Here is a 56,836-nt window from a genome sequence, read left to right as displayed (position 1 = left end):
CACCCGGCCGGCCCCCGGCAGGGTGGAGCCGATGGCGATCTCGTGCATCCCGTCGCGTCCCTCGACCACGGCCTGGCCGGCCGAGGCGCGCCGCAGGGCGAAGCCGGAAGGCGGCGGCCCGGACGGCGCGGGCGGCACGGCCAAAGCCGCGGTCCCGGCGGGCGCGGCCGGCTTGTCCGCCAGCGAGCCGGTGATCAGGGGATCGAGGTCGGGCTCGGTCGGGCGCACCTCCGCGACCGTCCGGCGCCAGGCGAAGGGCCCGGTCAACATGGCCGGCAGCACCTCGCGCACGTCGTAGGGCCGGGCCGGCTGGGACAGGGTGTAGCCGGCAAAGCCCGAGGCGGTGAGCGCCAGCAGGATGGCGGCACCGAACACGCCCCGTTCCGCCGCCGCCTCGCGGGCGCGGCGACGGGCGATCAGGCCCGCGACCGGGCTCTCGGGCGGGAGGGAAGGGCCCTTGGAGGGACCCTTGGAGGAACGCTTGCGCGGGGCCGGGGCTGCGGGCATGGGCCGGGATGGGTCCGACGGTTGATGGCTAACGAGACATGAAGGAACATGCTTGACGCCTGGTTAACGCGGCCGCCCCGGCCGGTCCCGGGTTTGCGCCGGGGCGGGAAAGCCGTAAGCGTGCCGCTCGGGGCACGAGGGCCCGGTTGCGGGGATGTCATGACCGATCTGCGGAAGACCGACGGCGCCGCGGGCCGCGAATCCGCCCCGACGCCCCGCATCGGCCGCCGCCGCCGCCTGATCCAGCCGGGCCGGGTCGTGCTCGGCCCCGACCTTTCCGTCGCCTGCGAGGTCGTGGACGTCTCGACCGCGGGCGCGCGGCTGCGCGTCCCCGCCCGCATCGCCCTGCCGGAGACCTTTCCCCTCGTCATCGCCGCCCACGACCTGCGCACCCTCACGGTCCGCCTGCGCTGGCGCCGGGGGGATTTCGCCGGGGTGACGTTCGAGGGGGCGGGGTTTTACGTGGGGTGAGGGGGTGAGGGGGCAGGTTGCCCGATCCGGAAATGGCGGCTCTGTCGGGCTGGTTCGAAGAGCCTCCCCCGATCTCGTTCCCTCCTCGTCATTCCGGGGCCGCGCAGCGGAGCCCGGAATCCAGACGCTCAGGTGGAACAGGACAAAGCGGCACGCTCACCGCTCTTTCCTGCACCATCCGCGGTTCTGGATTCCGGGCTCCGCTTTCGCGGCCCCGGAATGACGCGGAGGGTATGAAATTGGTGCGATGATTCTATAGCAGCCGAAATTTCGAGCATGGAATGACTTATCATGTCTACATGATGTCAAGCGCGCGGCACGGCACTCTTTATGTCGGCGTCACGAACAACCTCGCGCGCCGCGCCTTCGAGCACCGGACCAAGCATCAGGACAGCTTCACCGCTCGGCACGGCATCACGCGCCTGGTCTGGTACGAAGAGTACGAACGAGTGCAGGATGCGATCGCACGCGAGAAGATGCTCAAGAAATGGCGGCGCGATTGGAAAATCCGGCTGATCGAGGAATTTAATCCACTTTGGGATGATCTCTATCCGACGCTGTCAGGTTTCTGACATGCGTCATTTTTAGCAAGACCCGACAGCAGTCATACCCTCCGCGTCATTCCGGGGCCGCGCAGCGGAGCCCGGAATCCAGAACCGCGGATGGTCCCAGAAAGACCTGTGAGCGAGCCGCTTTTTCCTGCTCCACCTGAGTGTCTGGATTCCGGGCTCCGCTACGCGGCCCCGGAATGACGCGGAGGATAGGATATCTATTTAGACAATCATAGTAAAATGCGACATATCCCGAAATATCACAAAAACAACTTCTTCAACTCCCCCTTCAAGATCTTGCCGTTCGGGTTGCGTGGCAGGATCTCGTCGTGGAGCAGGATGCGCACCGGCACCTTGAAGGCGGCAAGGCGCGCGGCCACGAAGGCGCGCAGCTCCTCCTCGCTGGCTTCCGCCCCGCGGGCGATCGCCACGACGGCGCCGGGCTCCTCGCCCAGCGTCGGATGCACGATGCCGACGACGGCCGCATCCACGACCGCCGGGTGGTCGTAGAGGATGCCCTCGACCTCGGCGCAGTAGATGTTCTCGCCGCCGCGGATCAGCATGTCCTTGGCCCGGTCGACGATGGTGATGAAGCCCTCCGCGTCGATCCGCGCGAGATCGCCGGTGCGCAGCCAGCCATCGCGAAACACCGTCGCGTCGGCGTCGGGCCGGTTCCAGTAGCCGGCGACGACGATCGGGCCCTTGACCCACAATTCCCCGACCTCGCCGGGGGGCAGCGGGGTCTCCTCCGGGTCGCGCACCTCGGCGTCGCAGATCGGCAGCGCCGGGCCGCAGCTCTCGGGGCGGTGGAGGTAATCCTCGGCCTGGTGGTGGGTGAAGGTCGCGGTGGTCTCGGTCATGCCCCAGCCGGTCGCCGGCTGGGCCTTGGGAAAGGCCGCCTTGAGCCGCCGGACCAGGTCGGCCGGGGCCGGGGCGCCGCCGTAGCTGATCGTCTCCAGCGAGGAGAGGTCGTGGGTGCCGGCCGCCATCCCGTCGAGGAGCTGGAACGCGATCGTCGGCACGCCGCCGGCGCTGGTGCAGCGCTCGCGCTCGATCAGGGCCATCGCGCGGGCGAGGTCCCAGCGCCGCATCATCACCAGGCGCCCGCCGCGGAAGAGGTTCGGCACCAGGGTGGCAAAGCAGCCGGTGACGTGGAACAGTGGGATCGAGAGCAGGCCGACCTTCTGGGGCGCCGACGGGTCGGGCACCGGCACCGGCTCGCCCCGGCGCAGGAAGGCCCGGGCGGCCGAGAACGGATGGGCCATCACGTTGCTGGCCCCGGCCCGGTGGGTGCCGATCGCTCCCTTGGAACGGCCGGTGGTGCCCGAGGTGTAGAACAGGGTGGCGACGTCCTCCGGACCGATCGCCACGTCCGGCATCCGGCCCTCCGGCAGGCTGCCCCATGCCGAGAGTGGCCCGATGAGGTCGCTCAGGCTCTCGGTGCCGGGAGCCGCCGGCGCGCGGGCGATCAGGACGCGCTTCAAGGCCGGATAGCCGTCGCGGCGCTCACTGATCCGGGCCCAGCGCTCCTCGTCGACGATCGCGACGCAGGCGCCGGAATCGGTGAAGCCGTGGTCGAGTTCCGGGCCGGTCCACCAGGCGTTGAGCGGCGTCGCGATGGCGCCGGCCAGCAGCGCCGCGAAGAACGCCACCGGCCATTCCGGCAGGTTGCGCATCGCGATCGCCACCCGGTCGCCGGGGCGCACGCCGCCGCGGATCAGGTTCTCGGCGAGCGCCAGGGTGGCGCGGCCGAACGCCTCGAAGCTCGCCCGCTCGTCCTCGTAGACGAGGAAGGTCTTTTCACCATGCGCCCGCCCGGTGACGAAGATGTCGCGCAGGGTGAGCGGCGCGTTGGCCCAGATCCGGGTCGGCACGCCGCGGATCGCGATCTCCGTCACCGCGAAGGGCGAGCCCGGCGCGGTCAGGCGCGCATTCACCTCGGCGAGCGAGAGGGCGGGCCAGGACGGGGCAATCGTCTGCTCGGTCATCGGCGGGCTCGTGACTGGCGGCTCGCTGGGAGCCTGTTTGGCTTGATTTCCAGCCTCTTGCTCCCACCCGCGACCTCATCCTGAGGTGCTGCGTCGCAGCCTCGAAGGAGGGCTCCAGAGATCGCGGAGAGTTCTGGATCCCTCCTTCGAGGTCAAGTCGATCTCCGATCGACTAACACCTCAGGATGAGGTCGCGGGTGGGATGGAAAGGCATGATGGATGGCGACGTAATGGGTCGGGCTGTGCGTCCGGTCAGGTGATCGTCTGGCCGCCGTCGATCACAATGCTCTGGCCGGTCATGAAGGCGCCGGCCGGGCTCGCCAGGAACACCGCCGCACCCGCGATCTCGTCGGGCTGGCCGATGCGGGCGAGCGGCGTGCGGGCGGTATAGGCGGCCCGCGACTTGGGGTCCTCCCACAGGGCGCGGGCGAAGTCGGTCTGGATCAGGCCGGGCGCGATGCAGTTGACCCGCACGTTGTGGGCCCCGAGCTCGACCGCGAGGTTGCGGGCGAGCTGGAAATCGGCCGCCTTCGAGACGTTGTAGGCGCCGATCACGCCCGAGCCCTTGAGGCCGCCCACCGACGAGACCAGGATGATCGACCCGTCCTTGCGCGCGATCATGCCGGGGGCGCAGAACCCGATCAGCCAGTGACTGGCGATCACGTTGTTGTCGAGGATCTTGCGGAACTGGTCGTCGGAGATGCCGCTCATCGGCCCGTAATAGGGGTTCGAGGCGGCGTTGCAGACGACCGTGTCGATGCGGCCGAACCGGTCCTCGGTGCCCTTGGCCAGGCGCTCCAGGTCGCTCTTCGACGAGATGCTGGCGGGGATCACCACCGCCCGCTCCTCGCCGTGGCGGGCATTGATCGCCTCGGCCACCGGCGCGCAGGCTTCCGCCTTGCGCGAGGAGATCACCACCTTGGCCCCGTGCTCGGCCAGGCGCTCGGCGATGGCGCGGCCGATGCCGCGGGACGAGCCGGTGACGATGGCGACGCGGCCGGCGAGATCGAAGAGCGGCGTCTGCATGGGCGTCCTCCCGGTAGGACCTTTTTCGGATCGGTCTTCGCGTAAAACCGGCCCTGCTTTTGTCGGGACCTTAGCCCCGTCTCGCGATTAAGCAAGCCGCCTTTTCGAAAACGCGGCCGTGAGGAGGGCGAGCGGTGGGGCGTACCCCTCGTTCAAATCCCGGTTTGGAGGCCCTTGCGGCTCCATACCCAATCCCCGATAATGCGGCAAAACCCGTCCCCCGCAGCGGTGGGCGGCATCGGAGGAGACCTGAAGAGATGCGGGAAGCCGTCATCGTCGCCACCGCGCGCACTCCCATCGGCAAGGCCTACCGGGGCGCCTTCAACGACACGCAAGGACAGGCGCTCGGCGGCCACGCCATCGCGCATGCGGTGCAACGCGCCGGCATCGACCCGGCCGAGATCGGCGACGTGGTGATGGGGGCGGCCCTCCAGCAGGGCTCGACCGGCGGCAACATCGCCCGCCAGGCGGCGCTCCGGGCCGGGCTGCCCGAGACGGTGGCCGGCATGAGCCTCGACCGGCAATGCGCGTCGGGCCTGATGGCGATCGCCACCGCCGCCAAGGAGATCATCACCGACGGGCTCGATGTCGCGGTCGGCGGCGGGCTCGAATCGATCTCGCTGGTCCAGAACGACAAGGTCAACCGGTTCCGGGCCCAGGATCCGTGGCTCGTCGAGCACGTGCCGGCGATCTACATGACGATGATCGAGACCGCCGAGAACGTGGCGGCCCGCTACGGCATCAGCCGCGAGGCGCAGGATGCCTATGCCCTGCAATCGCAGCAGCGCACCGCTCGGGCGCAAGCCGAGAACAAGTTCGCCGACGAGATCGTGCCGATGGCCGCCCGCATGGCAGTGATCGACAAGGCGACCGGCGCGGTCTCGCACAAGGAGATCACGCTCGCGCAGGACGAGGGCAACCGGCCCCAGACCAGGCTCGAGGACCTTCAGGGCCTCAAGCCGGTGTTCAAGGACGGCCAGCGGATCAAGGAAGGCCAGTTCATCACCGCCGGCAATGCCAGCCAGCTCTCGGACGGCGCGGCCGCCGTGGTGCTGATGGAGGCGCGCGAGGCCGAGCGCCGCGGATTGAAGCCGCTTGGCGCCTATCGCGGCATGGCGGTGGCGGGCTGCAACCCGGACGAGATGGGCATCGGCCCGGTCTTCGCGGTGCCCAAGCTCCTCAAGCAGCATGGTTTGAAGGTCGAGGACATCGACCTCTGGGAGCTGAACGAGGCCTTCGCCAGCCAGGTGCTGTATTGCCGCGACAAGCTCGGCATCCCGGACGAGCGCCTGAACGTCAATGGCGGCGCGATCTCGATCGGCCACCCCTACGGCATGTCGGGCGCGCGGATGACCGGCCACATCCTGCTGGAAGGCCGCCGCCGCGGCGCCAAGTATGGCGTCGTGACGATGTGCGTCGGCGGCGGCATGGGTGCTGCGGGCCTGTTCGAGATCTATTGATCCTGCCACATTCCGGCTCGTGACGGCGCCCGGCAAGAGGCGCCCGGAGGAAGCCGGCAGAGGGATTTGTGCGGATATGGCGCAAGACGTGAACGCAAACGACAACGTCGTCTCGACCGCCCGCGAAGGCGCGGTCGCGGTGCTGACGCTGCAATCCGGCCCGGTCAACGCCCTCGGGACGGCGCTCCGCCAGGGCATCCTGGCGGCGGTCGAGGCCGCGGAGGCCGATGCCGCCGTCAAGGCGATCGTGCTGATCGGCGGCGGCCGGATGTTCTCGGCCGGGGCCGACATCACCGAGTTCGGCAAGCCGCAGAGCGGCATCAGCCTGCCCGACCTCCTCAACCGCATCGAGGCCTCGACCAAGCCGGTCGTCGCGGCGATCCACGGCAACGCGCTCGGCGGCGGGCTCGAGACCGCGCTCGCCTGTCACTACCGGGTGGCGGTGCCGAGCGCCAAGGTCGGCCTGCCCGAGGTCAAGCTCGGCATCCTGCCGGGGGCGGGCGGCACCCAGCGCCTGCCGCGGGTCGTCGGACCCCGCAAGGCGCTCGAGGTGATCGTCGGCGGCTCGCCGATCGGCGCCAAGGCGGCCGCCGCGATGGGGCTGATCGACGAATTGGCGCCGGAGGAGTCGCTTCGCGCTCACGCGATCGCCTTCGCCGAGCGGGTGGTGGCGGAAGGCCGGCCGCTCCTGAAGATCCGCGACCGCGACGACAAGATCGCGGAAGGGCGCGAGAATCCGGGCCTGTTCTCGGAGTTCCGCCAGGAGAATGCCCGCAAGACCCGCGGGTTCGAGGCGCCGGAAGCCTGCATCGCCTGCATCGAGGCCGCCTGCCGGCTGCCCTTCGACGAGGGGCTGGCCTTCGAGCGGGCGGAGTTCCAGAAGCTCGTCTCCGGCACCCAGTCGGCGGCGCAGCGCTACGTGTTCTTCGCCGAGCGCCAGACCGCCAAGATCCCGGACGTGCCGGACGACACGCCCGCCCGCCCGATCGCCCGCGTCGGCGTGATCGGCGCCGGCACGATGGGCGGCGGCATCTCGATGAACTTCCTCAACGCCGGCATCCCGGTGACGATCGTCGAGACCAAGCGCGAGGCGCTGGATCGCGGCCTCAAGACCATCCGCACCAACTACGAGAACACCGCCAAGAAGGGCAAGCTCAAGCCGGAGGATGTCGAGACCCGGATGGGCCTCCTCACCGACACCCTCGAGATCGAGGCGCTGGCCGATTGCGACCTCATCATCGAGGCCGTGTTCGAGGATATGGGGATCAAGAAGGAGATCTTCTCCAAGCTCGACACGATCGCCAAGCCCGGCGCGATCCTGGCCTCGAACACCTCCTATCTCGACATCGACGCCATCGCGGCGATGACCAACCGCCCGGCCGACGTGATCGGCATGCACTTCTTCTCGCCGGCCAACGTGATGCGCCTGCTGGAGGTCGTGCGCGGCGAGAAGACCGCCAAGGACGTGGTCGCCACCGCGATGCAGATCGGCCGCAAGATCGGCAAGATCTCGGTGCTGGTCGGCGTCTGCCACGGCTTCGTCGGCAACCGCATGCTGGCCGAGCGCCAGCGCGAGGCCAACCGCCTGATCCTCGAGGGCGTCACCCCCTGGGACGTCGACCGGGTGGTCTACGAGTTCGGCCTGCCGATGGGCCCGTTCACGATGAGCGATCTCGCCGGCCTCGACATCGGCTGGAGCCGGGAGACCAACAAGTCGCAGAGCGTGCGCGACCTCCTCTGCGAGCAGGACCGCCGCGGCCAGAAGACGAGCGCCGGCTTCTACGACTACGACGCCAAGCGCAAGGCAACGCCCTCCACGGTCACCGAGGAGATCATCGCCAAGGTCGCCGAGCGCCAGGGCGTGACGCGGCGGGACGCCACCGACCAGGAGATCCTGGAGCGCACCCTCTACCCGATGGTCAACGAGGGCGCGAAGATCCTCGAAGAGGGCAAGGCGATCCGGGCCTCGGACATCGATATCGTGTGGATCAACGGCTACGGCTGGCCGGTCTATCGCGGCGGCCCGATGTTCTGGGCCGACACGATCGGGCTGCCGAAGGTGCTGGAGCGCCTGCGCGCCTACCAGGCCGAGTACGGCGACGCGTTCAAGCCGTCGGCCTTGCTGGAGCGGCTGGCGGCGGAAGGCAAGGGCTTCAAGGACCTGTAGCGCGCCCGAACCCTCCCCCCTCTGCGGGGGAGGGTGGACCCTGCGTCAGCAGGGGCCGGGAGAGGGGCAGCGCGACGCCGATTCAGGTGGCGCCCTTCAGAACGGTTCCCGCCTCTTCCGGAAGCGTGGTTCCCCTCTCCCGGCCTGCTCCGCAGGCCACCCTCCCCCGCAGAGGGGGGAGGGTTCACGCGTCGAGCCATTTTCAGAAAACAATCACCTCCCGAGGAGGCACCCATGGACCTTCGCTTCACCCCCGAGGAGCGCGCCTTCCGCCAGGAAGTCCGCACCTTCTTCCAAGAAAACCTGCCCCAGGAGATCCGCCAGAAGATGATCGACGGGCGTCACCCGTCGAAGGACGACATCGTCACCTGGCAGAAGATCCTCAACAAGAAGGGCTGGGCGGTGCCGAACTGGCCCGTCGAGTGGGGCGGCACCGGCTGGGACCCGGTGCGCCAGTACATCTTCCTCGACGAGCTCCAGAGCTTCCCGGCCCCGTCGCCGCTGCAATTCGGCGTCTACATGGTCGGGCCGGTGATCGCCCAGTTCGGCAACGACGCCCAGAAGAAGCACTTCCTGCCCCGCATCGCCAACATCGACGACTGGTGGTGCCAGGGCTTCTCGGAGCCGGGCTCGGGCTCCGACCTCGCCTCGCTCAAGACCAAGGCGGTGCGCGAGGGCGACCACTACATCGTCAACGGCCAGAAGACCTGGACCACGCTCGGCCAGTATGCCGACTGGATCTTCTGCCTGGTGCGCACCGATGCCACCGTGAAGAAGCAGGAGGGCATCAGCTTCCTCCTGATCGACATGAAGACGCCGGGCATCACGGTCAGGCCGATCCAGACCATCGATGGCGGGCACGAGGTCAACGAGGTCTTCTTCGACGACGTCAAGGTGCCGGTCGAGAATCTGGTCGGCCAGGAGAACAAGGGCTGGGACTACGCCAAGTTCCTGCTCGGCAACGAGCGCACCAACATCGCGCGCGTCGGCGTCTCCAAGCAGCGCATCCGGCGCCTGAAGGAGCTGGCGGCGATCGAGCGGGTCGGCGACACCCCGATCCTGGAGAACCCGCGCTTCCGCGAGAAGCTGGCGGCGCTCGAGATCGAGCTGAAGGCGCTCGAGATGACGCAGCTGCGGGTGGTGGCCGCCGAGCGCACCCGCGAGAAGGGCAAGCCGGACCCGGCCTCCTCGATCCTCAAGATCAAGGGCTCGGAGATCCAGCAGGCGACGACCGAGTTGCTGCTGGAGGTCGTCGGGCCCTACGCCCTGCCTTACGTCTCGGAAGACGAGGGTGACGATCACTTGAGCAACGAGCCGCCGGTCGGGCCCGACTGGGCGGGGCCGGCCGCGCCGACCTATTTCAACTGGCGCAAGATCTCGATCTACGGCGGCTCGAACGAGATCCAGAAGAACATCATCGCGAAGGCGATCCTGGGGCTCTGAGGACAGGCGAGGGAAGGGGCGGGGACCAGCACAACCCAACCCCACCCACCCTCGACCTCATCCTGAGGTGTCAATCCATCGAAGATGGATTGACCTCGAAGGAGGGCTCCAGGGACCACCGAGACATCTGGAGCCCTCCTTCGAGGCTCCCTCCGGTCGCACCTCAGGATGAGGTCGTGATTGGGATCAATCGAACGAAGCCGCGCTTCGAAACCGGCGAGAACGGAAACGACCCGATGGATTTCGATCTGAGCGAGGAGCAGCGCCTCCTCAAGGACAGCGTCGAGCGGCTGCTCGCCGACCGCTACGATTTCGAATCCCGCAAGCGCTACGGGAAGGAGCCCGAGGGCTTCGCCAAGGCGATGTGGGCGGCCTACGCCGAGCAGGGCCTGCTGGCCGTGCCGTTCTCCGAGGACGATGGCGGCATCGGCGGTGGGCCGGTCGAGACCATGATCGTCATGGAGGCGTTCGGCGGCGCCCTGGCGCTGGAGCCCTACCTGGCGACCGTGGTGCTCGCCGGCGGCGTGCTGCGCCACGCCGCGAGCCCCGAGCAGCGCGCCGAATGGCTGCCCGGCCTCATCGCCGGCGAGACCCGCTACGCCTTCGCGCAAAGTGAGCGCCAGGCCCGCTACGACCTCCACGATGTCGGCGTCACCGCGCGCCGCGACGGCGACGGATGGGTGCTGGAGGGGGAGAAGTCGCTCGTCCTGCACGGCGACAGCGCCGACCGGCTGATCGTTTCGGCCCGCACCGCCGGCGCGCGCCGCGACCGCGACGGCATCGGGCTGTTCCTGGTCGAGGCCAATGCCGAGGGCGTGTCGCGCCGCGGCTACCCGACCCAGGACGGGATGCGGGCGGCCGAGGTGTCGCTGTCCTCGGTCCGCGTCGGGGCCGATGCGGTGATCGGCGATCCCGCGGGCGCGCTCCCGGTGATCGAGCGGGTGACCGACGAGGCCATCGCGGCGCTCTGCGCCGAGGCGGTCGGCGGCATGGACCGGATGCACAAGCAGACGGTCGAGTACCTCAAGACCCGCAAGCAGTTCGGGGTCACGATCGGCTCGTTCCAGGTGCTCCAGCACCGCGCCGCCGAGATGTTCATCGCGCTCGAACAGGCCCGCTCGATGGCCTTCCTCGCCACCATGATGGCGGGCGAGGACGATGCGGACGAGCGCACGCGGGCCATCGCCGGCGCCAAGGTGCAGATCGGCCGCTCCGGACGCATCGTCGGCCAGGGTGCGGTGCAGCTCCATGGCGGCGTCGGCGTCACCATGGAGTACAGCGTCGGCCACTACTTCAAGCGGGTCACGATGATCGACCAGCTGTTCGGCGATGCCGACCATCATCTCGGCCGGGTCGCCCGGATGGGCGGGCTGATCGCCGCCTGAGCATGACGTGAATCCCGCTCATCTCGGGCGGGGAAAAACTCGTTTGAGTTCCGTCCCGGGGGGCGGTTGGGTGATCGTGCCTCAAGAGCACCCAACATCCCCGGGAGGGACCCCCGATGACCGGCACCGAGCCGCGCGCGCTCGCGGATGCGATCCGCTTCCTGTCCATCGACGCCATCGAGCGGGTGGGCGAGGGGCATCCGGGCACGCCGCTCGGAGCCGCCGACACGGTGACGGCGCTCTTCACCCGCCATCTCAAGTTCCTGGCCCGCGAGCCCCTGTGGTTCGACCGCGACCGCTTCGTCCTGTCGAACGGCCACGGCTCGATGCTGCTCTACGCGCTCCTCCATCTCAGCGGGTACGAGGGGATCGGGCTCGACGACATCAAGCGCTTCCGCGAACTCGGCTCGCCCTGCGAGGGCCACCCGGAATACGCCCCCGCCCACGGCATCGAGACGACCACCGGGCCCCTCGGCCAGGGCATCGCCAACGCCGCCGGCATGGCGCTGGCCGAGGCCTATCTCAACCGCTGGCTCGGGCCCGACCTCATCGACCACCGCACCTATGCGCTCGTCGGCGACGGCTGCCTGCAGGAGGGCGTCGGCCAGGAGGTGATCTCGCTCGCCGGGCATCTGGGCCTCGGCAAGCTCACCTTCCTCTGGGACGACAACCGGATGACCGACGACGGCGCGATCGACCTCGCGCTGAGCGACGACATGGCGGCGCGGTTCCGCTTGAGCCACTGGCACGTCCAGGAGGTCGACGGCCACGACATCGAGGCGGTCTCGGCTGCCTTGCTGCTGGCCAAGGCCGATCCGCGTCCCTCGATGATCCGCTGCACCACGGTGATCGGCCGCGGCCTGCCCGGCGTCGAAGGCACGCGGGCGGCCCACTCCGCCCGCATCCCGGCGAGCTTGAGCGCCGCCGCCCGCCAGCAGCTCAACTGGCCCCACCCGGCCTTCGAGATCCCCGACGGGATCCGGGCGGCCTGGCGTGAGGCCGGCGCGCGCAACGCCCCCGCATTCGAGTCCTGGACCCGCCGCGTCGCCGCCCTGCCGCCGGAGCGCCGCCACCTGCTCGACCGCCTGCGCGAGGGCAAGCTGCCGGAGGGCTGGGATGCGCCCCTGCGCGCCTTCCGCGACGAGGCCGCACGGTCGGGCAAGGCACAATCCGGGATCGCGCTGTCGGGCGAGCTGGTCGACCGCCTCGCCGACGCCATCCCGGAGCTCCTCTCCGGCGCGCCGGATCTCGAGGGCGCGACGCAGCACAAGCGCACGCTCAAGGCCTTCACCGCCGCGGACCAGGGCGGGCGCTACGTCCATTACGGCATCCGCGAGCACGCCATGGGGGCGATGATGAACGGCATGGCCGCCCATGGCGGCGTGGTACCGGTCGGCGTCACCTACCTGGTCTTTTCGGATTATCTGCGCCCGGTCCTGCGCCTCGCCGCGATGATGGGGCTACCCGTGCCGTTCGTGTTCAGCCACGATTCGATCGGCATCGGCCGTAACGGGCCGACCCACCAGCCGGTCGAATACTTGGCGTCGCTGCGCGCCATCCCCAACATGCTGGTCCTGCGCCCGGCCGACGCGGTCGAGGCGGCGGAATGCTGGGAGATCGCGCTCCGGAACCGCAAGGGCCCGTCCTCGCTGATCTTCGCCCGCCAGGCCCTGCCGGCCCTGCGCCGCGACGGTGCAGGCGAGAATCTGTCGGCCCGCGGCGCCTACGTGCTGGAGGAGGCGACCGGTCCCCGCCGCGTCACGCTGCTCGCCACCGGCTCGGAGGTGGCCCTCGCCGTCGAGGCGCGCCGGCGCTTGGAGGAGGACGGCATCCCGACCGCGGTGGTCTCGATGCCGTCCTGGGAGCTGTTCGAGCGCCAGGACGCCGCCTATCGCCGAGAAATCCTGGGGCCCGGCACGGTCCGGGTCGGGATCGAGGCGGCGGTCCGCCTCGGCTGGGACCGCTATCTCGGCGAGGAGGGCGGCTTCGTCGGCATGAGCGGCTTCGGCGCCTCCGGGGCCGAGGCCGACCTCGCCCGGCATTTCGGGTTCACGCCGGAGCGGGTGGTGGAGGAGGTGAGAGCGCGGTTCTAGCTTACGGCGTCCCGCCCTCCCGCGGGATCCGCAGGTGCGGATCCCGCGGAAGAAGCCCGTTCACCGCCCCCAGCGCAACACCGCCGCATCCAGGCTCCGAGCGATTTCGATCAGCCCGGCCCGGGTCGCCGGATGCGGCAGTTCGAGCGGCGCGCGCACGGCATCCGAGCGGATGATACCGCCCTCCTTCATCAGGATCTTGGCCGCCGCCAACCCGGTCTGGCGGTTCTCGTAGTTGATCAGCGGCAGCCAGCGGCCATAGGCCTGCACCGCCTCGTCGCGGCGCCCGGCGAAGTACGGGTCGAGGATCTGGCGGATGCCGTCGGGATAGCCGCCGCCGGTCATGGCGCCGGTGGCGCCGGCATCGAGGTCGGCGAGCAGCGTGATCGCCTCCTCGCCGTCCCACGGGCCCTCGATCGCGTCGCCGCCGAGTTCCAGCAGCGTGCGGAGCTTGGCCGCCGCCTGCGCGGTCTCGATCTTGAAGTAGGACACGTTCTCCACCTCGCGGGCGAGCCGCGCCAGGAAGGTGGCCGAGAGATTGGTGCCGGAGACCGGCGCATCCTGGATCATGATCGGGATCGAGATCGCGTCGGAGACGCTTTGGAAGAAACGCTCGATGCCGGCCTCGGTCACCCGGATCGTCGCCCCGTGATAGGGCGGCATGATCATCACCATGGCGGCGCCGAGGTCCTGCGCGCGGCGCGAGCGCTCGGCACAGATATGGGTGGCGAAGTGGGTGGTGGTGACGATCACCGGCACGCGGCCGGCGACGTGCTCGAGCACGGCCGTCATCACCGCGTCGCGCTCGGCGTCGGTGAGGACGAACTGCTCGGAGAAGTTGGCGAGGATGCACAGTCCGTTCGAGCCGGCCTCGATCATGAAGTCGATGGCGCGGCGCTGGCCGTCGAGGTCGAGGGTGCCGTCCTCGTGGAAGATCGTCGGGGCGACGGGAAAGACGCCGCGATAGGGGCGGGGAGCCGTCGAATTTTCCTCGTTGGACTTGGCGTTGGTGGACTTGGCGTTGGTGGACATGGCGTTTGCCTCCTCGACTGGTCTTCAGGCCGCCGCACCGTGGCGGCGCAGGCCGTTATGGATGACCTCGCGCAGGGCCGCCGCCGCGGCTTCCGGATCGCGGGCCGCGATGGCCGCGACGATGGCGGCGTGGGCGGACAGCACCGTCTCGCGGTCCGCCGCCTCGACCGGGGCGCTGAGCTGGAACGAGGCCCGCAACGCCACCTCGATCACCCCGCCGATCGAGCGCATGAACGGGTTGCCGGAGGCCACCGCCACCGCGACGTGAAGCGCGAGGTCGCCTTCGGCAAAGCCGATGGAATCGGACGGCTCGGCCCGCATCCGTGCGAGGCCGGCTTCCAGCGCGGCGAGGTCGTCGGGCGTCCGGCGCTCGGCGGCGAGCGCCGCCGCCGCCGGCTCGACCGCGAGCCGGATCTCCGCGAGGTCGCGCAGGAAGCGCCGGTCGATGCCGGCCTCGAGGTGCCAGGCGAGCACGTCGGCGTCGAACATGTTCCAGGCCGCGCGCTCGCGCACCACCGTGCCGACCCGCGCCTTGGTGGTGAGAAGCCCCTTGGCCACCAGCGTCTTGACGCTCTCGCGCAGGACCGGCCGCGACACCCGGAAGGTGGCGAGCAACTCGCCGTCCCCCGGCAGCTTGGCGCCGGCCGGGTAGCGCCCGGCGATGATCGCCGTGCCGAGGCTGCGCGCCACCTCGGCGTGGTTGGAGCGGGCGCGCCCGGCCGGGATCACCACCAGGCCGGCGCCCGGGGGCGAGGCGGCGGGCAGGGCGGCGGGGGCTCTGGCGAAGGGGGCGCGCATTGTCGCGTGACGAACCGACGTGAGAGAGGCGCCCCGACGGCGCCGGTCAGCCTCTTACAGCACGCCCGCGCCCGGCTGAATAGTCATACTGTTTGACTTTCACGACTGCGCGGCCTCCCGCGCCTCCGCCACCGCCTCGGACGCTTCCCGCCGGTCCTCGGCATCGGCCGAGGGCGGTTCCTGCATCGTCTCGGCCCTGGTATCGCGGCACAGGGTGATCAGGATCGGGAAGTGGTCGGAGCCGACATTCGGCAGCCGCTCCAGCCGGGCGAGCAGGAAATGCTCGCTGAAGAAGACGTGGTCGAGGGGCCAGCGCAGCATCGGCCAGTGGGCGTGGAAGGTCGGGTATGCGCCGCGCCCGACCCGCGGATCGAGGAGGCCGCCGATCGCCTGGAACAGGCCCGTGGTGCGGGACCAGGCGACGTCGTTGAGATCGCCCGCCACCACGGTGGGCCCGCCCTCGCGCGCGACCTCGCGGGCGACCAGCACGAGTTCCCCGTCCCGCGTCGCGCTGCTGTTGCCCGGATGCGGCGGGCGCGGATGCACGCCGTGGAAGACGAAGCGGTCGCCAGACGGCAGGGTGACGCCGGCCCGCACCGAGGGCACGTCGTCCTCGATCAGGAAGCGCACCCGGACGTCGTCGAGGGGCAGGCGGGAATAGAGCATCAGCCCGTAGGTGTTGTCCTGCGCCTGGTCCACCCCGTGGGGATACCGGGCGCGCAACGGCGAGAGCGCGTCGCGCCAGCCCGCATCGGTCTCCAGCGCCAGGAACAGGTCGGGGTCGCTCGCCTCCACCGCCGCGAGCAGGCGGTCGTAGGCCCGGTTCGATTGCAGCACGTTGGCGATCAGGATCGCCACGCAGGAAGCCGGGTCCGCCTGCGCCGGGGCGGCGCGGGCGGCCGGCGTCGTCAGGCGGGTGAAGGGCAGGATGTGCCGGAGCTGCAGTCCGAGCGCGCCCAGGAGCCCGGCCCCGAGGACGAGGGAGAGCGGATCGTGCCCGGAGGCGACCAACAGGATCAGAACCGGCGGGATCGCGGCGGCGATCTGGAACCGCGGGAAATCGAAGGTGCGCACCAGCCCGGTCCGGCTGCGCCAGAACGGCAGCAGGGTCGCGACGATCAGCGCCAGCGCCAGCACCTGCGCGGCCACGGACAGGAACGACATGCACACTCCTCCCCCGGCCGTTTCGAGGGCCGGTCGTCTCCTGGCCGACACGTCTCAGCCTTCGGGCGCGGCGGTGTCGCCGCCGGCGAAGCTGTACCGTGTCACGCCCGCGCGGCAATCGCGTAGGCCCACAGATGGTTCCCCAGGTCGTAGAGCAGGGACCATCCGAACCGCGGACTGATACCAACGGCCGGTGAGTGTGACTCGGCGTGTTGCGCCGCGGCTTGGCTTCTGATTCGGTTGCCGGATCAGGAGAGATCGCCATGGCCGGGATCGCTATCACCCGCACGGATTTGACCGCCGAGGAGTTGCGCGCGGCCTCCTCCAAGGCACCGAGCATTCCGGCGGCCCGTCGGATGCTGGCGCTCGCTCTGGTGCTGGAGGGCGCCGACCGCACCAGAGCGGCCCGCTCCTGTGGGATGGACCGCCAGACCCTGCGCGACTGGGTGCATCGCTACAACGCCGAGGGTCTGGCGGGTCTGCGCGACCGTAAGGCGCCGGGCCGCGCCGCCAAGCTGACGCCCGAGCAGATGCAGCAACTCGCCGCCCTGGTCGAGGCGGGGCCGGACGTGGACACGGATGGCGTGGTGCGCTGGCGCCGGGTCGACCTGCAGGCGCGCATCAGGGAGCTGTTCGGGGTCGAGATGCACGAGCGTACGGTCGGCAAGCACTTGGCCAAGCTCGGCTTCGTGCGGCTCTCGGTGCGCCCGCAGCATCCCAAGGCCGACGAGGCGGCACAGAAGGCTTTTAAAAAACCTTCGCCTCGCGGGTGACGGAACTCCTCCCCGAGACCGCCCACGGCAAGCCGCTCGAGATCTGGTTCCAGGACGAGGCCCGCGTCGGCCAGCAGGGCACGCTGACGCGGGTCTGGGCGCGCAAGGGGACACGCCCGCGAGCGCCGCGCGACCAGCGCTACAAGTGGACATACCTGTTCGGAGCGGCCTGCCCGGCGCGGGGCACCAGCGCGGCTCTGGTGCTGCCGACGGTCAACACCGCGATGATGTCGCTGCATCTGGCCGAGATCAGCCGGCAGGTGGCGCCCGGCGCGCACGCGATCCTGGTGCTGGACGGGGCTGGCTATCACGGCACCGCCAAGAAGCCTCGCCCGCGCGGCCTGGTGGTGCCGGACAACATCACGTTGCTACACTTGCCGGCCTCGTCTCCAGAGCTGAACCCGATCGAGTTGGTCTGGCAGTACCTGCGCCAGAACAAGCTCGCCCACCGGGTCTACCGCACCTACCAGCAGATCGTCGACGCCTGCTGCGACGCCTGGAACTTCTTCGCCAACGACCCAGACCTCGTCACCTCCATCACCGCGCGGGACTGGGCACAGGTCAAACTTTAGGGCCGTTGGTATGACCTGGAGGATTCTCGGGATGCCGTCGACGACCTTGTAGTCGACGCAGCAGGTGCCGCCGGTGAATCCGGCGATCTGGAGAATGTCGGCGAAGACGTCCAGGAACGTCTCGTCGTCGACGGCTTTCATCGCGCGGTGCTCGCACCATTTTCCCTTGACGAAGGGCCGGTCACCCATGTCGACCGTGACGGTGCAGGCGTGAACGATCCGGCCCTCGCGTAGCAGCAGGTGCGTGGCGCGCTCCGTGTGGCCGGAGACGCATTCCTGCAAGAAAAAGTCCTGGCTGTTGAGTCTCGGCGTCCACTCGGCGGCATCGACCCTCGGGTCCAGGATCAGCGAGTTGACGCCGTGCTCGTCGTTGTTCTTCTTCAGGATGCCGGGAAATTCCAGGCGGTTGGCCCTGTCGATGAGTCGCGGGATCATGGGGCGAAAACGCATCAGCGACAGGGTGCGGCTGAAGCTGCGCTTGTCGTGGCAGAAATCGACCGCTCGCGCGCTGGGGCACGGCGCCTTGCCGGCGAGGCGGATGCCGGATTTTCGCAGCATCCGCCCGTCCCGGATCGTCAGGGGAACGATCAGATCGAAGGTCCGCCAGTCGGTGCGGGCCCACCATCCCTCACCGCCACCGTGACGTCTCAGGTCGCGCTGGCAGCAGCCCGGATACTGGGCTCCCAGTCCGGCTTCTGCCCGAAGATGATCTTTTCTCTCTGCGTCATCAAACCGAATCGGCCGACCTCCCGGCGGTGATGCACGCACCGTCGCGCGGGAATCCTCGGATTTCCAGCCGTCCGCTCCGGCCGGGCCGGATACCCGGGCGATCGATCGGGTGCCGTCCGGCGCGTCGCCTCAGGCGCTCGCCAGGGGGTGGAGGTCGCGCACCATCTGTTTCAGGCGCTCGTCGAGCACGTGGGTGTAGATCTGCGTCGTCGAGATGTCGGCGTGGCCGAGCAGCTCCTGCACCACCCGCAGGTCGGCGCCGTTCTGCAGCAGGTGGCTGGCGAAGGCGTGGCGCAGCACGTGCGGGCTGATCTTGTCGGTGCGCAGGCCGGCGGCGGCGGCCACCGCCTTCAGGTCGCGGGCGAAGGCCTGGCGGGTGAGGTGGCCGGTCTCGCTGTCGGCGGGAAACAGCCAGGGGCCGGGGGCTTTGAGGGTGTCGAGATGGGCCGCCATGGCCTTGCGCGCCACCTCGGTCAGCGGCACCAGGCGCTCGCGCCCGCCCTTGCCCTTCACCACCAGGAAGCGCTCCTTGGTGGAGCCCGCGGCGCGGGGCAGGGCGACCAGCTCGGAGACGCGCAGGCCCGTGGCGTAGAGAAGCTCGATCAGGCAGTGCATCCGCCCGGCCCGGGCCGCCTCGGCCGGGTTCGGCGCCTGCGCGACCGCCTCCTTGGCGACGCCGAGCAGCCGGTCGACCTCCGCCACCGAGAGCACCTTCGGCAGGCCGCGGCCGCGCTTCGGCCCGGAGACCGGCGCGGTCGGATCGCCCTCGACGAGGCCTTCGGCGTAGAGGAAGCGGTGGAAGCCGCGCACGCAGGAGAGCCGGCGCGCCGCCGAGGTGCTCTTGAGGCCGCGCGCCTCCAACTCGGCGAGGTAGGCCCGGATGCCCGCGGGCTCGACGGCGCCGGGATCGATCCGCTTGGCTGCCAGGTAGGCGAGGTAGTCGTCGAGGTCGCGCCGGTAGGCCGCGAGCGTGTTGGCGGCGGCGCCCCGCTCGGCGGCCAGCATGTCGAGATAGGCGTGCATCAGGCCCTGGGGGCCCAAGGTGCTCATTTCGGCTGCAGCTTCGCGTTCGGGATGGTGACGGAGATCTCGCGCGGGGTCGGCTCGACGAAGGTGGCGAGCGCGAACATCGCCGCGAAGGCGAGGCCGGCCAGGATCGCCACCACGGCCAGGAAACGGAAGAGGGTCGGCACGTCGGCGGGGCCCCAGGGTGACGCGTGACGAAGAGCGGCCCGGACGCTCGAGGTCGCGGGCCACCTTGGCCGTCGGTTCGACCACGTGGTGTCCCCGGAGGCAAGGCCGGCGGCCGGGGTCGCGGCGGAATGCGGGCGGCTGTTGCGCGGGTGCCCGGGGCGGCCGGAGGGGAGGGGGCGAAAGGCGGTGGTTTTCCCCGATATCCGCCGTTTCGTCCTGCGCGAAAAACAGGCTAAAGAACGCCGCATGAACCAGCGTCCCCCTCATGAACAGACGATCGAATCGCGCGTGCGCCGGGGTCTCGGCCTGCGCTCGATCGTGCTGGTCGGGCTCATGGGCGCGGGCAAGAGCACCGTCGGCAAGCGCCTGGCGGGGCGCCTCGGCCTGATCTTCAAGGACGCCGACCACGAGATCGAGGCGGCGGCCGGCCTGACCATCCCGGACATCTTCGCCATCTACGGCGAGCCGAGCTTTCGCGACGGCGAGGAGCGGGTGATCGCCCGCCTTCTGCGCGAGGGCCCGATGGTGCTCGCCACCGGCGGCGGCGCCTTCATGCGGCCGGAGACGCGCCAGCGCATCGCCGAGGCCGGGGTCTCGGTCTGGCTCAAGGCGGATCTCGACGTGCTGATGCGCCGGGTGCGCAAGCGCCCCGGCCGGCCGCTGCTCCAGAACGAGGACCCCGAGGGCACGATGCGCCGGCTGATGGACCTGCGCCATCCCGTCTATGGCGGGGCCGACGTGGTCGTGGTGTCGCGCGACGTCTCCCACGACCGGGTGGTGCAGGACGTGCTGGAAGCCCTCGACGCCTACATGGCGGGGGACGCGCCCGGGGAATTCGCCGGCGGGTCGATGGACCGCCTGCCCCCGGGCGACGGCGGCACGCCGTCGCCGGACGCCGGCGAGGACGGCCCCGAGCCCGGTACGCCCGCCTTCGCCGGCCACGGCCTCGCCGCCCAGTAGACGATTCCCGACGGATTCCGAGGACCATCGTGCAGACCGAGACCGTTCACGTGCCCCTCGACGGGGGCCGGGCCTACGACATCCTGATCGGCCGCGGGCTTCTGGCCGGGATCGGTCCCCGCGTCGCCGCGCTCAAGGCCCGCGCCGTCGGCGTGGTGAGCGACGAGACCGTGGCGGCGGAATACGGCGAGGCCGTCACCGCCTCGCTGGAACAGGCGGGCCTGCGCACCACCCTGATCGCCGTGGCGCCGGGCGAGGGCTCGAAGAGCTATGCGGGCTTCGCCCAGGTCTGCGACGGGCTGATCGCCCACCGGATCGAGCGCGGCGACCTCGTCCTGGCGCTGGGCGGCGGCGTCGTCGGGGACCTGGCGGGCTTCGCGGCGGCATCCCTGCGGCGGGGCGTGCGCTTCGTCCAGGCGCCGACCACGCTCCTCGCCCAGGTCGATTCGTCGGTCGGCGGCAAGACCGGCATCAATTCGCCCCACGGCAAGAACCTCGTCGGCGCCTTCCACCAGCCGAGCCTGGTGATCGCCGACACCGCCTCCCTCGACACCCTGTCCTTGCGCGAGATGCGCGCCGGCTACGCCGAGGTGGCGAAGTACGGGCTGATCGATTCTCCCGACTTCTTCGCCTGGTGCGAGGCCAACCTCGCCGAGATCTTTTCGGGCGGTCCGGCCCGCGAGGCGGCGGTGGCCGCCTGCTGCCGGGCCAAGGCCGGCGTGGTGGTGCGCGACGAGCGCGAGGATGGCGAGCGGGCGCTCCTCAATCTCGGCCACACCTTCGCGCATGCGCTGGAACGCCTGACGCGTTACGATTCCGCCCGCCTCGTCCACGGCGAGGCGGTGGCGATCGGCCTGTGCCTCGCCTTCCGCTTCTCCGCCCGGCTCGGCCTGTGCCCGGGCCAGGATGCCGGCCGCGTCGCCAACCACCTGGCGCTCGCCGGCCTGCCGACCACGCTGGCGCAGGTGCCGGGCGGTTGCGGCGATGCCGACCAGCTCCTCGACGCCATGCGCCAGGACAAGAAGGTCCGCGACGGGGCGCTCACCTTCATCCTGGCGCGGGGCATCGGGAAAAGCTTTATCGCGCCGGGGATCGAGGCGGGGGCGGTGCGGGAGTTCTTGGAGGCGGAGCTGGGGTGAGAAGCAAAGCTGCTCGCAACCAGCAGGCCCATCTGTCAGGCAAGCGGCGTATAGGCGTAGATTACATCGAGCGTGAGCGTGACGCCGATCTCCGGCAGATCGACCTCGTCCGTACAGACGATGGGCGAGAGTCCGCCTGCCGGATTTCTGCGATGCACGACGACCGAGCGTCGGTCCTGCCGCACCAGCACGACGCTCTCGATCGAGGAGACGGCAGCGTAGGCGGCGAGCTTCGACGTTTGCCGGCGTGGCCGATCGCTGGGTGACAGAACCTCGAACACGACCAGCGGTGCAGGCGTGATGCAGAGGTCGTCGCGGCCGTCATCCGGCGCGACCAGAATGTCGGGCGCCACGGTGCGGGCTGCGCCCGGCACCGGGACCTGACTCGGGCCGGAGGGGCGCCAGGGACTGGCATGAAGGCGCCAATGTTGCCGCAGGGCCTCCAGGATGTTGGTCTGGATCCAGTCATGCCGCCGCGTCGGCTGCGGGTTCATCAGCGGCACCCCGTCGTCCAGTTCCCAGCGTTCCCCCTTCGGCCTGTCCTCCAGGAAGGCCAGGAAGCCGTCGAGGCTCATCGGAGGATCGCGTGTCTCAGCGGCGCGCATGGCGGGCGCTCCCGGTTGCTCGCCACCATCCTACCATGCGTCAGGCCAGCCGGAACGCCCGCACCAGCACCGCCTCCTGTGCCGGCCGTAGGCTGTGCAGGGTGCCGACCAGCACCAGCCGGTTGAGCCAGGCATGCGGCCCCTCGGGCGCCGTGACGTCGATGGTCGAGAAGCGGGAATCCGGCCCGCCGTCGCGGCCGGGATCGATCGTCACCTGGTTGCGCACGGTGAGGATCGCCCCGTCCTCGGTCCTCAACTCGTAGAGGGCATCGAGGCGCCGGACGCCGTCCTTGCGCACCAGCTGCCGGTCGGCCCCGCCGGGCAGGACGATGCCGCGGAGCCGCGGGCCCTGGAACCGGCCGCCGGTGATCGGGACCATGCGGCGCTCACCGAGCGGCGAATCGCCGAGCGGCACCAGCGGGGCGATCTCGACCACGGCCTCGTAGACGAACTCCGTCCGCGGCGGCACCAGGGGTATGTCGGCGAGAGGGCCGGTGGCCGTTGCCTCCGCGGCGGCTGCCGGCGCCGCGAGGCCGGAGCCGGCGAGGGCCGCGCCCGACAGGATCAGCATCCGACGGTCGATGGGCGGTGCGTCGCGGTGCATCATGGCGGATCCTCCCGGCGATGGTTCGTCCCCGGATCATGCGCCGGGTCCTGCCGCGGCGACAGGGCCGGAGACGGGCTGCCGCAGGGTTTCGTCGTCGCCGTCGCTTGACGGCAGCCGCGCGCCGGGGCCGAGTGTCGGCCGACATCCTGCGGGGCGCTCGACGGCCCGGCCACATCTCTGGGGAAGGGGGCTCATGGTGCGCACCATCGTGCGGGGGGCGGGGCTCGCCCTGCCGGCCGTCGTCGCCGGCTCCCTCTCCCTTGCCCTGCCGGCCCTCGCCGCGCCGCTCGCCTGCGGCGACCTCACGCGCCTCGCCCGGCCGGACCTGCACATCACCCGTGCGGAGCCGGTCCCCGCCGGCACCCTGCCGGCCGACAATCCCGGCCGCGCCGCCCTTACCGGAGCGGCCCGCGCGAAGGCAGCCTTGCCGGCCCATTGCCTCGTCGAGGGCACCATCGATCCGCGGGCCGGGGCGGGCGGCGTCGCCTACGGCATCGGCTTCCAGTTGCGCCTGCCGGAGACCTGGAACGGCCGCTTCCTGTTCCAGGGCGGCGGCGGGCTCGACGGCGTGGTCGGCGAGGCGCTCGGCGCGATCCCGATCTCGGGGGCGACGGCGCCGCCGGCCCTTGTGCGCGGCTATGCCGTCGCCTCGACCGATTCCGGCCATCGCGGCCGCGACAATGCCGACGCCTCCTTCGGCCTCGACCAGCAGGCGCGGATCGACTTCGCCTACCGGGCGGTCGGGGAAGTCGCGCGGGAAGCCAAGGCCCTGATCGCGGCCCGCTACGGCCGCGCCCCGGCGCACGCTTATTTCATGGGCTGCTCCAATGGCGGCCGCTCGGCCCTGATGGCGGCGACGCGCTTTCCCACCGCCTTCGACGGCGTGGTAGCCGGCGCCCCGACCTTCCGGCTGACCCGGGCGGCCCTCGGCCAGGTCTGGGACACGCGCGCCTTCCTGTCGGCCGCGCCCAAGGACGCCGAGGGCAAGCCGGTCCTGGCCGAGGCCTTCACCCAGGCCGACCTGGACCTCGTGGCGCGATCCGTCCTCAAGACCTGCGACGCCGCGGACGGGCTCGCCGACGGCACGGTCGAGGCGGTCGCCTCGTGCCGGTTCGATCCGGCGAGCCTCGCCTGCCCGGGCGACAAGACCGCGACCTGCCTCAGCCAGGCGCAGGTCGAGGCTTTGCGGACGAGCTTCGGCGGCGCCCACGATTCGCAAGGGAAGCCGGTCTACGCCTCCTGGCCCTGGGACCCGGGCCTTGCCGCGCCGGGCTGGCGGGCCTGGAAGCTCGGCACCTCGAAGACCGCTGTGCCGAACGCCCGCAACGCCACCCTCGGGCCGTCCGCGATCGCCAACTACTTTCTGACCCCGCCCGATCCCGGCTTCGATGCCCTGCGCTTCGATTTCGACCGCGACACCCCGCGCACCGCCGAAACCGCCGCCCTCAACGACCCGACCGGCACCTTCCTGTCGACCTTCGCCGCCCGCGGCGGTCGTCTCCTCGTCTACCAGGGCGCCGCCGACCCGGTCTTTTCCGCCCGCGACCTCGTCGAGCACTGGCAGGCGCTGACGCGTGACAACGGCGGCGCGGCGGCGTTCGCCGACCGGGCACGCCTGTTCCTGGTGCCGGGCATGAACCATTGCGGCGGCGGGCCGGCCCTCGACGATGTCGACCCGCTCGCTGCGATCGAATCCTGGGTCGAGCGCGGCGAGGCGCCCGACCGGCTCGTCGCCCGCGGCACCGCCTTCCCGGGCCGCACGCGGCTGCTCTGCCCCTACCCGAAGGAGGCGCGGTATCAGGGCGGCGAGGCGGACAAGGCGGAGAGTTTCGCCTGCCAGGAGCCGTGAGGCGGTTCCAAGGCCGATCAACTCTGCTGCGTGAGACGGTGTAGCAAGGGGCGCGGGTTTCTCCCTCCCCCCTCTGCGGGGGAGGGTGCCCGGCGCAGCCGGGCGGGAGAGGGGGCGACGCTTCCGGCAATGTCGGGACCATGGTGACGGGCGCCATCTGGATCAACGTCGCGCTGCCCCTCTCGGTGGGACTTCGTCCCGCTGCGCTCCCCCACAGTGGGCAGGGCTGTCTGGGGAAAGAAAAAAGCGCGGGTTTCCCCTCTCCCCGACAGATCCCGGGCTTGCCCGGGATCTGCAAGCGACGGACGAAGTCGGGGAAGCCCGACTTCGTTGCGGGGAGAGGCCTGAGCTCCGAAGGGGCTCAGGAAGCCCGAAGGGCGAGGGTGAGGGGGTGTTTCCGAAGGAGCCTCATCCGGAAACACCCCCTTACCCTCGCTGCGGCTTTCGCCTCCGCTCCTTTCGTCCCCGACAAGGGGGACGAAAGCCTCTCCCCGCCCGCGGGGAGAGGGACTTTCCTGCGCCTCGCCTTTCCCCGGACAGCCCTGCACAGTGGGGGGAGGGTTTGCCCGCGCTATCCCTCTCTATGGACAGCCCTGCCGCCCGCGGGGAGAGGAGGAACCCGCGACTCTCCTTTCCCTGGATAGACGCTTCTCCGAGACGAGCCCGCCCACCCAGCCGAAGCGACACCCGCCCCGCCGCCCTGCGGCGTCGCGCCGACCTTGCCTTGCGGTGCGGAAGGGAGCCACACTCCCCGATCCCCGGGACGGGCCGCGAGGCCCCCGGACGACGATGAGGACCCCGCATGACCCCAACCACCGCGCCGGCCGCCGCGACCCCGATGGATGACGGCATCGTCGCCGCCGCGGAAGCCTGCCTCGCCGGCGTCGGGCGCGCCCGGGAGGCGATCCACGGGGTCATCTTCGGGCAGGAGCAGGTGGTCGATCTCGCGCTGGTCACCGTGCTGGCGGGCGGCCACGGGCTCCTCGTCGGTTTGCCGGGACTGGCCAAGACCAAGCTCGTCGAGACCCTGGGCACCGTGCTCGGGCTCGATGCGCGCCGGGTGCAGTTCACCCCCGACCTGATGCCGTCCGACATCCTCGGCAGCGAGATCCTCGACGAGGACCAGGACCGGCACCGCTCGTTCCGCTTCGTGCGCGGGCCGATCTTCACCCAGCTCCTGATGGCCGACGAGATCAACCGCGCCAGCCCCCGCACCCAGTCGGCACTGCTCCAGGCGATGCAGGAGCGCTTCGTTTCGGTGGCCGGCGCCCGCCACGACCTGCCGCGGCCGTTCCACGTGCTGGCGACCCAGAATCCGATCGAGCAGGAGGGCACCTACCCGCTGCCCGAGGCCCAGCTCGACCGCTTCCTTCTGGAGATCGACGTCGGCTATCCCGACCGCGCCGCCGAGCGGCGCATCCTGCTCGAGACCACCGGCGCCGAGGAGCACCGGCCGCAGGCCGTGATGGATACGGACAGCCTGCTCTCGGCCCAGCGCCTGGTGCGGCGCCTGCCCGTCGGCGAGGCGGTGGTCGACGCGATCCTCGATCTCGTGCGCGCCGCGCGTCCCGTCGGCGGCGACGCGGCGATCGCCGACAAGCTGCTCTGGGGCCCCGGCCCCCGCGCCAGCCAGGCGCTGATGCTGGCGGTGCGCGCCCGCGCGCTGATCGAGGGCCGGGTCGCGCCCTCCGTCGACGACGTGGCGGCGCTCGCCGAGCCGGTGCTGAAGCACCGCATGGCGCTGACCTTCGCGGCGCGGGCCGACGGCGAGACGATCCCCGGCCTGATCGGCCGCCTCGTCGGGCGGCTCTGACCCGGTGGTCGCGACGCGCGTCCTCGATGCAGGCCTCCGCGCCCCCGGCCGGCGGGAGACCGAGACCGCCCTCACGCTCGCCGAGCGGATGCCGCGCCTGATCCTGGAGGCCCGCCGGGTCGCCGCGACCCTGGCGCACGGCCTGCACGGCCGCCGCCGGGCCGGGCCGGGCGAGAGTTTCTGGCAGTTCCGCCCCTTCGTCGCCGGGGAGGCGGCGAGCCGGATCGACTGGCGCCGTTCGGGCAGGGACGACCGGCTCTACGTCCGCGAGCGCGAATGGGAGGCGGCGCATACCGTCTGGTTCTGGGTCGACCGCTCGGCCTCGATGGGCTTCGGCTCGACCCTGGCGCAGGCGCCGAAGATCGAGCGGGCGCTCGTGCTGGCGCTGGCGCTCGGCGACGCCTTCGTGGAGGCCGGCGAGCGGGTCGGGCTGCTCGGCCTGTCGCGGCCCCAGGCCACCCGCGCCATCGTCGAGCGGATGGCCGAGACCCTGTCGGGCGACACCTCCGGCCTCGACGAGGACCTGCCGCCGCGCGCCCCCGTCGGCCGTTTCGACGAGGCGGTGCTGATCGGCGATTTCCTCTCTCCCCCCGAGCAGGTGCAGGCCGCGGTCGCGGCAATCGCCGGCGCCGGCAGCCGCGGCCACCTCGTCATGGTGGTCGATCCGGTGGAGGAGACGTTCCCGTTCTCCGGTGAGGCCGAATTGCACGACCTCGAGACCGGCCTGTCGCTCCGGGTCGGCGACGCTGCGGCCTGGGGCGAGGCCTACAGGCGGCGGATCCGCGCCCATCGCAACGCGTTGGCCGAGATCGCCCGCGCGCAGGGTTGGACGCTCACGCTGCACCGCACCGACCGGCCGGCGAGCGAGGCGGCGTTCCGCCTTGTCACCCTGGTCGCCGCCGCCCGCGGCGCAGGCTGAGGACGCCTTCGATGTTCGGACTGCCCCTCGGCTTCGCGGCCCCCGCCGCCCTCGCGGCGCTGATCGCCCTGCCGGCGCTCTGGTACCTCCTGCGCGTGACGCCGCCGCGCCCGCGCCGGATCGACTTTCCGCCGCTGCGCATCCTCGCCGACCTGCTGCCGGAGCGCGAGACCCCGGCCCGCACCCCGCCCTGGCTGCTGGCGCTGCGCCTCCTCGCCGCCGCCTGCCTGATCCTCGCGGTGTCGGGACCGGTCTGGAACCCGAGCCCGCAGGGCGCGGGCGACGGGCGGACGCCCCTGGTTCTCATTCTCGACAACGGGTTCACCGCGGCGCAGGACTGGCGCGACCGGATCCGTGTGGCCACCGCCGAGGTCGAGGCGGCCTCCCGGGCCGGCCGGCCGGTGGCGCTCCTCGCCACCGCCGCGGCGCCGACGGGCCTGGAGGCCACCGGCCCCGGCCCGGCGCTCGAACGCCTGCGCGCCATCGAGCCGCTGCCGCACCTCGCCGACCGCTCGGCGCAATTGCCGTCGCTGACCGCCTTCCTGGAGCGGAACCCGGGCAGCGCCGTGGTCTGGGTCGGCGACGGCGTGGCGGGGCCGGACGGCGACGGCTTCCCGGCGGGCCTCGCGGCGGCGGCATCCCGCAACCGCGCCGAGATCACCGTCTTGAGGGCCGAGCGGGCACTGCCCTTGGGCCTCGCCGGCCCCGATTCGTCCGGCGGGCAGCTCGGCGTCAGCGTGGTCCGGGCGGAGCCGAACGGCCGTGATTCCGGCACGGTCCGGGCCCTCGATGCCAAGGGCCTGCCGCTCGCCGAGACGAATTTCTCGTTTGCCGGCAATGCCACCGCGACGGAGGTCCGCTTCGACCTGCCGGTGGAACTGCGCAACACCATCGCGCGGTTCGAGGTGGCGGGCGAGCACTCGGCCGGCGCCGTGGTTCTGGCCGACGAGCGCGGCCGGCGCCGCCGGGTCGGCCTCGTCTTCGGCGGCACCAGCGACCAGGCCCAGCCGCTGCTCTCGCCGACCTACTACCTGTCCCGCGCGCTGACGCCCTTCGCCGACGTGCTGGAGCCCCGCGGCGGTCGCGGCGTCGCCGAATCCATCGGCCAGATGCTCGATTCCCAGGTCTCGGTCCTGGTGCTCGCCGATGTCGGCGCCCTCGATCCCGCGACGCTGGAGCGGGTCTCCGCCTTCGTCGACAAGGGCGGGCTGCTCCTGCGCTTCGCCGGCGCCCGGCTCGCCGCCGGCAGCGACGACCTCGTGCCGGTGCGCCTGCGGCGAGGCGGGCGCAACCTCGGCGGCACGCTGTCCTGGGACAGCCCGCGCACGCTGGCGCCCTTCGCCCCCGAGAGCCCCTTTGCGGGCCTGACGCCGCCGGCCGATATCGGCGTGCGGCGCCAGATCCTCGCCGAGCCGGACGGCGACCTCGCCCGGCGCACCTGGGCCGCCCTTCAGGACGGCACTCCGATCGTCACCGCCGCCAAGCGGGGGGAGGGCATGGTGGTCCTGGTCCACGTCACCGCCGACACCACCTGGTCGAACCTGCCGCTGTCGGGCCTGTTCGTCACCATGCTGCGCCGGGTCGTGGCGCTCGCCGGCACCACCCCGCCGACGACCGGCTCGAATCCGGGCGCCCCGCCGCCGGTGCTCGCCCCGCGCCTGACCCTCGACGGGTTCGGCGCCCTGAAGGCGCCCCCGCCCACCGCTCGGGCGATCCCGGCGACCTGGACCGAGCGGGCGAATCCGGAGCATCCGCCGGGCTATTACGGCCCGGTCGATGGCGGCCTCGCGGTCAACGCGCTCACCGCCGAGGATCGGCTGAAGCCCCTCGACCTGAAAGCCCTTGCCGGTGCCCGCTTCGGCGGCCTGGAGGAGGCCCGGACCCGCGACCTGCGCGGGCCGTTCTTCCTCGCCGCCCTGCTGCTGCTCGCCCTCGACACCCTGGCGAGCCTGTGGCTCGGCGGCTTCCTCGGCCGGATGGCGGGGCGCCTGCGCCGCCGGCCGGCCGCCGCGGCCGTGATCCTCGGCCTCCTGGTGCTCGGCGCGAGCCCGGACATCGCCCGAGCGGCCGAGCCCGCGGCCAACCGGCCGAACGGCATCGAATCGGCGCTCGTCACCCGCATCGCCTACGTCGTCACCGGCGATGCCACCGTCGACGAGACGAGCCGGGCCGGCCTCACCGGGCTGACCCAGATGCTGGCGAGCCGCACCGCGCTCGAACCCGGCGAGCCCGCCGGCATCGACCCGGCCAAGGACGAGCTCGCCTTCTACCCGCTGATCTACTGGCCGATCGTGCCGAACCGGCCGCTGCCGGGCGAGGCGGCGATCCGGCGGATCGACGCCTTCATGAAGAACGGCGGCACGGTGATCTTCGACACCCGCGACGCGATGACGGCCCGTCCCGGCGGCCCGCCGACGCCGGAAGCCCTCACCCTCCAGCGCATGCTCGCGACTCTGGAAGTGCCGGAACTCGAGCCGGTGCCACGCGACCACGTGCTGACCAAGGCGTTCTACCTCGTCGACAGCTTCCCCGGCCGCTACGCCACCGGCCAGACCTGGGTCGAGGCGCTGCCGCCGGCCGGCGACGGGGCCGAGCGCCGCCCGGCCCGGGCCGGCGACGGCGTCTCGCCGATCGTCATCACGGGCAATGACCTCGCCTCGGCCTGGGCCGTCGGCCGGCGCGGCGAAGCCCTCTATCCCCTCGTCGGCGGCGATCCGCGGCAACGCGAGATGTCCTACCGCGGCGGCGTCAACCTCGTGATGTACGCGCTCACCGGCAACTACAAGGCCGACCAGGTCCACGTGCCGGCGTTGTTGGAGCGGTTGGGGCAGTAAAAAATGTATGGAACACGAGGTTAAACGTGTGTGGCGCGGGATCCCCTCTCCCGTGTGGGAGAGGGGTAGGGGTGAGGGTGCTACGGTTCTAAGTCATGCTCCCACCGTCCCGCTGGCAACACGACGCTCATTGTTTCACACGGAAGCGTGTCACCCTCACCCCTACCCCTCTCCCACACGGGAGAGGGGATCCCGCGCTCTTCTGGAAATATTTCGGCTCTTGATAAGCATCTTTATAGAGGAACACCCAGCATGGCCCGAGAGTCGAGGCAGTTCGCCAGGGCCTTACGGCAGCAGGCAACTTCGGCCGAGGATCGTCTCTGGACCGTGCTACGCGGGCGCCGCTGTCACGGGATCAAGTTCAAGCGGCAAGTTCCGCTCTTGCTCTACACGGTCGACTTCCTGTCCCCTGACCGCAAGCTGATCGTCGAACTCGACGGCCGACAGCACGAGTGGCACCGTGACTACGACGCCCGGCGAACGAAGGAGATCGAGCGCCTGGGCTTCTGCCTGCTGCGCGTCAAGAACGAGGACGTGATGTCGGATCTCGATGCCGTCCTGAAACGGATCACGGACGCGGCATTCCCAGGGGGTGAGGGGATCCCGCATACGCCGTCCGCTCCCTATGACCTCCACGACATGCGGCCGCCACTGCGAAACCGCAGCCCAGAGACAACCATATGCTGAGCCTCAGCCTCGCCCCCCTCGTCCCCGTCCCGGTCCTCTGGGCCTTAGGGAGCCTCGCCGCGATCCTCGCCGTGGTCGCCTTCCTCGCCCGCGGGCCGGTGGCGCTGTTGCGCGTCCTCGTCCTCGCCCTGGTGCTGCTGGCCCTCGCCAACCCCTCGCTGGTCCAGGAGGAGCGCGAGCCGGTCAAGGACGTGGTCGCCGTCGTGGTCGACCGCTCGGGGTCGCAAGGACTCGGCGACCGCCCGGCGATGACCGACACGGTGCGGGCCGAGTTGCAGCGCCGCCTCGGCACCTTGAATCAAATCGAGCCGCGCTTCGTCGACGTGCCGGAGGCCGCCGGCGGCGACGAGGGGACGCGGCTGTTCACGGCGCTCTCCAGCGCGCTCGCCGACGTGCCGCCGGATCGCCTCGCCGGCGTTGTGATGCTGACCGACGGCGTCGTCCACGACATTCCGGCCAACCTCGCCGCTTCGAGCTTCAAGGCGCCGCTCCACGTGCTGGTCACCGGCCGGCCCGACGAGCGCGACCGGCAGATCCGCCTGATCGAGGCGCCGCGCTTCGGCATCGTCGGGCGCGACCAGACCATCCGGGCCGAGGTGATGGAGCGCGGCGGCACCGGCTCGGCGGTGGTGACGGTGCGCCGCGACGGCGAGCAGGTGGTGCGCCAGACCGTCCGCACCGGCCAGCCCTTCAGCCTGACGCTCCGGGTCGAGCATGGCGGGCCCAACGTCGTCGAGATCGAGGCCGAGGCGTTGCCCGGCGAATTGACCACCGCCAACAACCGGGCGGTGCTGCCGATCGAGGGCATCCGCGAGAAGCTCAGGGTGCTGCTCGTCTCGGGCGAGCCCCATGCCGGCGAGCGCACCTGGCGCAACCTGCTGAAATCCGATGCCAACGTCGATCTCGTCCATTTCACCATCCTGCGCCCGCCGGAGAAGCAGGACGGCACGCCGATCTCCGAACTGTCGCTGATCGCCTTCCCGACCCGCGAGCTGTTCCAGCAGAAGATCAAGGATTTCGACCTCATCGTCTTCGACCGCTACGCCAACCAGAGCGTGCTGCCGTCGAGCTACTTCGACAACATCGTCCGCTACGTGCGCGAGGGCGGGGCGCTGCTGATCGCCGCCGGCCCGGAATTCGCCTCCGCGGCGAGTTTGGCCCGTACGCGGCTTTCCGCGATCCTGCCGGGCGAGCCGAACGGCCGGGTGGTGGAGCGCGCCTACAAGGCGGCGCTGACCGATAGCGGCCAGCGCCACCCCGTCACCCGCGACCTTCCGGGCTCCGAGGCCTCGCCCCCGGCCTGGGGCGACTGGCTGCGGCTCATCGGTGCCGAGGTCCGCCCGGGCGTCACCCCGATCCTGGCCGGCGCCGACAAGCTGCCGCTGCTGGCCCTGTCCCGCGAGGAGAAGGGGCGGGTGGCGCTCCTCCTCTCCGACCATGCCTGGCTCTGGGCCCGGGGCTACGAGGGCGGCGGGCCGCATCTCGACCTGCTGCGCCGCCTCGGCCACTGGCTGATGAAGGAGCCGGCCCTGGAGGAGGAGGCTCTGCGGGCCAACACCACCGGGCACGGCCGCGAGGTCCGGGTCGAGCGCCAGACCATGGCCGACACCGCCGAGCCTGTCACCGTGACGGCGCCGAGCGGGAAGACCCGCACCCTGACGCTGAACCCCGACAAACCCGGCCTGTTCGCCGCCGCCTTCGAGGCCGACGAACTCGGGCTGCATACCCTGCGCTCCGGCCCCCTCGTCGCCTTCGTCAGCGTCGGCCCGGCCAATCCGCGCGAGCTGGTCGACGTGTTCAGCGACACCGAGCGCCTGCGCAGCCTCGCCGAGGCGACCGGCGGCTCGGTGCGGCGGCTGGCCGAGGCCGGAGGCGGGCTCGCCATCCCGCGGCTCCAGATCGGCCGCTCCGGCCGGCTCTCCGGCTCGGACTGGATCGGCTTCCGCCCGAGCGACAGCGCGGTGGTGCGGGGCGTCTCGGTCTACCCGCTCGGGCTCGGCCTGGCGGCCCTGGCGGCGATCGCCGCGGCGGTGCTGGCGATGTGGTTGGTGGAGGGGCGGCGCGGGCGGGCGTGAGCGCCCGCTCGACCTGCCGCGACAGTCGTCACACTCTCCGGGTCATTCCGGGGCCGCGAAAGCGGAGCCCGGAATCCATATGTGGACGGCCCCTTCTCGCAAGCGGAAAATTCCGGCCAAGCTTTCGCGTTGCATCCATATGTCCGGCCTTGGTGCGGCCCTGGGGCCGCGGCCAAAATGGTGGTTCGCGACACGCTCTCCCATCAGAAACACGGCCTCGAACGGCCCCTGGATTCCACGGATTTTTCGCGCGTCACAGACAGCGTAGCCGACCACTCATCTTCTGCTTGCAAGCTCACGGGCGCCTCACCGGCTCCCAAACTCCTTCAATCCGCGCTGACCTCGCCTCGCCGACAATACTGCCAGGCCCTGCTATACCGCCAAGCCCTGCTCCCGATCAGATCCTACCCCCGATCAGGCCTGGGCCGGCGCAGCCCCGCCCACAGCAGCGCCGGCCCAGGCCGGGTCGTACGAGCCCCCGCTCACCAGAAGACGCCAGGCAATCCGCGCCAGCTTGTTGGCCAGCGCCACCGCCGCCACCTTCATCGGCTTGCGTGCCAGAAGCCCCGTCAGCCAGCCTTTCAGCCCGCCGCTGCCCGGCTTGTGGTGACGCAACACCGCCATCGCGCCAGCCACCAGCACGCTGCGCAACTGCTCGTCACCCGCTCGCGTGATCCCGCCTAGCCGCTGGCGGCCCGCCGTCGAGTGGTCCTTGGGCGTCAGGCCCAGCCACGCCGCGAAGTCCCGGCCGCTGTCGAACGCCGCGGGATCGGGCGTCTTCATCACCAGCAACGCCGAGGCGACCGGACCCAGCCCCGGCACCTCGCTCAGCCGCTGGCAGGTCGTGTTCTCCCGCTGCCAGAGCTTGAGCTGGCGGTCAGCCTCTTGCACCCGCTCGTCAGCATCCTGGTACTCCTCCCATAGATCCGCAAACAGCGTGCGGGCCAGGTCCGGCACTGCCGGCTCCTTCGCGAAGCGCTCCGCCAGGTCCGCGAGATGGGCCAGACCCTGCGGGACCGTGAGCCCGAACTCGGCCGCGTAGCCGCGCAGGCTGTTGCTGATCTGGGTGCGCCGCTTCAGCCGCTGCTCGCGCAGGCCCGCCAGCATCTGCGCGGCCTGCTGCTCGGGCGTCTTGACCGGCACGTAACGCATCTGCGGCCGGCTGGCTGCCTCGCACAGGGCTGCCGCGTCCCGGGCGTCGTTCTTGGAGCGCAGCACGTAGGGCTTGACCAATTGCGGAGCGATCAGCCGGACCGTGTGGCCCATCGCCCCCAGCGTGCGGGCCCAGTCGTGCGACGCCGCACAGGCCTCCAGCACCACCAGGCAGGCCGGCTGCTTCTCGAAGAACTCCTGCATCTTGGTCCGGGTCAGCTTCTGCTTCAGGACCACAGCCTCGGACGCATCGACGCCGTGCAGCTGAAAACTTCCCTTGGACGTATCCAGCCCAATGCGGGTAACCTCGGTCATGGACGGCCTCCTCGGATGAGATCCCAACGACCTCATTCTGGCACACTGATGCCGATCGGGGGGCCGTCCACACCATCAGAGCCGCCGACGGTTCAGGAAAGGGCGGATCGCGGTCCGATTCATCTTTTGCCACCCGCGGTTCTGGATTCCGGGCTCCGCTCCGCGGCCCCGGAATGACCCGGAGAATTTGAGATCCGGTGAGACCCATCGAACGTGGCCCGAGCGGTAATCGGGCTGATACAACAAGGGCTTGGTCCGATTCGCTCATGGCTCCTCGACGCGGACCATCGAACTGCGATTGCTTCAAGCGAGATCGCAGGATGTTGCGGTAAATTACTGTCATAATTGCGAAAACCGTCGGATGAGCTGCTCATCTGCGGCTTGGGCGCGTCTCCGAAAAAGCACCCGAACCTTCCGACTTCACCCCATCCCGTCCCACATCCCCGCTTCCACCCCCGCCATCGTCGCCTCCGGCGTCACCCACGCCCACTCCGCCCCGGCCTGGTGCCGGAACCACGTCACCTGCCGCTTGGCGTAGCGCCGCGTATCCGCCTGGCCCCGGGCCACGGCCTCGTCGTACGACATCTCTCCGCGCAGGTGAGCGATCAGCCCCGGCACGCCGTGGGCGCGCATCACCGGCAGCATCGGGTCGAGGTCGCGGGCGGCAAGCCGCTCCACCTCGTCGAGGGCGCCGGCCGCCATCATCGCGAGGAAGCGAGCATCGATCCGCGCCCGCAACGCCTCCCGGTCCGGGGTCAGGAAGATCCTGGCGCAGGGCCGGCCGGTGAGCGGGCCCGGCCGGCGCGCGGCCTGGAAGGCGGCGATTGGCCGGCCGGTCGCGGCCAGCACTTCGAGGGCGCGCAGCACCCGCAGGCGGTCGTTGGGGTCGAGGCGGGCGGCGCCGTCCGGGTCCTTGAGGGCGAGGGCGGCATGGAGGTCGGGCGTCTCGCGTCCCTCCGCCTCGGCCCGCACCGCGGCGCGGATCGCGTCCGGCACCGGCGGGATCTCCGAGAGGCCATCGGTCAGGCCCATGAAATAGAGTCCGGTGCCGCCGACCACGATCGGCAGGCGCTCCTCCGCCCAGGCGTCGCGGAGCAGGGCGCCCGCCTCCTCCAGGTAATGTCCCACGGAAAAGTTCACCGCGCCGTCGACCGTGCCGTAGAGGCGGTGGGGCGCCTGTGCTTCCTCCTCCGGGCTCGGTCGCGCGCTGAGGCGGTGGAGGTCGCGATAGACCTGCATCGAATCGGCGTTGATCACCACGCCGCCATGCCGGCGCGCCAGTGCCAGCGCCAGGGCCGACTTGCCCGAGGCGGTCGGCCCTGCGATGAGGATCGCCCGAACCCGCCCGTCCATGCCTGCCTCTCTGATGCGCGCTAGCCGGGACACGCCGTACCGACGAGCCCGAGCTTTTCCGATGACCCGAGATCCCCGATGACCTTGGTCGCCACCCTGATAGCAAACCCGGAGCGCCCCGCCATCACCGACGCGGTGCTGGCCGAAGCCCGGCGCGTGCTGGCGACCGAGCACCAGCCGCGCATCCTGCACGGCGAGGTCGCGGCCGAGATCCTGGTTGAGGGCGCGCCCGCCTCCGCGCCGGCCCTCGCCGAGCGTCTGCGGGCGGCGCTCGGATCTGAACCCGTCGACGTGGCTGTGCAGGTCGTGAGCCCCCACCGGCGCAAGCGGCTGTTTCTCGCCGACATGGATTCGACCATGATCGGCCAGGAATGCATCGACGAGCTCGCCGACGTGGTCGGGCTCAAGGACCACGTCGCGGCGATCACCGAGCGGGCGATGCGCGGCGAGATCGCCTTCGAGCCGGCCCTGCGCGAGCGCGTCGCCCTGCTGAAGGGCTTGCCCCTCACGGCCGTCGATCGGGTCATCGCCGAGCGCATCACCCTGATGCCCGGAGGGCGTACCCTGGTGCGCACCCTCAAGGTGCACGGCGCCTACACGGCGCTCGTCTCGGGCGGCTTCACCCTGTTCACCGGGCCGGTGGCGGCGCAAATCGGCTTCGACGAGCACCGCTCGAACCGCCTCGAGACCGAGGGCGACCGGCTCGCCGGCACCGTCGCCGAGCCGATCGTCGGACGCGAGGCCAAGCGCGACGCCCTGGTCGAGCTGCGCACCCGGTTCGGCCTCGATCCGGCCGAGACCCTGGCGGTGGGCGACGGCGCCAACGACCTGGCGATGCTGGGGGAGGCGGGTCTCGGCGTGGCGTTCCGGGCCAAGCCCGCGGTGGCGGCCGCAGCGCACGCCCGGATCGACCACGGCGACCTGACCGCGCTCCTCTACCTGCAGGGCTTCGCCGCGGCCGAGTTCGTCGAGTAGGTTGCGTTCCGGGCAGCCCCCGCTACACGAGGCCGGATGTCGCTGATCCTGCATCCCGATGGCTGCCAGCGCTGCTGGTGGCCGGGCACCGACCCGCTCTACGTCGCCTATCACGACACCGAGTGGGGCGTGCCCGAGCACGACGACCGCGCCCTCTACGAGAAGCTGATCCTCGACGGGTTCCAGGCCGGCCTGTCCTGGATCACCATCCTGCGCCGGCGCGACGGGTTTCGGAGGGCCTTCGCGGGCTTCGAGCCCGAGGCGATCGCGCGGTTCGGCCCGGCGCAGGTCGAGGCGCTGATGCAGGATACCGGCATCATCCGCAACCGCGCCAAGATCGAGGCGACGATCCGCAGCGCGCGGGCCTGGCTCGCCATCCAGGAGCGCGGCCCGGGCTTCTCGGCTTTCCTGTGGGACTTCGTCGACGGACGGCCGCTCCAGACGACAGCCGCGACCCGCGCCGAGATCCCGACCGAGAGCGAGGTCTCGCGACGGATGTCGAAGGCGCTCAAGGCGGAAGGGTTCGGCTTCTGCGGCCCGACCATCGTCTACGCCTTCATGCAGGCGGTCGGCATGCTCAACGACCACCTCGTCGGCTGCTGCCGCCACGAGCCCTGCGCAGCTCTTCCGGGGCCCGGCGGCCTCGGGGTCCGGCCGTGAGCGCCCCGCCGCGGGCCTGGCAGCGGATGCTCTCGGGGCGGCGCCTCGACCTCCTCGATCCCTCGCCCCTCGACGTCGAGATTGTCGACATCGCCCACGGTCTGGCCCGTGTCGCGCGCTGGAACGGCCAGACCGCCGGCCCGCACGTCTTCTCGGTGGCGCAGCATTCCCTGCTCGTCGAGGCGATCGGCGGCGCCTTCGAGCCCGGCCTCCCGGCCGCCGGGCGGCTGGAATTGCTGCTGCACGACGCGCCCGAATACGTGATCGGCGACATCATCTCGCCGTTCAAGGCGGCGATCGGCCATTCCTACAAGGCGGTGGAGAACCGGCTGCTCGCGGCGATCCGCCTGCGCTTCGGCCTCACCCCCGAGCCCAATGCCGCGATGCAGCGCTTGAGCAAACGCGCCGACCGCCTGAGCGCCTATCTCGAGGCGACGCGGCTCGCCGGCTTCTCGCAGGTCGAGGCCGTGCGGGTGTTCGGCAAGCCGGACCGCCTCGACGCCGATCTCGGCACCCTGCTCGACCCCTGGCCGACCGCGGAGGCGCAAGGCGCCTTCCTCGCCCGGTTCCACGCCTTGGCCGACGCCTTGCAGGGCGTTTCCGCTCCCTGACACGAAGGATTTCCCGCCGCCATGCCGACCCTTCACGTCTGCGCCCTGTCCCGCCTGCCCGAGACCGTCGCGGCGACCGGCGCGCGCCACGTGGTGACCCTGATCAATGTCGGCACGAAGGTGGTCCGGCCGCCGAGCATCGCCGAGACCGACCACCTGTTCGTCGGCGTCAGCGACATCACCGACACCCTCGACGGCCACGTCCTGCCGGACGAGGCGCATGTCCGGCGGCTCCTCGACTTCGTGCGGGCCTGGCCCCGCGAGCAGCCGCTGGTGATCCACTGCTACGCCGGCATCAGCCGCTCCACGGCGGCCGCCTTCATCGCGACCTGCGCCCTGCGGCCCGACCGGGACGAGGCCGAGATCGCCCGGGAACTGCGCCGGGCCTCGCCCTCGGCGACGCCGAACCGGCGCCTCGTCGCCGTGGCGGATGCGATGCTCGGGCGGGACGGGCGCATGGTGGCGGCCATCGCGGCGATCGGTCGCGGGGCGGACGCCTTCGAGGGCGAGCCCTTCAGCGTCACCATCGACTGATTCCACTGTGGCCGAAACGCAGCCCTGGCGCGCAAACGGGCATCCCTGGCGCCATAGCGCCCCTGCGGCACCGCCAAAGGGTTGTTTCGCGCCACTCCCGTCGCCATAACCCAACGCTCATCATGGGAGTGTCTTCACGCATGTCCGCAGCCCGGTCCGATGCCAGCCGCGCGGCCGTCTCCGTACCCGCCGGCCCAACCGGAACCGCGGACCTGCCGTTCGAGAAGGCCCTCGAGGAACTCGAAGGCATCGTGCAACGCCTCGAACAGGGCAACGTGCCGCTCGACGAATCCGTCGCGATCTACGAGCGCGGCGAGGTCCTCAAGCGGCACTGCGAGACGCTGCTGCAGCGCGCCGAGGCGCGCATCCAGCGCATCACCCTCGGGGCGGACGGACGCGCCGCCGGGACGGCGCCGCTCGATGTCGCCTGATCGCTCCCATTCATCCCGCCCCGGCGTGCCGCGGCGGGTCTTCTCCTTCCGGACGTGAGGATGGCTCCGGTGTCACCGCTCAACCTTCCCCTCCTCGACCGCGTCCGCATTCCTGCGGACCTGCGCCAGCTGCCCGAGAGCGATCTCACGCAGCTCGCCGCCGAGCTGCGCGCCGAGACCATCGACGCCGTCTCGGTCACCGGCGGCCATCTCGGCGCGGGCCTCGGCGTCATCGAGCTCACCGTCGCCCTCCACTACGTCTTCAACACCCCCGACGACCGCATCATCTGGGATGTCGGCCACCAGGCCTATCCCCACAAGATCCTCACCGGCCGGCGCGACCGCATCCGCACGCTGCGCCAGGGCGGCGGCCTCTCGGGCTTCACCAAGCGCTCCGAGAGCCCCTACGATCCCTTCGGCGCGGCCCATTCCTCGACCTCGATCTCCGCGGGTCTCGGCATGGCGATCGGCCGCGACCTCGCGGACGCCGCCGCCAAGGCTCGCGGCGAGACGCCGCCGCGCCGCAACGTCGTGGCGGTGATCGGCGACGGCTCGATCTCGGCCGGCATGGCCTACGAGGCGATGAACAATGCCGGCGCGCTGAAATCCCGCCTCATCGTCATCCTCAACGACAACGACATGTCGATCGCCCCGCCGGTCGGCGCGATGTCGTCCTACCTCGCCAAGCTCGTCTCGGGCGACACCTACCGGAGCTTGCGCGACACCGCCAAGCAGTTCGGCCGCCTCCTGCCGAAGGCGCTCTACGACACCGCGGCCCGTGCCGAGGAATATGCCCGCGGCATGCTCGCCGGCGGCGGCACGATGTTCGAGGAACTCGGCTTCCACTACGTGGGCCCGATCGACGGCCACAACCTCGACCACCTGCTGCCGGTGCTCAAGAACGTGCGCGACGCGCCCGACGGCCCGGTGCTGGTCCATGTCGTGACCCAGAAGGGCAAGGGCTACGCTCCCGCTGAGGCTGCCGCCGATCGCGGCCACGCGGTGGTGAAGTTCGACGTGGTGTCGGGCAAGCAGACCAAGGCCAAGCCCAATGCGCCGGCCTATACGCGGGTGTTCGGCGAGAGCCTGATCAAGGCGGCGGATGCCGACGACAAGGTGGTGGCGATCACCGCCGCGATGCCGTCGGGCACCGGCCTCGACCTGTTCGCCAAGGCGCATCCGGAGCGGACCTTCGACGTCGGCATCGCCGAGCAGCACGCGGTGACCTTCGCGGGCGGTCTGGCGACGGAAGGGTTCAAGCCGTTCTGCGCGATCTACTCGACCTTCCTGCAGCGCGGCTACGACCAGCTGGTGCATGACGTGGCGTTGCAGAACCTGCCCGTGCGCTTCGCCCTCGACCGGGCCGGTCTGGTGGGCGCCGACGGCGCGACCCATGCCGGCGCGTTCGACCTGGCGTATCTGTGCTGCCTGCCGAACATGACGGTGATGGCGGCCGCCGACGAGGCCGAGCTGGTCCACATGGTGGCCACGGCGCACGCGCATGACAGCGGCCCGATCGCGTTCCGCTATCCGCGCGGCGAGGGCGTCGGGGTCGAGCTGCCGGAGCGGGGCGAGGTTCTGGAGATCGGCAAGGGCCGGGTGATCCGCCGGCCCGAGGGCGCGCGGGTGGCGTTGCTCAGCCTCGGCACGCGTCTGGCGGAGGCGCTGAAGGCGGCCGAGCGCCTGGAGGCGGCCGGGATCGGCGTGACGGTGGCGGATGCGCGGTTTGCCAAGCCGCTCGACGAGGCGCTGATCCTGGATCTGGCGGCGAGCCACGAGGTTCTGGTGACCCTGGAAGAGGGGTCCGTCGGGGGTTTCGGCGCGATGGTGCTGCACCTGCTGTCGTCGCGCGGTGCGCTCGACGAGGGCAAGGTGCGGGTACGGACGCTGACGCTGCCGGACAGCTACCAGGACCACGACTCGCCGGAGCGGATGTACGCGGAGGCCGGGCTCGACGCGCCCTCGATCGTCAAGGTCGTCGAGGCTGCGCTGCCGGCGCGCCCGGAAGCCAAGGCGGCGAGCAACGTCGTCAGCGTCGCCCGGCGCCAGCGCTAAGGCGGGAACCGGGCCGCATCGTCCGATGCGGCCCGATCCGGCCTACTTGATCACCGCGCAGGCGATGCGGGCGCCCGCATTGCCGATCGGCTGCGTAATGTGGTCGTCCTCGTTGGCGTGGATGATCAGTGCCGAGCCGTCATTGTCCTTCAGGCCGCCCTCGCCGGTGAGCGGGGTGTCGCTCGACACCTCGGCATTCACCGAGCCGTCGGTGGCGGCAAAGACGTTCGGCATGTCGCCCTCGTCGGGTCCCTCCGGGTGCAGCAGGCCGTGCTTGGCGTTGTCGTGATTGACGTGCGCCTTGGACTCCTGGAACTTGTCGGTGTCGGCGCAGCTGCCGACGGCGTGGAAGTGGATGCCGTGCCAGCCGGGCGGCAGGCCGCCGGGCTGGATCGTCACCCGCATCACCAGGGTATTGGCGCCGTCGCGGATCGCGATCTTGCCGATCGTGTCGCCCTTGTTGTTGACGATCGGCGCATCGTACGTCGTCGGCGCCGCGGGCTTGTCCGCCGCGGGCTTGTCCTGCGCCAGGGCCGGGGTGGCGAGGCCGAGGGCCAGGGTGCTCGCGAGCACGATATGTCTCATGGAACGAAGTCTCCTCGTGTGCCGCCCCATAGCTAGGGCGCGCGGCGCCCGCGGGGACGGCCGGCCTGCAAGACGACGCCCCGGTCGTGGACGATTGAGAACGGGACGATGATGACGACGGGCGAGCGGCTGCGGGCCGACCGCCTCCTGGTGGAGGCGGGCCATTTCGAGAGCCGGGCGCGAGCCCAGGCCGCGATCGAGGCCGGGCTGGTGCGGGCGGACGGCGCCGTCGTGCGCAAAGCCTCCGACCTGATCGCCCGGGGCGCGACCATCGTCGCCGAGGCGCCGCACCCTTATGTCTCCCGCGGCGGGGTCAAGCTCGCCGCCGCCCTCGATGCCTTCGGGATCGACCCGGCGGGCCGGACCTGCCTCGACATCGGCGCCTCGACCGGCGGCTTCACCGACGTGCTGCTGCGCCGCGGCGCCGATTTCGTCCATGCCGTCGATGTCGGCCGCTCCCAGCTCCATCCGAGCCTCGCGGCCGATCCCCGGGTCGCGGCGCTCGAGGCGACGGACGCCCGCGCCCTCACCCCCTTTCCCGAGCCGCCCTCCCTCCTGGTGATCGACGTGAGCTTCATTTCCCTGCGGCTGGTCCTGCCGGCCGTGATCCCGCTCCTGGCGCAGGACGCGGCCCTCGCGGCTCTGATCAAGCCGCAATTCGAGGCCGGGCGCGCCCATGTCGGCCGCGGCGGGCTGGTGCGCGACGAGGCGGTGCAGGAGGCGGTCTGCGACCGGATCCGGGATCTCGTCGTCTCGCTCGGCTTTTCGGTGCGCGGCCTGATCCCGTCGCCGGTCGAGGGCGGCGACGGCAACCGGGAATTCCTGATCGGCGCGGTGCGGGAGGCGGTGTGATGAGCGACGCGATGGAGATCACCCGCCTCGGCCTGCGCGGCGACGGGGTGACGGCGGACGGCGTGGTGGTGCCGGGCGCCCTGCCGCGCGAGACCGTGCGGGCCGTGCCGGAGGAGGGGACCCGGCCGCCCCGCGCCCGCCTCGATGCCGTGCTGACGCCGTCCCCTGACCGGATCGCGCCGTTCTGCCCGTATTTCGGCACCTGCGGCGGCTGCGCGATCCAGCATCTCGCGCCCGCTCCCTACGCCGAGTGGAAGCGCGACCTCGTCGTCGGGGCGCTGGCACGGGCGGGGATCGAGGCGCCGGTGGCACCCCTCGTCGATGCCCACGGCACCGGCCGGCGCCGCATCACCCTGCACGTCCGGGCGGGCGAAGGCGGGCCGCAGGCCGGTTTCATGGCGGCGCGCAGCCACGCTCTCGTCGCGATCGACCATTGCCCGATCACGGAAGCGGCCCTGCACCGCGCTCCCGACATCGCCCGGGCGGTCAGCCGGCCCCTCGGCGGCGGCGGCGGAAAACCCCTCGACGTGCAGGTGACGGCCACCGCCGGCGGCCTCGACGTCGACATCCGCGGCCACGGCCCGGCCTCGGAGCGGGCGCGGCAGAGCCTGGTGCTGCTCGCCGGAGAGCTCGACCTCGCCCGGCTCTCGCTCCACGGCGAGGTGCTGATCGTGCGCCGCGCACCCGAGATTCCGGCCGGCCGTTCCCGGCTGGTGCCGCCCTCCGGCGGCTTCCTCCAGGCCACCGCCGAGGGCGAGGCGACGCTCGCCCGCCTCGTCGTCGAGGGGGTGGCCAAGGCCAAGCGCGTGGTCGACCTGTTCTCCGGCGCCGGCGCCTTCTCGCTGGCGCTGGCGGAAGGCCACACCGTCCACGCCGTCGAGGGCGAGGAGGGGGCGCTCAAGGCCCTCGACCGCGCCTTCCGCGAGACGGGGGGGCTGCGCACCGTCACCACCGAGCGCCGCGACCTCTTCCGCCGCCCGCTCCTGGCGCCGGAACTCGACCGCTTCGACGCGATCGTGTTCGACCCGCCGCGGGCGGGCGCCGAGGCGCAGAGCGCCCGGATCGCCGAATCGAAGGTCCCGGTGGTGGTCGGCGTCTCCTGCGATGCCGGCAGCTTCGCCCGCGACGCAGGCGTGCTGGTGCGCGGCGGCTACCGCCTGGAGGCGGTGACCCCGGTCGACCAGTTCCGGCACTCGCCGCATGTCGAGATCGTCGGGGTGTTCCGGCGGCCGGGGAAGAAGCGCTGACCGCCGTTCGACCCGTCGCGGTAACGGGCTCCGCGGCCCGACGGGAGTCGGCGCGACGGTCCGCGGTCAGGATGTCGTCCCGGGAACCCGGGTCGAGCGCGAGTTCAGCTTGCCCAGGCTGGCCGCGAGGTCGGCCGACGCCTCGCCGACGGCATCCGCGACGGTGGCGAAGCCCCGTTCCCGCAGGGCCTCCGTCAGGTCGCGGAGTGCGACGTCGAGCTGGCGGGTGAGGACGTGCTCGCCGAGGCTCGACAGCGCGCGATGGGCGACATCGGCCAGCCGCTCGGCCGTCGGCGCTTCGACGTGGTGCAGGAGGATGGCGAGCGTCCTGACGGCCTCCGTCAGCGTCTGCGACTGGATCGATTCCGAGGCCACCACGATCACGGCTTCGAGCGCGTCGGTGGCGATGACCGGGGCCGCATCGTCGTAGACGATGCAGGAGGCGGACGCGTCCCGTATCTCGACCTCGCCCCGGCTCCATTGCGAGATGATGTCCCGCAGGGCCTGGATCACCGCGAGACCTGGATTGGGGTTGGATTTCGAGGTCGAGACCGAAGTCCACGCGATCGTCGAGAGCTGGTGCAGCCCGTAGGCGGTGTTGTTCTGCAGATCGCGGCCGTCGTCATAGGTGAAGGCGGCCAGCGCCGCGTCGATGAGGCCGGTGCGTGCCTCCTCGCTCAAGCTGAGACCGGGTCTCGCTCGGACCTGGAACATCGGGTCATGGACGGCCCGATACGTCCCGAGCGTGATCAGGATCTCGATCTCGACGTCGCCTCGTGCATGCCGCTCGACGGCTCTCTCGATCCGAGCGAGGTCGAGACCGACGACGTAGCCACTCTCGCAGGACCGGACGAGCGCGACGTCGCTCCAGCCGCGGCGCCTCTCCCGCCGGGTTGCCGCGAGCAGCGTGAGATCCTCGTCGCGCGCGCCGAGCACCTTGCCGTGAATGAACTGGATGATCTGCTCGGGCCGCATCTGATCGATGGTGTTGTAGATCATCACGATGATCAGGCACAGGGCCAGAGCCGTGAGCAGCAGACTGAGGGCCGCGGCGAACACGGGACGATGATAATCCGTATTCGTGACGAGCGTCATCAGCACGAAGACCGACAGGCCCACGAAATAGCCGAAATAGAACTGGTTGACCTTGCGGGCCATGAACTGGTCGGTCACCTGCGCCGTCAACGCGGCGGCGCCTTGCTGCACGGCGAGGAGCAGCAGCGAGAAGGTGATGGACGTGACCGTGACGATGCTCGACGCCACCGTCGCGAGCAGGCTTCCGAGGGCGGCCCGGTCTCCCATCAGCTCCCCGAGCCAGCGAAAGCCGTGGGGCGCCTCGCCGCCGGACCAAGACCTGTCCGCGAGGTAGACCAGGACGCTCAAGCCGGCAAAGCCGATGACCGTCGCGAGCGGCAGGCTCAGGAACTGCCGGAACGAGCGCTTGATCGCGCTGACAAAGCGGACCGGGATCGACGTAATCGCCTTCACGGGCGGACCTCACCACGACGCGAGGGGGGACGAAGCGAGGGATGGTCGGGAGGCCCTGCATCACCTCTCCGGTGCCGCCGGCACCTGCCCGCCGGCCACCACTCGCCGCGGCTGGAGCAGCAGCGCCAGCAGGCCCGTCCATCCGGTCTGGTGCGCCGCCCCCAGGCCCGCCCCGGTCTCGCCGTGAAAATATTCATGGAACGGGACGTGATCGCGGAAATGCGGGTCGTCCTGGAACAGCGGATCGTCGCCCAGAACCGGCCGGCGGCCGTCGGGACCGCGCAGGACCAGGCGGGTGAGGCGGCGGGACAGTTCGTCGGCGATCTCCGGCAGGGTGAGGTAATGCCCTGAGCCCGCCGGGCACTCGATCTTGAACTCGGGACCGTAGAAGCGGCCGAACTCGGTCAGCGCCTCGACGAGCAGGAAGTTGATCGGCAGCCAGATCGGTCCGCGCCAGTTCGAGTTGCCGCCGAACACCGCGGTGGTCGATTCCGCCGGCTCATAATCGACCGCGAAGGTCTGCCCGTCCCAGGGGAAACGGAACGGTGCCGCTTCATGCGCCTTCGAGACCGAGCGCACGCCGTGGGGCGACAGGAACTCGGTCTCGTCGAGCATCCGGCGCAGCAGCGCCTTCATGCGGTGGCGACGCAGCAGCGAGAGCAGCACCCGGTTGCCCCGTCCCGGCTCCTCCCAGCGCGAGACCTGAGCGGCGAGGTCGGGACGGTGGGTGAGGAGCCAGCGGGCGCGGCGGGCGAAGGCCGGGAAGCGCTCGGAAAAACGCTCGTCCAGCACCTCGACGGCGCAGAGCGGGATCAGCCCGACGAGGGATCGCACCCTGAGCGGCACCTGGCGGCCGTCGGGGAGGCTGAGCACGTCGTAGTAGAACTCGTCGGCTTCGTCCCACAACCCGGTGCCATTGCCGCCGACATGGGTCATCGCCTCGGCGATGGTCAGGAAGTGCTCGAAGAACTTGGTGGCGATGTCCTCGTAGACCGGGTTCTCGATCGCGAGTTCGAGCGCGATCCGCATCAGGTTGAGGCTGTACATCGCCATCCAGGCGGTGCCGTCGGCCTGGTCGAGGGTGCCGCCGGTGGGGAGCCGCGCCGAGCGGTCGAAGATGCCGATATTGTCGAGCCCGAGGAAACCGCCCTGGAAGACGTTGCGGTCGCCGGCATCCTTGCGGTTCACCCACCAGGTGAAGTTCAGCATCAGCTTGTGGAAGACCCGCTCCAGGAAGGCGCGGTCGGGCTTGCCCGTCATCGCCTGGTCCATGCGGTAGACCCGGAGCGCCGCCCAGGCATGGACCGGCGGGTTCACGTCGCCGAAGGCCCATTCATAGGCCGGCAACTGCCCGTTCGGGTGCATGTACCATTCGCGGGTGAGCAGGATCAGCTGGCCCTTGGCGAAGGCCGGATCGATCAGCGCGAAGGTCACGCAGTGGAAGGCGAGGTCCCAGGCCGCGTACCAGGGATATTCCCACTTGTCCGGCATCGAGACGATGTCGGCGTTGTTGAGATGGGTCCAGTCGGCATCGCGGCCGTGGCGGCGGGCCTCCGGCGGGGCCGGCTGGGACGGGTCGCCGGCAAGCCAGCGCCGGACGTCGAAATGGTAGAACTGCTTCGACCACAGCATGCCGGCGAGGGCCTGGCGCTGCACCAGCCTCGCATCCGGGTCGACGATGTCGCGCTGGAGCGCGGCGTAGAAGGCATCGGCCTCGGCGAGGCGGCGCGCCATCACGGCGTCGAAGGCGGCGGGGTCGCGGTCATCCGGGCCCGATGCCGGGCTCAGGCGGAAGCGCAACGTCACGACGCCGCCCGCCGGCACGCTCACGCGCGTCCAGGCGGCGCATTTGGTGCCCTCGGCGAGCGGGTTCACTGCGTCGTGCCGGCCCTCGACGACGCGGTCGTTGATCGCGTCCTTCGGATGGGCGGGGCCGGGCATGCCGAAGAGGCGGCGCGTGTTGGTCTCGTTCTCGCAGAACAGGAACTCGGCCGGCTGCAGGGCCGTGAAGCGCAGGGCCGGCGCGCGCCCGCGCGTCGCCGCGACGGCGCCGGTCTCGGTCAGGCGCAGGAGCGGGCGGGGTTGCTCGGTCTCCCAGGATTCGTGCCCCCACGACCAGGTGTTGCGGGCGAAGACATGCGGCAGGACGTGGAGATCCGCCGCGTCCGGCCCGCGATTGGCGATCGTGACCCGCATCAGCACGTCGTCGGGGGCGGCCTTGGCGTAGTCCACCGTCACGTCGTGGTAGCGCCCGTCGGCGAACACACCGGTGTCGGCGATCTCGTATTCGGGAAGGTTCTGGCCCTTGCGCCGGCGGTTCTCGGCGACGAGGTCGGCGTAGGGGTAGGGGGCTTGCGGATACTTGTAGAGCATCCGCATGTAGGAATGCGTCGGGGTGGCGTCGAGGTACCACCACAGCTCCTTCACGTCCTCGCCGTGATTGCCCTCGCCGTTGGTCAGCCCGAACATCCGCTCCTTCAGGATCGGGTCGCGGCCGTTCCACAGGGCCAGCGCGAGACACCAGAGCTGACGGTCGTCGCTGAAGCCCGCGATGCCGTCCTCGCCCCAGCGATAGGCGCGGGAGCGGGCATGGTCGTGGGGCAGGTAGTCCCAGGCGTCGCCGCCTTCGCTGTAATCCTCCCGCACCGTGCCCCATTGGCGTTCGCTCAGGTACGGCCCCCAGCGATGCCAGCCCTCGGCCTCGACGGCGGCGAGGCGGCGGCCCTCCTCGGTGTCGGTGAGGCAGGAGGCGGGATCGGGCATCGCTGAGGTCTCCGCGAGAACGGGATCCGAGCCTTATGCCAATGGCCCAAGATGCTGACGCATCGGGCCATTGAGCCATCTCGAATTGTCTATGCCAAGCCAGAGGCTTGACGGAAATTCGAGAACGGAACCAAAGGTCGTTTCCAACGACCGTTGGTATTACTCGCCGTCCAGGGGCAGCCAGCGCCGCCCGTCGCGGGCGAGCAGGTCGTCGGCCGCTTTCGGGCCGGCACTGCCGGATTCGTACGGTTCCGGCTCGCCGCCCGCGCTCCAGGCCTTCACCAGCGGATCGACCGCGGCCCACGACGCCTCGATGTTGTCGGCGCGCTGGAACAAGGTGGCGTCGCCGCACAGGCAATCGTAGATCAGGGTCTCGTAGCCGACATTCGGCTCCTGGGGGAAGAAGTCGCCCTCGCGGAAGGTCGAGCGCACGGCGCCCAGCCGCATCGACGGGCCCGGCACCTTGGCGTTGAACTCCGTGGTCATCCCCTGGACCGGATCGACCATGATCCGCAGGATGTTGGGGGCGATCTGGTCGACCGGGGTATCGCGGAACAGCCGATAGGGCGCCGGCTTGAAATGCACCGCGATCTCGGTGCGCCGCCCGGTCATCCGCTTGCCGGTGCGCAGGTAGAACGGCACGCCGCCCCAGCGCCAATTGTCGATGGTGAGCTTCAAGGCCGCGTAGGTCTCGGTGCGGCTGTCGCCGGCGACGTGCGGCTCGTCCCGGTAGGACGGGACGGCACGGCCCTGCTCGGTGCCGGCGCGGTACTGGCCGCGCACCGCATCCTCGGGCTGGACCGGGCGCACCGCCTGGACGAGCTTCGCCTTCTCGGTCCGCACCGCTTCCGCGTCGAAGGAGACCGGCGGCTCCATCGCGGTCATGCAGAGCAGCTGGAACAGGTGGTTGGGCACCATGTCCCGCAAAGCCCCCGTCGGCTCGTAGAAGGCGCCGCGCTCCTCGACGCCGATGGTCTCGGCGGCGGTGATCTGGACGTGGTCGACGAAGTCGCGGCGCCAGATCGGCTCGAACATGCCGTTGGCGAAGCGAATCGCCATGATGCTCTGCACCGTCTCCTTACCCAGGAAATGGTCGATCCGGTAGAGTTGCGATTCGTCCGCGACCGCGAGGAGCCGCTTGTTGAGGTCCTGCGCCGAGGTAAGGTCGCTGCCGAACGGCTTCTCGATCACCACCCGGCGAAAGGTGTCGTCGGATTGCTTCAACAGCCCGGCCTGGCCGAGATGCTCGACGATCGGCGCGAAGAACCGCGCCGCCACCGCGAGGTAGAACACGGCGTTGCCGGGGATCTTCTCCCCAATCTGCCGGTAGGTCTCGGGCGCCAGGAAGTCGCCCTCGAGGTAGTGCAGCCGGTCGCGCACGAAGCCCCAGGCCGTCGGGTCGATGTGCTTGGCGTGGAACTCCGCCGTCTCGTCCTTGGTGAAGGACTCCATCGTTTCGGAGAGGTTCCGGCGCCAGCTCTCGTCCGAGCCGTCGGTGTGGTCGACGCCCCAGATCGTGGTGGTCTCGTCGAGGAGCCGGCTGCCGGCGAGGTTGTAGAGCGCCGGCATCAGGAGGCGCTTGGTCAGGTCGCCGCCGGCGCCGAAGATCACGATCGTGCAGGGCGGGGCCGGCTTGCTGCCGGAGGCGGCATGCCCCTCGACCGGGACGTGCGACGTCATGGGGACCTCCTTGGCCTACGCGACGAGCGGGAAGCTAGATCCCGCATTGCGGCGGACAAGATGTGACCCTGGGTGAGGGCGCAGCGGGCGCAGGCCCCGCCTGCTTCGAGCCCGCCTTTCCGTGGCGCGGGGGCCGCCCTAAGGTCCGGACGGACTAAGGTTGTCAGAGCGAGCGGTACGATGACGGACGGGACCAGGCCGGCGGGCAGCGTCGCGGTGATCGGGAGCGGCGGGATCGGCGGCTACCTGGCGGGGGCGCTGGAGCGGGCGGGGCGCGACGTGACCTTGTGCGTGCGCACGCCGTTCGACCGCCTCGTCATCACCGACACGTCGGGCGAGCGCGAGGTGCCGGTCCGCATCGTCGCCGATCCGGCCGAGGTCGGCGCCGCCGACTGGGTGCTGGTGACCACCAAGGCCCAGGACACCGCGAGCGCGAAGCCCTGGTTCGCCACCCTCGTCGGGCCCGGCACCCGGGTGGTGGTGATCCAGAACGGCGTCGGCCAGGCGGAGCGGGCCCGTCCCCACCTGCCGGCGGAGGTCGCGGTGCTGCCGGCGATCATCTACTGCTCGGTCGAGCGCACGGCGCCGGGCCGCATCACCCATCACGGCTCGACCCGGATGACCGTGCCGGCGGGCACGGACGGCGGCGCCTTCGCGGACTTGTTTGCCGGCACGCCGTTCGAGATCGCTAGGGAAGCGGACTTCGTCACCGTCGCCTGGCGCAAGCTCCTGAGCAACGCGGTGGTCAACCCGATCACGGCGCTCACCCTGCGGCGCATCGTGGTCTTCAACGATCCGGCGATCGAGGAACTGGCCCGCGGGCTGATGGGCGAGGTGATCCAGGTAGCCAATGCCGAGGGCGCCCGGCTCACCGACGAGGACGCCACCCGCATCCTCGACAGCTATCGCCGCATCAGCGGCGACGGCGGCAGCTCGATGCTCTACGACCGGCTCGCCGGGCGCCCGCTGGAGCATGCCTATCTCACCGGCGCCGTGGTCGCGGCGGCCGAGCGTCACGGCATCGCCGTGCCGCTCAACCGGGCAATCCTGGCGCTCGCCGGGGCGGCGAGCGGGCAGGGGCTGGCGGGGGACCGGTAATCCCAGGTCCTGCCGGATGCCGGCCTTGCGCGGGACCACGCCCCCGCGTCAGGTCGTCCTCAGCGCCGCGAGAACGGCGTGGCGGGGAGGCCGTGCATGGGCACAGTGGACATGGGCACAGTGAGGATCGCGGTCGCGGGCGCGGGGCTGATCGGCCTGCGCCACATCGAGGAGATCGGCAGGAATTCCGGGACGCGCCTGTCGGCGATCGTCGATCCGGGCCCTGGGGCCGCTTCCATCGCCGCGCGGGAGCGCGTCCCGCTCTACGACACCCTGGAGGCGTGCCTCGCCGACGCCAGGCCGGACGGCGTGGTGCTGGCGACGCCCAACCGCCTGCACGTCCCGCAGGGCCTCGCCTGCATCGCCGCCGGGATCCCGGTGCTGATCGAGAAACCCCTGGCGCACAGCCTGGAAGAGGGCGAGCGCCTGGTCGCCGCGGCGGAGGCGGCGGGCGCCCGGGTGCTGGTCGGCCATCACCGCCTGCACAGCCCGCTCCTGCGCCGCGTGGTCGAGGCTGTCCGCGCCGGGCTCCTCGGCCGGATCGTCGGGGTGATGGGGAGCGCCGTGTTCCTCAAGCCCGACGCCTATTTCGAGGGCCCGAATGCCTGGCGGCGCGAGCCGGGCGGCGGGCCGCTCCTCATCAACATGATCCACGAGATCGGCAACCTGCGGGCGATGGTAGGCGAGATCGCCGCCGTGCAGGCCACCGCCTCGCAGGCCGTGCGGGGCTTTGCCGTCGAGGACACGGTGGCGATGACCCTGCGCTTCGCCGGCGGAGCGCTGGGCACCTTCCTGTTGTCGGACACCGCCGCCTCGGCGCGTAGCTGGGAACAGACCTCGCGCGAGAACGCCGCCTATCCGAGCTACCCCGACGAGGACGCCTACACGATCCTCGGCACCGAGGGCTCGCTGGCGGTGCCGACGCTGCGGGTGAAGCGCTATGCGGGCCCGCGTTCCTGGTTCGAGCCCTTCACCTGCGAGACCCTGGCGGTCGAACCCGCCGACCCGCTGGCGGAGCAGATCGCGCATTTCGCGGCGGTGATCCGGGGCGAGGCCGCGCCGCTGGTGAGCGCCCGCGACGGGCTGCAGAACCTGCGCGTCGTCGATGCCGTCGCACGGGCGGCCCGAACCGGTGGGACGGTCGATATTCCGACGGTGTGAGCGACCTCGCACCGCGGGCCGTCGGATTCGCGATCCCGGCATCGATCGGTCGTGAGGGGAACGCGGCGCGGGTGCGGGACGCGCCCTCGGCCGCTCAAGCGCCGTCTACCGCGACCTCGACGAAGACCCGGCCGTCCTCGACCCGCACCGGATAGGTCGCGAGGTCGCGGCAGACCGGCCCGCCCTGCGCCCGTCCAGTGGCGATCTCGAACAGGCCGTAATGGGCCGGGCATTCGATGTAGCCCTCGACGATCTCGCCGCCGGCGAGGCTGACGCCGGCATGGGTGCACAGCCCTTGCGTCGCGTAGACCGCGCCGTCGACGCGGTAGAGCGCGAGCGAGACGCCGCCGATCTCGCGGGCCAGCACCGGGCTGTCCTCGAACTCCGCGAGATCGGCGACCAGGTTCCAGGTCATGGAGCGGGCAGCACCACCGCCCGGCAGGCGCCGAAGCCGATCGACGCGAAGCCCTCGCGGATCCCGCGCGCCGTCAGGATTACCTCGTCGCCGTCCTCCAGGAAGCGCCGCTCCTCGCCGGTCGCGAGGCGGATCGGCACCTTGCCGCCTTCGGTGGTCTCGAGCAGGCTGCCATAGGAATCCGGGTCCGGGCCCGACAGGGTGCCGGTGCCGAGAAGGTCGCCCGGGCGCAGGTTGCAGCCGCCGCTGGTATGGTGGGCGATCATCTGCGCCACCGTCCAGTACATGTGCCGGGCGTTGGACCGCGCGACCCGGTGCGGGCTTGCGCCGGCCTCGCGCGACGACGCGGTGGAGAGCCGGATCTCCAATTCGAGATCGAGGGCGCCGCCTGCCTGGTCGGCCGCGTCGAGGAGGTAGGGCAGGGGGGCGGGATCGCCCGAGGGCCGCGCCGCTTGAGCGGTGCGGAACGGCGCCAGCGCCTCCGGCGTGACGATCCAGGGCGAGATCGTGGTGGCGAAGCTCTTGCCGAGGAACGGCCCGAGGGGCTGGTACTCCCAGCCCTGGATGTCCCGGGCGGACCAGTCGTTGAGCAGGCAGAAGCCCGCCACCTGCCCGGCGGCCTCGGCGATCGGGACCGGCGCCCCGAGATCGTTGCCGGGGCCGATCCACACCCCGAGTTCCAGCTCGTAATCGAGCCGGCGCGACGGGCCGAAGACCGGCGCGTCGAGATGCGGAGGCTTGGCCTGACCGTGCGGTCGGCGCACCGGGACGCCGGAGGGCCGGATCGACGAGGCGCGGCCGTGATAGCCGACCGGCACGTGCTTGTAGTTCGGCAGCAAGGGCTGGTCGGGCCGGAACTGCCTGCCGGTGTTGGTGGCGTGGTGGATGCCGACGAAGAAGTCGGTGTAGTCGCCGATCCGCGCCGGCAGGTGCAGGGTGCAGGCGGCCGCCGGGTGGAGGAGCGGCGGCACCCGGTCGCTTTCGGGCCCGTCCGCCCGCAGGAGCGCGAAGAGCTGGTGGCGCAGGGCCCGGCGCGGGCCGGCGCCGAGCGCCAGCATCCCGGTGAGGTCGCCGGATTCCGCCGCCGCGACCGCGCGGGCCGCCTCGCCGGTCAGCAGGCCCGCCGCCCGCGCCGCCGCGAGATCGAGGATCTGGTCGCCGATCGCGACGCCGGCCCGCCTCGCGCCGTCGCCCTCGGAGAACACCCCGAGCGGCAGGTTCTGGATCGGAAAGTCCGGATGCCCGTCGGCCCCGGGCACCGAGGTGCGGGCGGCGGGGTCGTGGGTGTGGTCGATCGCCGTCATCACCGCGCCTCCGGCCGGTTCGGATCGAAGTGCTTGGCGAGCTTGCGCCCGTAGGCCCCATACTCCTTCTGCAGGGACGGGGTCTCGGCGGCGAAGCGGCTGACCTTCTGGGGAAACCGCGTCTCGAACATGAAGGCCAGGGTGCCTTCGAGCTTGTGGGGCTTCAGCTCGCTGGTCGAGGCCCTCTCGAACGCGTCGACGTCCGGCCCGTGCGGCAGCAGCGTGTTGTGCAGCGAGGCCCCGCCCGGCCTGAAACCCCCGCCGGTCTTGGCATCGTAGACGCCATAGACCAGCCCCATGAACTCGCTCATCACGTTGAGGTGGTACCAGGGCGGCCGAAACGTGTTCTCCGCCACCAGCCAGCGGTCGGAGAAGATCACGAAATCGATGTTGGCGGTGCCTGGCGTCTCGGAGGGCGAGGTCAGCACGGTGAAGATCGACGGATCGGCGTGATCGAACAGGATCGGGCCAACCGGCGAGAATCTCCGCAGGTCGTACTTGTAGGGCGCGTAGTTGCCGTGCCAGGCCACCACGTCGAGGGGCGAATGGGCGATCTCGGCGGCCCACAGGGTCCCGCCCCACTTCACCAGCATCGTGCCGGGCGCGTCGCGATCCTCGTAGGCCGCGACCGGCGTGAGGAAGTCGCGCGGGTTGGCCAGGCAATTGGCGCCGATCGGTCCGCGCTCGGGCAACGTGAAGGCGCCGCCGTAATTCTCGCAGAGGTAGCCCCGGGCCGGACCGCCGAGCAGCTCGACCGCGACCTTCACCCCGCGCGGGATCACCACGATCTCGCCGGGCGCGACCTCGATCACCCCGAACTCGGTGCGGAAGCGAAGCGCGCCTTCCTGCGGCACGACCAGCATCTCGCCGTCGGCGTTGGTGAAATACTCGTCCTGCATCGACCGGGTGGCGAAGAAGAGATGCGCGCCCATGCCGGCCTGCGCACCGGCATCGCCGGCGGTGGTCATGGTGCGGATGCCCTCGACGAAGGAGAGCGGCTCGGCCGGGATCGGCACCGGATCCCAGCGCAGCGGCGCCGGCGGCAGCTCGACCTCCGGGGCAGGCGCGGTGCGCCAGAAGCCGGCATCGACCTTCCGGAACGCCCCCCAATGCATCACGGTCGGGCGGATGCGGTAGAGCCAGGAGCGCTCGTTGGTGGTGCGCGGCGCCGTGAACGGCGAGCCGGAGATCTGCTCGGCATACAGGCCGTAGGGGCAGGTCTGGGGCGAGTTGCGGCCGACGGGCAGGGCGCCGGGCAGGGCCTCGCTCTCGAAGCCGTTGCCGAAGCCCGACATGTATCCGGGGCTGAGACCGGAGCCGGTGGCGGCGGGACGAAGCCCGGACGGCGCCTGATCGGTCATGGCGGCGACCCTTTCCTGCCCTGTCGATTGGTTTCAGTTGCAACCTTTTTCTCTGGATAGGAGCGGCCCGGACCGGCGTCAAGCGCAACGGGCACACCTCATGCCACGGAGCGGGCGCGCGGGACCATGGCCGGACGGTTGCGCCAGCAGCGCCCCTGGGGCACAGCATCCGGCATGATCGCGGTGGATTGGGGAACGAGCAGCGCCCGCGCCTACCGGCTCGCGCCGGATGGCGGAGTGCTGGAGCGGTGCGAGGGCGCCGGCGGCATCCTGCGGGTGCCCGATGGCGGCTTTCCGGCGGCGCTGACGGCGATGGTCGGCGACTGGCTGGCGGCCGGCGAGACCCGCGTGCTGCTCTCCGGCATGGTCGGGAGCCGCCAGGGCTGGCAGGAGGCGCCCTACCTCGCCTGTCCGGCAGGCCTCGAGGACCTGGCGGGTGCCGTCGTGCCGGTGCCGTTCACGGGCGCATCGGTGCGGCTGGTGCCGGGCCTGAGCGCCGAGGATCCGGCGGGTACGCCCGAGGTGATGCGCGGCGAGGAGGTCCAGGTCTTCGGGGCGCTCGCCGGCGGAACCGCGGACGCGCTCCTCTGCCTGCCCGGCAGCCACGCCAAGTGGGTGCGGGTCGAGCACGGGCGCATCGCCGGGTTCACCACCCACATGACCGGCGAGGCGTTCGCGGCGCTCGGCGGCCACACGATCCTCGGCCGGATGATGACCGGGCCGGCGCAGGTGGGTCCGGCCTTCGAGGCCGGTGTCGCCCGCGCGGCGGACGAGGGCGGGCTGCTCCACCACCTGTTCGGCACCCGTGCCCTCGGATTGTTCGGCCGGCTCGCGCCGGAGGATGCGGCGAGCTACCTGTCGGGTCTGCTGATCGGGCACGAGGTGGCGTCCGCCATGACGCAACCGGCGCTGGTGCACCTCGTGGGTTCCGGCCCGCTGATGGCGCTCTACGGCCGGGCGATCGCCCTCAGGGGCGGCGAAGCGGTGGTGGGCGATCCGGATGCCGCTGCCCGCGGCCTGGCACTGATCGCGGAGAGAACCGAATGGATGTGACAGGCTGGCTCGCGCGCTGCCCCCTGGTGGCGATCCTGCGCGGCGTGCGACCGGACGAGGTCGAGGCGATCGGCGAGGCGCTGGTGGCCGAGGGCGTGGCGATCCTCGAAGTCCCGCTGAACTCGCCCGAGCCGGTCGAGAGCGTGCGCCGCCTCGTGGCGCGCCTCGGCGACAGGGCGCTCGTCGGCGCCGGCACCATCCGCCGCGAGGCCGAGGTCGAGGCGGTGGCCGCCGCCGGCGGGCGCCTGCTGGTGACGCCGCACGCCGATCCGGCCCTGGTACGCGCCGCCAAGGCCCGCGGCATGGTGGCGATGCCGGGCTTCCTGACCCCAGCCGAGGCGTTCGGCCTGGTCGATGCCGGGGCCGACGCCCTCAAGCTGTTTCCGGCCGAGGCCGGCGGTCCGCCGATGCTGAAGGCCCTGCGGGCGGTGCTGCCGAAGGGGACCCCGCTGTTACCCGTCGGCGGCATCGATGCACGGAGCCTGCCGGCTTGGCGTGAGGCCGGCGCCAGCGGCTACGGCTGCGGCTCGTCGCTCTACAAGCCCGGCGACTCGCCCGAGCAGGTTGCCGCGAAGGCCAAGGCCCTGATCGCCGCTCTCTGAGGCGTGGTGCGGGGATGGGCCCTCGATCCGGTCCGGGAGAGCCCGGATCGGTCCTCTCCAGCCCAACCGAGCCTCTTGGAACTCCATGATTCGCATAAGGTTGGTTATGGAATGAAAAAGGCGTCCGCCGAAGGGCCATGTGCAGGTTTGCGAGCGAGCGAGTGATTGTGCAAGTGATTGTGATCGCGAGGTATCTGGTACCGGCGTCGAGCCTTGTGCTCGGGCCGTCTCCCGGTCCGCCCCGGTCGCTACATTCTGTAGTCGCTCCGATATCGTATGGGCGAGCTCTGCCGCATGACT

General features: G+C 71.1%; 47 protein-coding genes (1 of these 47 running past the window's edge). 28 read left to right on the top strand and 19 right to left on the bottom strand.

The genetic code is table 11. From position 1 onward, the window contains the following. On the bottom strand, positions 1-507 hold the 5' portion of the coding sequence (locus F1D61_RS26830; RefSeq protein ID WP_246775552.1) for a hypothetical protein. Its footprint begins 75 nt before the window's first position; the window shows 507 of its 582 coding nt (coding positions 1-507); it begins with the start codon at positions 505-507; the stop codon falls past the left edge of the window. Between the two features lie 159 nt (positions 508-666). Between F1D61_RS26830 and F1D61_RS26825 the strand changes: the two genes are divergently transcribed. Next, on the top strand, positions 667-978 hold the full coding sequence (locus tag F1D61_RS26825) for a PilZ domain-containing protein (protein ID WP_203155153.1): 312 nt from the start codon (positions 667-669) through the stop codon (positions 976-978). Positions 979-1,259: 281 nt separating this feature from the next. Beyond that, a complete protein-coding gene (locus F1D61_RS26820) occupies positions 1,260-1,550 on the top strand; it encodes a GIY-YIG nuclease family protein (protein ID WP_203155152.1) in 291 nt (96 codons plus the stop codon). A gap of 239 nt (positions 1,551-1,789) precedes the next feature. Here F1D61_RS26820 and F1D61_RS26815 read toward each other — a convergent pair whose 3' ends face one another. Then, entirely contained in the window at positions 1,790-3,517 is a 1,728-nt protein-coding gene (locus tag F1D61_RS26815) for a class I adenylate-forming enzyme family protein (protein WP_203155151.1), read from the bottom strand. A 252-nt stretch (positions 3,518-3,769) separates the two neighbouring features. Next, positions 3,770-4,543 (bottom strand): SDR family oxidoreductase, encoded by a 774-nt coding sequence (locus tag F1D61_RS26810; RefSeq protein WP_203155150.1) that lies wholly within the window; start codon positions 4,541-4,543, stop codon positions 3,770-3,772. Between the two features lie 257 nt (positions 4,544-4,800). Between F1D61_RS26810 and F1D61_RS26805 the strand changes: the two genes are divergently transcribed. The 5 genes from F1D61_RS26805 (at position 4,801) to F1D61_RS26785 (ending at position 13,091) form a co-directional block, all read left to right on the top strand. Beyond that, entirely contained in the window at positions 4,801-6,003 is a 1,203-nt protein-coding gene (locus tag F1D61_RS26805; RefSeq protein WP_203155149.1) for an acetyl-CoA C-acyltransferase, read from the top strand. 88 nt (positions 6,004-6,091) lie between these two features. Further along, on the top strand, positions 6,092-8,170 hold the full coding sequence (locus tag F1D61_RS26800; protein ID WP_246775551.1) for a 3-hydroxyacyl-CoA dehydrogenase NAD-binding domain-containing protein: 2,079 nt from the start codon (positions 6,092-6,094) through the stop codon (positions 8,168-8,170). Between the two features lie 234 nt (positions 8,171-8,404). Beyond that, the gene (pimC, locus tag F1D61_RS26795; RefSeq protein ID WP_203155147.1) at positions 8,405-9,613 is read left to right on the top strand and encodes a pimeloyl-CoA dehydrogenase large subunit; all 1,209 of its coding nucleotides are present in this window, start codon (positions 8,405-8,407) and stop codon (positions 9,611-9,613) included. 236 nt (positions 9,614-9,849) lie between these two features. Beyond that, complete coding sequence (locus F1D61_RS26790; RefSeq protein WP_203155146.1) at positions 9,850-10,998, top strand: acyl-CoA dehydrogenase family protein; 1,149 nt, start codon at positions 9,850-9,852, stop codon at positions 10,996-10,998. A 116-nt stretch (positions 10,999-11,114) separates the two neighbouring features. Continuing rightward, entirely contained in the window at positions 11,115-13,091 is a 1,977-nt protein-coding gene (locus F1D61_RS26785) for a transketolase family protein (protein ID WP_203155145.1), read from the top strand. Positions 13,092-13,151: 60 nt separating this feature from the next. Here F1D61_RS26785 and F1D61_RS26780 read toward each other — a convergent pair whose 3' ends face one another. The 3 genes from F1D61_RS26780 to F1D61_RS26770 all read right to left on the bottom strand — a co-directional run bounded on the left by F1D61_RS26780 (position 13,152) and on the right by F1D61_RS26770 (position 16,085). Then, positions 13,152-14,123: a dihydrodipicolinate synthase family protein gene (locus F1D61_RS26780; RefSeq protein WP_203155144.1), complete on the bottom strand. Its 972-nt coding sequence runs from the start codon at positions 14,121-14,123 to the stop codon at positions 13,152-13,154. Positions 14,124-14,147: 24 nt separating this feature from the next. After that, positions 14,148-14,921 carry a FadR/GntR family transcriptional regulator gene (locus F1D61_RS26775; protein WP_203155143.1) on the bottom strand — a complete coding sequence of 258 codons (774 nt, stop codon included), beginning with the start codon at positions 14,919-14,921 and terminating at the stop codon, positions 14,148-14,150. A gap of 99 nt (positions 14,922-15,020) precedes the next feature. Continuing rightward, positions 15,021-16,085, bottom strand: coding sequence for an endonuclease/exonuclease/phosphatase family protein (locus F1D61_RS26770; protein ID WP_203155142.1), 1,065 nt, complete (start codon positions 16,083-16,085; stop codon positions 15,021-15,023). A gap of 263 nt (positions 16,086-16,348) precedes the next feature. Here F1D61_RS26770 and F1D61_RS26765 point away from each other — a divergent pair. Further along, a protein-coding gene (locus F1D61_RS26765; protein ID WP_203152705.1) for an IS630 family transposase occupies positions 16,349-17,430 on the top strand; the annotation gives its coding sequence in 2 pieces (ribosomal slippage) (positions 16,349-16,841 and positions 16,841-17,430; 1,083 coding nt in all). Between the two features lie 858 nt (positions 17,431-18,288). On the opposite strand, the gene F1D61_RS26760 is transcribed toward F1D61_RS26765, so the two are convergent. Continuing rightward, the gene (locus F1D61_RS26760) at positions 18,289-19,209 is read right to left on the bottom strand and encodes a site-specific tyrosine recombinase XerD (protein ID WP_203155141.1); all 921 of its coding nucleotides are present in this window, start codon (positions 19,207-19,209) and stop codon (positions 18,289-18,291) included. Further along, positions 19,206-19,352, bottom strand: a complete 147-nt coding sequence (locus F1D61_RS26755) for a hypothetical protein (RefSeq protein ID WP_048433578.1) — start codon at positions 19,350-19,352, stop codon at positions 19,206-19,208. The genes F1D61_RS26760 and F1D61_RS26755 overlap by 4 nt, the downstream gene beginning before the upstream one ends. A 247-nt stretch (positions 19,353-19,599) precedes the next feature. On the opposite strand from F1D61_RS26755, the gene F1D61_RS26750 reads away from it, so the two are divergent. Next, entirely contained in the window at positions 19,600-20,313 is a 714-nt protein-coding gene (locus tag F1D61_RS26750; RefSeq protein ID WP_246775550.1) for a shikimate kinase, read from the top strand. A gap of 29 nt (positions 20,314-20,342) precedes the next feature. Then, the gene (gene aroB, locus F1D61_RS26745; protein ID WP_246775549.1) at positions 20,343-21,452 is read left to right on the top strand and encodes a 3-dehydroquinate synthase; all 1,110 of its coding nucleotides are present in this window, start codon (positions 20,343-20,345) and stop codon (positions 21,450-21,452) included. A gap of 35 nt (positions 21,453-21,487) precedes the next feature. Here aroB and F1D61_RS26740 read toward each other — a convergent pair whose 3' ends face one another. Further along, a complete protein-coding gene (locus tag F1D61_RS26740; protein WP_203155140.1) occupies positions 21,488-22,057 on the bottom strand; it encodes a Uma2 family endonuclease in 570 nt (189 codons plus the stop codon). 40 nt (positions 22,058-22,097) lie between these two features. Then, positions 22,098-22,664, bottom strand: a complete 567-nt coding sequence (locus tag F1D61_RS26735; RefSeq protein ID WP_203155139.1) for a DUF3237 domain-containing protein — start codon at positions 22,662-22,664, stop codon at positions 22,098-22,100. Positions 22,665-22,857: 193 nt separating this feature from the next. On the opposite strand from F1D61_RS26735, the gene F1D61_RS26730 reads away from it, so the two are divergent. The 6 genes from F1D61_RS26730 (at position 22,858) to F1D61_RS26705 (ending at position 32,841) form a co-directional block, all read left to right on the top strand. Further along, positions 22,858-24,513, top strand: coding sequence for a tannase/feruloyl esterase family alpha/beta hydrolase (locus tag F1D61_RS26730; RefSeq protein ID WP_203155138.1), 1,656 nt, complete (start codon positions 22,858-22,860; stop codon positions 24,511-24,513). 802 nt (positions 24,514-25,315) lie between these two features. Next, a complete protein-coding gene (locus tag F1D61_RS26725; protein WP_203155137.1) occupies positions 25,316-26,326 on the top strand; it encodes an AAA family ATPase in 1,011 nt (336 codons plus the stop codon). Positions 26,327-26,330: 4 nt separating this feature from the next. Next, the gene (locus F1D61_RS26720) at positions 26,331-27,245 is read left to right on the top strand and encodes a DUF58 domain-containing protein (protein WP_203155136.1); all 915 of its coding nucleotides are present in this window, start codon (positions 26,331-26,333) and stop codon (positions 27,243-27,245) included. An 11-nt stretch (positions 27,246-27,256) separates the two neighbouring features. Continuing rightward, entirely contained in the window at positions 27,257-30,079 is a 2,823-nt protein-coding gene (locus tag F1D61_RS26715; protein ID WP_203155135.1) for a DUF4159 domain-containing protein, read from the top strand. A 252-nt stretch (positions 30,080-30,331) separates the two neighbouring features. Further along, positions 30,332-30,766, top strand: a complete 435-nt coding sequence (locus F1D61_RS26710) for an endonuclease domain-containing protein (protein ID WP_203155134.1) — start codon at positions 30,332-30,334, stop codon at positions 30,764-30,766. Next, positions 30,760-32,841: a hypothetical protein gene (locus F1D61_RS26705; RefSeq protein WP_203155133.1), complete on the top strand. Its 2,082-nt coding sequence runs from the start codon at positions 30,760-30,762 to the stop codon at positions 32,839-32,841. The genes F1D61_RS26710 and F1D61_RS26705 overlap by 7 nt, the downstream gene beginning before the upstream one ends. A 414-nt stretch (positions 32,842-33,255) precedes the next feature. Here F1D61_RS26705 and F1D61_RS26700 read toward each other — a convergent pair whose 3' ends face one another. Together F1D61_RS26700 and miaA are read right to left on the bottom strand one after the other, a co-directional pair. Continuing rightward, positions 33,256-34,308, bottom strand: a complete 1,053-nt coding sequence (locus F1D61_RS26700) for an IS110 family transposase (protein ID WP_203155132.1) — start codon at positions 34,306-34,308, stop codon at positions 33,256-33,258. A 420-nt stretch (positions 34,309-34,728) separates the two neighbouring features. Continuing rightward, on the bottom strand, positions 34,729-35,661 hold the full coding sequence (gene miaA / locus F1D61_RS26695; RefSeq protein ID WP_203155131.1) for a tRNA (adenosine(37)-N6)-dimethylallyltransferase MiaA: 933 nt from the start codon (positions 35,659-35,661) through the stop codon (positions 34,729-34,731). Between the two features lie 78 nt (positions 35,662-35,739). On the opposite strand from miaA, the gene serB reads away from it, so the two are divergent. From serB to dxs, 6 genes are all read left to right on the top strand, one after another. Then, positions 35,740-36,636 (top strand): phosphoserine phosphatase SerB, encoded by an 897-nt coding sequence (gene serB, locus F1D61_RS26690; RefSeq protein WP_203155130.1) that lies wholly within the window; start codon positions 35,740-35,742, stop codon positions 36,634-36,636. 36 nt (positions 36,637-36,672) lie between these two features. Next, on the top strand, positions 36,673-37,296 hold the full coding sequence (locus F1D61_RS26685) for a DNA-3-methyladenine glycosylase I (protein WP_203155129.1): 624 nt from the start codon (positions 36,673-36,675) through the stop codon (positions 37,294-37,296). Between the two features lie 26 nt (positions 37,297-37,322). Then, positions 37,323-37,907, top strand: a complete 585-nt coding sequence (locus F1D61_RS26680; RefSeq protein ID WP_203159294.1) for an HD family hydrolase — start codon at positions 37,323-37,325, stop codon at positions 37,905-37,907. Between the two features lie 21 nt (positions 37,908-37,928). Then, entirely contained in the window at positions 37,929-38,441 is a 513-nt protein-coding gene (locus F1D61_RS26675) for a tyrosine phosphatase family protein (protein WP_203155128.1), read from the top strand. A gap of 140 nt (positions 38,442-38,581) precedes the next feature. Further along, entirely contained in the window at positions 38,582-38,872 is a 291-nt protein-coding gene (locus F1D61_RS26670) for an exodeoxyribonuclease VII small subunit (protein ID WP_048453531.1), read from the top strand. A gap of 69 nt (positions 38,873-38,941) precedes the next feature. Next, positions 38,942-40,927 carry a 1-deoxy-D-xylulose-5-phosphate synthase gene (gene dxs, locus F1D61_RS26665; RefSeq protein ID WP_246775548.1) on the top strand — a complete coding sequence of 662 codons (1,986 nt, stop codon included), beginning with the start codon at positions 38,942-38,944 and terminating at the stop codon, positions 40,925-40,927. Positions 40,928-40,969: 42 nt separating this feature from the next. On the opposite strand, the gene F1D61_RS26660 is transcribed toward dxs, so the two are convergent. Next, positions 40,970-41,512, bottom strand: a complete 543-nt coding sequence (locus F1D61_RS26660) for a superoxide dismutase family protein (protein ID WP_203155126.1) — start codon at positions 41,510-41,512, stop codon at positions 40,970-40,972. Between the two features lie 111 nt (positions 41,513-41,623). Between F1D61_RS26660 and F1D61_RS26655 the strand changes: the two genes are divergently transcribed. Together F1D61_RS26655 and F1D61_RS26650 are read left to right on the top strand one after the other, a co-directional pair. After that, complete coding sequence (locus tag F1D61_RS26655) at positions 41,624-42,364, top strand: TlyA family RNA methyltransferase (RefSeq protein WP_203159293.1); 741 nt, start codon at positions 41,624-41,626, stop codon at positions 42,362-42,364. Next, positions 42,364-43,611: a class I SAM-dependent RNA methyltransferase gene (locus F1D61_RS26650; protein ID WP_203155125.1), complete on the top strand. Its 1,248-nt coding sequence runs from the start codon at positions 42,364-42,366 to the stop codon at positions 43,609-43,611. Before F1D61_RS26655 ends, F1D61_RS26650 begins: the two co-directional genes overlap by 1 nt. Positions 43,612-43,677: 66 nt before the next feature. Here the strand turns inward: F1D61_RS26650 and F1D61_RS26645 are convergent, their stop codons facing one another. The 3 genes from F1D61_RS26645 to zwf form a co-directional block, all read right to left on the bottom strand. Further along, complete coding sequence (locus tag F1D61_RS26645; protein ID WP_203155124.1) at positions 43,678-45,099, bottom strand: DUF2254 family protein; 1,422 nt, start codon at positions 45,097-45,099, stop codon at positions 43,678-43,680. 60 nt (positions 45,100-45,159) lie between these two features. Further along, positions 45,160-47,862 (bottom strand): MGH1-like glycoside hydrolase domain-containing protein, encoded by a 2,703-nt coding sequence (locus F1D61_RS26640; protein ID WP_203155123.1) that lies wholly within the window; start codon positions 47,860-47,862, stop codon positions 45,160-45,162. Positions 47,863-48,021: 159 nt separating this feature from the next. Continuing rightward, positions 48,022-49,542 (bottom strand): glucose-6-phosphate dehydrogenase, encoded by a 1,521-nt coding sequence (gene zwf / locus F1D61_RS26635; RefSeq protein WP_203155122.1) that lies wholly within the window; start codon positions 49,540-49,542, stop codon positions 48,022-48,024. A gap of 180 nt (positions 49,543-49,722) precedes the next feature. Between zwf and F1D61_RS26630 the strand changes: the two genes are divergently transcribed. Together F1D61_RS26630 and F1D61_RS26625 are read left to right on the top strand one after the other, a co-directional pair. After that, a complete protein-coding gene (locus F1D61_RS26630) occupies positions 49,723-50,640 on the top strand; it encodes a 2-dehydropantoate 2-reductase (RefSeq protein WP_203155121.1) in 918 nt (305 codons plus the stop codon). 96 nt (positions 50,641-50,736) lie between these two features. Then, positions 50,737-51,801, top strand: coding sequence for a Gfo/Idh/MocA family protein (locus F1D61_RS26625; protein ID WP_246775547.1), 1,065 nt, complete (start codon positions 50,737-50,739; stop codon positions 51,799-51,801). 94 nt (positions 51,802-51,895) lie between these two features. On the opposite strand, the gene F1D61_RS26620 is transcribed toward F1D61_RS26625, so the two are convergent. The 3 genes from F1D61_RS26620 to hmgA are packed head-to-tail and all read right to left on the bottom strand — an operon-like array spanning position 51,896 to position 54,881. Beyond that, entirely contained in the window at positions 51,896-52,216 is a 321-nt protein-coding gene (locus tag F1D61_RS26620) for a Rieske (2Fe-2S) protein (RefSeq protein WP_203155120.1), read from the bottom strand. After that, positions 52,213-53,520: a fumarylacetoacetase gene (fahA, locus tag F1D61_RS26615; protein ID WP_203155119.1), complete on the bottom strand. Its 1,308-nt coding sequence runs from the start codon at positions 53,518-53,520 to the stop codon at positions 52,213-52,215. The genes F1D61_RS26620 and fahA overlap by 4 nt, the downstream gene beginning before the upstream one ends. Continuing rightward, positions 53,520-54,881, bottom strand: a complete 1,362-nt coding sequence (gene hmgA, locus F1D61_RS26610) for a homogentisate 1,2-dioxygenase (protein WP_203155118.1) — start codon at positions 54,879-54,881, stop codon at positions 53,520-53,522. The genes fahA and hmgA overlap by 1 nt, the downstream gene beginning before the upstream one ends. Positions 54,882-55,007: 126 nt before the next feature. On the opposite strand from hmgA, the gene F1D61_RS26605 reads away from it, so the two are divergent. Further along, positions 55,008-55,934 carry a 2-dehydro-3-deoxygalactonokinase gene (locus F1D61_RS26605; protein ID WP_246775546.1) on the top strand — a complete coding sequence of 309 codons (927 nt, stop codon included), beginning with the start codon at positions 55,008-55,010 and terminating at the stop codon, positions 55,932-55,934. Next, positions 55,925-56,536 (top strand): 2-dehydro-3-deoxy-6-phosphogalactonate aldolase, encoded by a 612-nt coding sequence (locus F1D61_RS26600; protein ID WP_203155117.1) that lies wholly within the window; start codon positions 55,925-55,927, stop codon positions 56,534-56,536. Before F1D61_RS26605 ends, F1D61_RS26600 begins: the two co-directional genes overlap by 10 nt. The last annotated feature ends 300 nt before the right edge of the window (positions 56,537-56,836 follow it).

The organism is Methylobacterium aquaticum, from assembly GCF_016804325.1.
Lineage (GTDB): Bacteria > Pseudomonadota > Alphaproteobacteria > Rhizobiales > Beijerinckiaceae > Methylobacterium > Methylobacterium aquaticum_C.
Note: the sequence above shows the minus strand (reverse complement) of the source record. Positions and strands in the feature narration are given on the sequence as shown.

Bases quoted from the DNA above. Each gene is read 5' to 3' on its own strand.
- F1D61_RS26790 (WP_203155146.1), top strand. From the start codon at position 9,850: ATGGATTTCGATCTGAGCGAGGAGCAGCGCCTCCTCAAGGACAGCGTC.
- F1D61_RS26630 (WP_203155121.1), top strand. From the start codon at position 49,723: ATGACGGACGGGACCAGGCCGGCGGGCAGCGTCGCGGTGATCGGGAGC.
- F1D61_RS26820 (WP_203155152.1), top strand. From the start codon at position 1,260: ATGACTTATCATGTCTACATGATGTCAAGCGCGCGGCACGGCACTCTT.
- F1D61_RS26650 (WP_203155125.1), top strand. From the start codon at position 42,364: ATGAGCGACGCGATGGAGATCACCCGCCTCGGCCTGCGCGGCGACGGG.
- fahA (WP_203155119.1), bottom strand. From the start codon at position 53,520: ATGACGGCGATCGACCACACCCACGACCCCGCCGCCCGCACCTCGGTG.
- F1D61_RS26815 (WP_203155151.1), bottom strand. From the start codon at position 3,517: ATGACCGAGCAGACGATTGCCCCGTCCTGGCCCGCCCTCTCGCTCGCC.
- F1D61_RS26725 (WP_203155137.1), top strand. From the start codon at position 25,316: ATGACCCCAACCACCGCGCCGGCCGCCGCGACCCCGATGGATGACGGC.
- F1D61_RS26770 (WP_203155142.1), bottom strand. From the start codon at position 16,085: ATGTCGTTCCTGTCCGTGGCCGCGCAGGTGCTGGCGCTGGCGCTGATC.
- F1D61_RS26705 (WP_203155133.1), top strand. From the start codon at position 30,760: ATGCTGAGCCTCAGCCTCGCCCCCCTCGTCCCCGTCCCGGTCCTCTGG.
- pimC (WP_203155147.1), top strand. From the start codon at position 8,405: ATGGACCTTCGCTTCACCCCCGAGGAGCGCGCCTTCCGCCAGGAAGTC.
- F1D61_RS26660 (WP_203155126.1), bottom strand. From the start codon at position 41,512: ATGAGACATATCGTGCTCGCGAGCACCCTGGCCCTCGGCCTCGCCACC.
- zwf (WP_203155122.1), bottom strand. From the start codon at position 49,542: ATGACGTCGCACGTCCCGGTCGAGGGGCATGCCGCCTCCGGCAGCAAG.
- F1D61_RS26760 (WP_203155141.1), bottom strand. From the start codon at position 19,209: ATGAGCACCTTGGGCCCCCAGGGCCTGATGCACGCCTATCTCGACATG.
- F1D61_RS26730 (WP_203155138.1), top strand. From the start codon at position 22,858: ATGGTGCGCACCATCGTGCGGGGGGCGGGGCTCGCCCTGCCGGCCGTC.
- F1D61_RS26640 (WP_203155123.1), bottom strand. From the start codon at position 47,862: ATGCCCGATCCCGCCTCCTGCCTCACCGACACCGAGGAGGGCCGCCGC.
- F1D61_RS26620 (WP_203155120.1), bottom strand. From the start codon at position 52,216: ATGACCTGGAACCTGGTCGCCGATCTCGCGGAGTTCGAGGACAGCCCG.
- F1D61_RS26670 (WP_048453531.1), top strand. From the start codon at position 38,582: ATGTCCGCAGCCCGGTCCGATGCCAGCCGCGCGGCCGTCTCCGTACCC.
- hmgA (WP_203155118.1), bottom strand. From the start codon at position 54,881: ATGACCGATCAGGCGCCGTCCGGGCTTCGTCCCGCCGCCACCGGCTCC.
- serB (WP_203155130.1), top strand. From the start codon at position 35,740: ATGACCTTGGTCGCCACCCTGATAGCAAACCCGGAGCGCCCCGCCATC.
- F1D61_RS26600 (WP_203155117.1), top strand. From the start codon at position 55,925: ATGGATGTGACAGGCTGGCTCGCGCGCTGCCCCCTGGTGGCGATCCTG.
- F1D61_RS26655 (WP_203159293.1), top strand. From the start codon at position 41,624: ATGACGACGGGCGAGCGGCTGCGGGCCGACCGCCTCCTGGTGGAGGCG.
- F1D61_RS26675 (WP_203155128.1), top strand. From the start codon at position 37,929: ATGCCGACCCTTCACGTCTGCGCCCTGTCCCGCCTGCCCGAGACCGTC.
- F1D61_RS26700 (WP_203155132.1), bottom strand. From the start codon at position 34,308: ATGACCGAGGTTACCCGCATTGGGCTGGATACGTCCAAGGGAAGTTTT.
- F1D61_RS26775 (WP_203155143.1), bottom strand. From the start codon at position 14,921: ATGCGCGCCCCCTTCGCCAGAGCCCCCGCCGCCCTGCCCGCCGCCTCG.
- F1D61_RS26805 (WP_203155149.1), top strand. From the start codon at position 4,801: ATGCGGGAAGCCGTCATCGTCGCCACCGCGCGCACTCCCATCGGCAAG.
- F1D61_RS26735 (WP_203155139.1), bottom strand. From the start codon at position 22,664: ATGATGCACCGCGACGCACCGCCCATCGACCGTCGGATGCTGATCCTG.
- F1D61_RS26680 (WP_203159294.1), top strand. From the start codon at position 37,323: ATGCTCTCGGGGCGGCGCCTCGACCTCCTCGATCCCTCGCCCCTCGAC.
- F1D61_RS26685 (WP_203155129.1), top strand. From the start codon at position 36,673: ATGTCGCTGATCCTGCATCCCGATGGCTGCCAGCGCTGCTGGTGGCCG.
- miaA (WP_203155131.1), bottom strand. From the start codon at position 35,661: ATGGACGGGCGGGTTCGGGCGATCCTCATCGCAGGGCCGACCGCCTCG.
- F1D61_RS26810 (WP_203155150.1), bottom strand. From the start codon at position 4,543: ATGCAGACGCCGCTCTTCGATCTCGCCGGCCGCGTCGCCATCGTCACC.
- F1D61_RS26780 (WP_203155144.1), bottom strand. From the start codon at position 14,123: ATGTCCACCAACGCCAAGTCCACCAACGCCAAGTCCAACGAGGAAAAT.
- F1D61_RS26785 (WP_203155145.1), top strand. From the start codon at position 11,115: ATGACCGGCACCGAGCCGCGCGCGCTCGCGGATGCGATCCGCTTCCTG.
- F1D61_RS26625 (WP_246775547.1), top strand. From the start codon at position 50,737: ATGGGCACAGTGGACATGGGCACAGTGAGGATCGCGGTCGCGGGCGCG.
- F1D61_RS26715 (WP_203155135.1), top strand. From the start codon at position 27,257: ATGTTCGGACTGCCCCTCGGCTTCGCGGCCCCCGCCGCCCTCGCGGCG.
- F1D61_RS26710 (WP_203155134.1), top strand. From the start codon at position 30,332: ATGGCCCGAGAGTCGAGGCAGTTCGCCAGGGCCTTACGGCAGCAGGCA.
- F1D61_RS26740 (WP_203155140.1), bottom strand. From the start codon at position 22,057: ATGCGCGCCGCTGAGACACGCGATCCTCCGATGAGCCTCGACGGCTTC.
- F1D61_RS26825 (WP_203155153.1), top strand. From the start codon at position 667: ATGACCGATCTGCGGAAGACCGACGGCGCCGCGGGCCGCGAATCCGCC.
- F1D61_RS26605 (WP_246775546.1), top strand. From the start codon at position 55,008: ATGGCCGGACGGTTGCGCCAGCAGCGCCCCTGGGGCACAGCATCCGGC.
- F1D61_RS26750 (WP_246775550.1), top strand. From the start codon at position 19,600: ATGAACCAGCGTCCCCCTCATGAACAGACGATCGAATCGCGCGTGCGC.